Raw genomic sequence first — 43,850 nt, 5'->3', positions numbered from 1 at the left:
TTACACCCGGGCGTGTTGCCACAATATCAAGGTGGCACACAATATCAGCCCTTTTAAAACAACAATTACCCAGCTCATCACGCTCTTCACAACCAGGTATCTTATAGGTAAAGCCAACTAACTGTTTTTTTCTGTCAAAATATATTTGCTTTTTAGGGAGGTAACTCTCTGTTAGTGGTAATAAGTTAAGAAAAAACAGGTTCCAAGAAAAAGTAAGTGCGGGCACCCACCAATGATAAGGTTCATCCGAATATGTCATCACAATACAAGATAGTAATAGTAACAAACTTAAAACAAAGCCGATTATGATTGGGCCAAACAATATAACTCTAATTGGGCTATTTCCGCACATTTCTACTTTATATCGTTCAGGATGTTTTTGTATTTCTTTTTGCTTTCTTGCAGGTAAATTATATAAATAGCATAAGCCTTTGAATTTATCCTTGAGGCTATTTAATCTCTCAGGGTAAAAAAAGCGATTAAATCGCGTTTTTTTACTCATGATATCAACGGCTAGGTAGTCATTATTTTGCATTTAATATCCTTATTGTTTAATCAACCTTGGCACTTTAAAGTGCCTCAGTTTGAATTCCTTTTCTGATTGTTAACGTATCATGGACTCTGAAACTTAAGCCGTTTCACGGAAAGCCGATAAAAAGCTGAAGCGCAAGGTGCTTAGCTTTATATTTCCACGTTAATTGTTCTATGCGCTCAGGCTCTGCTTTCCAATGCTGCCAAGGTTTGATTATTTCTTCCTGCTCTCTACCTTTAAGCCAATCGAAAGGAAATGCTTCACTCAGAATTTCCTCTTCAATTTCTAATTGCTGCGAAAACGAAAATGAGGACCAAAACTCATCAGGCCGATTATTCCTCTTATCAAATTCAGCTGTAATGGGGTCTAAATGGCGGTGTCGTTCATATACCGGCACATCGGGCAATGGCTGACTTAAATCCATAAAGCGCACATAACACTCCCATAATAAATAACAATGGACAGGGTTAGCTGAAAGCTCTACAACTGAACCAGTTACTATTGTTTTAGGGTACTTCTCTTGGTCTATGTGGCTAATTTCTGGAAAGTAATTCATTACACCCGGCGCGCCCATTTTCGAGGTTAACCTGCAAACAATCTCTTCCCATTTAAAGCAACAGTTACCTAAGTCATCTCGTTGTTCACAACCTGGTATATCAAAAGTAAACCCGACCGTTTGGTTTTGCCTGTCAAGGTACATCATCTTATCAGGTATATACCTAGCCGTTATTGGTAGTAAATTTAAGAAGAATAAGTTCCAGCAAAAGGTAAGGACTACCAGCCACCAAGGAAATGGCTCTTCAGAATACGTTGCGACAACACAGGCAATTAGTAATAGTAAACTCAATACAGCACCAATGGCCATTGGACCAAATAATATGGCTTTTATAGGGTTATTGCCACAAGGCGCTATTTTATATTGCTCTTTTTTATTCGCGTAAATGCGCCTATCTTGATTTAGCCAACGTCGGAAAAAACATAATCCTCTAAATTCGCTTCCTTCATTTATTATTCGGTGCGCTTCAAAAAAACGATTAAACTTCGTTTTCTTTTGCATGATTCCAACACCAAAGTAATTATTCTTTTGCATCAGGTTCCTTTGCTTTAATAAACCTAGGCAGCATATACCACCTAGGTTTGAATTCCTTTTCTGATTGTTAAAGAGCGTTTGGCCTGTAAATCTATTTTTAAATAACTTTAATCACAAAAGTAAAATATTGAGCTCGTACGCACGTTTTATGTTTTTCTCTAACAATACTGGGTCATCACTAAAGGGGGCAATAACATAATTAACTTCATCCCTCGGGTATTCTTCTGTTGCATCACGATTTTCGTGATAAACATACTTATAGTTATTTTTTATGACAGGATCGAGCGGATACTTATCCATATAGGGACCAATTTTATCACCTCTCCATGTAACACTATTTCCCTTATTTAAATGGTGTTGAACAGACTGTAACAACCCAAAAGGGATTGGTTTATTTTTATCCATAAATTCTGTTAATAATGTCCACGATTGACAAGCCCCATCGTAACTATCAGCAAACGCGACTATGTATTGGCAATCCCTTTTACCATGCTTAGGGTATTTTTTTGGGATTAAACTTGTAACAGGCATGCCTCTTCCCAAGCTAAAGCCTAACGAGCCTCGATACATCTCAACTTCTTCAAATGGGATCACAAGTTCTGGGTTGCCACCAAACGCAGGGAAATTTACATTGCCGGTTTTTCGGTCAAACACGACTAATTTACCTCGCGGTACTCTCGCTTTACGGTGGTAAATAAAAGCAATGATTAATAATAAAACTTGCCCCAGGATAAACAAAGGGTCAAAAAGCAATGAGTCTAATAGGTGTTGTAAACTTTTCGCTTTAAATAACCCAAGTACTTGCATTATTGTCAAGATTCCAAAAAATGTTAACATCAATGCTACAGTCGCTTTTTGGAAGATACCCCTCATGCTTGATATTAATAATATGCCGTAATAACGACCATCAGTTGAATATATATCGTTTACTCCTAGCAAGTTGTCATAATCGACTTCCACTTTTCGGTAATACTTCCCCATGTCAGTTGGTTTTTTAGGAGGGCGTAATGCTGATACTTGTTCGGTGTTTATCATAATGTTACTCAAATCCTAATTCCTTTTTTAGCGCATAATTCCATAGTGATAAATTCACTTCAGTTGTGAGCCATTTATTTGGTTTTTCAAGTTCGCCACGAGAAATTTAAGATGACACCGATCTTAATTATTCAGGCTGAATGTTGGTTTATTTTTCAATTTGCGCGGCGTAAAGCCGCGCCTACGCAAATTTAAATGGCTGTTTTCTTCACCGTTTATTATGTCGCCATGTTAGCCAGCAACGTGCCAATAAACCTAGGCAGCACTTACACCGCCTAGGTTTGAATTCCTTTTCTGATTGTTAAAGAGCGTTTGGCCTGTAAATCTATTTTTAAATAACTTTAATCACAAAAGTAAAATATTGAGCTCGTACGCACGCTTTATGTTTTCCTCTAGCAATACGGGGTCATCACTAAAGGGAGCAATAACATAATTAACCTCATCCCTCGGGTATTCTTTTTCGCCATCAATATCAGTATGAAAAACATATTTATAGTTATTTTTTATGTCGGGATCGAGGGGGTAATTTTCCATATAGGGGCCAATTTTATCGCCCTTCCAAACTGTGCTATATCCTTTGTCGAGGTAATCCTGAACAGACTGCAGTAGCCCAAAAGGGATTGGTTTATTTTTATCCATAAACTCCGTTAATAATGTCCACGATTGACAAGCCCCATCGTAGCTATCAGCAAACGCGACTATGTATTGGCAATCCCTTTTACCATGCTTAGGGTATTTTTTAGGGATTAAACTTGTAACAGGCATGCCTCTTCCCAAACTAAAGCCTAACGAGCCTCGATACATCTCAACTTCTTCAAATGGTATAACTAGTTCTGGGTTGCCACCAAACGCAGGGAAATTTACATTGCCGGTTTTTCGATCAAACACGACTAATTTACCTCGAGGGATCCTCGCTTTACGGTGATAAATAAAAGCAATAATTAATAACAAGACTTGCCCTAGGATAAACAAAGGGTGTAAAAAATGTGCACCTAAAAACTGCTCCATACTGGCAGCTTTAAATAAAGTCGTAATTTGCATAAAAATTGAAACACCAAAAAAAACTAATGCCGTAAAAACGGTAGCAGTTTGGAAGATATCCCTCATACTTGATATTAATAATACGCCGTAATAACGACCATCAGTTGAATATATATCGTTTACTCCTAACAAGTTGTCATAATTGACTTCCACTTTTCGGTAGTGCTTTCCCATGTCAGTTGGTTTTTTAGGGGGGCGTAATTCAGATACTTGCTCGGTGTTTATCATATTGTTACTCAAGTCCTAATTCTTCTTTTAGCGCATAATTCCATAGTGATAAATTCACTTCGGTTGTGAGCCATTTATTTGGTATTTCAAGCTCGCCGTACTCATCGCGTTTTGATACTGGTAATATAAACTTATTATCTTCAAAGGCTGTGCTCACTGACGCACCTTTACCTTTCGGATACGTTTTAACACGTAGTCTAAACGTGATTCTGGTTGTGTTGAGCGCTTTAAATATGGCGGCGCAGTTATACTGATTTACATCGAGCCGTACACCTTGCCCACTTGATAAATCAGTCACTAAAAAATTAAGATGGGTGTCATTGTTATTCCTTAACGTATCATGGACTCTGAAACTTAAGCCGTTTCACGGAAAGCCGATAAAAAGTTGAACTAGTAAACGCTTTACTTTATATTTCCACGTTAATTGCTCTATGCGCTCAGGCTCTGCTTTCCAATGCTGCCAAGGTTTCGTTATTTCGTCATTGGCTTTACCTTTTAGCCAATCAAATGGAAAAGCATCTTCTAAAATTTCGTCCCTAATTTCAATTTGCTGTTCAATTGAGAAGTCTACCCAAAAGTCTGAAGGACGATTATTATTTTTATCAAACTCTGCTGTAATTGGATCTAAATGTCGGTGTTGTTCATATACCGGCACATCGGGCAATGGCTTACTTAAATCCATAAAGCGCACATAACACTCCCATAATAAATAACAATGGACAGGGTTAGCTGAAAGCTCTACAACTGAACCGGTTACTATTGTTTTAGGGTACTTTTCTTGGTCTATATGACTAATTTCTGGAAAGTAATTCATTACACCCGGCGCGCCCATTTTCGAGGTTAGCCTGCAAACAATCTCTTCCCATTTAAAGCAACAGTTACCTAAGTCATCTCGTTGTTCACAACCTGGTATATCAAAAGTAAACCCGACCGTTTGGTTTTGCCTGTCAAGATACATCATCTTATCAGGTATATACCTAGCAGTTATTGGTAGTAAATTTAAGAAGAATAAGTTCCAGCAAAAGGTAAGGACTACCAGCCACCAAGGAAATGGCTCTTCAGAATACGTTGCGACAACACAGGCTATTAGTAACAATAAGCTTAATACAGCCCCGATAGCCATTGGTCCAAATAATATGGCTTTTATAGGATTATTGCCACAAGGGACAAGTTTGTATTTTTCGCGCTGATTTTCATATAACTTGTTCGTATCAAGCCAATCATATAAAAAGCACAGGCCTTTAAATTCGTGATATATATTTTTTATACTACGATATTCAAAAAAACGATTAAACTTCGTTTTCTTTGGCATTATTCCAACACCAAAGTAATTATTGTTTTGCATCAGGTTCCTTATGCAATTGCTAAATCAGGTGAGGCATTTTCAATTGGCTTTTCAAACGCATCAAAATCGGAAGTTTAAGATGACACCTATCTTAATTATTCAGAGTGAGTGTCGTTTTTATTGTTCAATTTGCGCGGCGTAAAGCCGCGCCTACGCAAATTTAAATGACTGTTTATTATGTCGTCATGTAACAGAGTCACCTAGGCGGCACTTGTGCCACCTAGGTTTGAATTCCTTTTCTGATTGTTAAAGAGCATTTGGCCTGTGGCCTGTAAATCTATTTTTAAATAACTTTAATCACAAAAGTAAAATATTGAGCTCGTACGCGCGTTTTATGTTTTTCTCTAGCAATACTGGGTCATCACTAAAGGGGGCAATAACATAATTAACTTCATCCCTCGGGTATTCTTTTTCGTCATCAATATCCGTATGAAATACATATTTATAGTTATTTTTTATCTCGGGATCGAGGGGGTAATTATCCATATAGGGGCCAATTTTATCGCCCTTCCAAACTGTGCTGCACCCTTTATCTAAATAATATTGAACTGAAGGTAACATTGCGTAAGGGATAGGTTTATTTTTATCCATATATTCATTTAATAACGTCCATAAATTACAGGCTTGATCGTAACTATCAGCAAACGCGACTATGTATTGGCAATCCCTTTTACCATGTTTAGGGTATTTTTTAGGGATTAAACTTGTAACAGGCATGCCTCTTCCCAAACTAAAGCCTAACGAGCCTCGATACATCTCAACTTCTTCAAATGGGATCACAAGTTCTGGGTTGCCACCAAACGCAGGGAAATTTACATTGCCGGTTTTTCGGTCAAAAACAACGGAGGTGGCTCTGGGGATTTTTGCTTTACGGTGGTAAATAAAAGCAATTATTAATAATAAAACTTGCCCCAGGATAAACAAAGGGTCAAAAAGAAATGAGTCTAATAGGTGTTGTAAACTTTTAGCTTTAAATAACCCAAGTACTTGCATTATAGCTCCAATCGCAAAGAAGGTTAATGCTTGCCAAGAATAAGAACTATCATCCGTATCCGTCATACTTCCCATTAATAATAACCCGTAATAACGGCCATCAGCGCCAACCTCATCTTTTTCTCCTAACAGGTTGTCATAATTGATTTCCACTTTTCGGTAGTATTTTCCCATGTCAGTTGGTTTTTTCGGAGCGCGTAATTCTGATATTTGTTCGGTGTTTATCATAATGTTACTCAAATCCTAATTCTTTTTTTAGCGCATAATTCCATAGTGATAAATTCACTTCGGTTGTAAGCCATTTATTTGGTTTTTCAAGCTCGCCGTACTCATCGCGTTTTGATACTGGTAATATAAATTTATTATCCTCAAAGGCAGTGCTCACTGACGCCCCTTTGCCCTTAGGATACGTTTTCACTCGCAGTCTAAATGTAACTCTGGTTGTGTTGAGCGCTTTAAATATGGCGGCGCAGTTATACTGATTTAAATCAAGTCGTACACCTTGCCCACTTGATAAATCAGTCACTAAAAAATTAAGATGGTGTCATTGTTATTCCATTTCTAAAGTACGCGTATTTTAAGGTGGCTGTCTTCTTAATTTTCCATCAGGAAAAATAACAACGCCACTACTAACAGAAGCTGCAAACTAAACCTAAAGCAATTAAATGCATCACTTTAGGTTCAATTTTTTAAATTTTTAAAGAGCGATTTAGCTTTTAATTACCACACTTCCTGACGGTTAACTTGGCAATCTGCTGGGTCTAAATAGGGTTTTAACTCCTCAGGAAATCCGTGTTTTTCTGTTATATCTTTATCTATTTTGAAGTAGTGCTCTATTGATTGATATAAGTGTGTACCAAGCGGGATTGATGTATCCATAAAGGTCATGGCTGTTGCATATTGCAGCGAATCCCACTGACGATTAAAACCACCTACGTAAAATGTCGGTTTAGTGAGTCTATAATGCTTAGGGTACTTTAATGGCACCATGAGAGACACAAACACGCGTGAACCACCACGGGCTGAGCCTACATTGCGCTCATTTGCACCAAAACAAACAATGTCTTCGTAAGGTAAATAAAACGGTTTTCTAAACAAAGTATGAGGGGTTTTTACAAGCCCTGTATGGCGATTAAAATAAAAATTATCTCGGTGCGATAATATGGCGCGGTGTTTTAAAGTGAAAAAACCCAAACCAAAGAGCGTCACATAGATTGAAGCCATCACCCAGAAATATTCAAACCCGTTCATAAAAATCGCAAAAATATGAAATAAGAAAGTCAATAAAGCCAGGCTCGTACAACCAAAGCCAAGAATAGTAAATAAGTTTGACCATCCTCCAAACCATGAAATAGCAAGTTGTTGCCCATCTCCGCGAACCCAGTGCCCCTCAAGCGTTGAGCCACTATCTGGGGATGAAAGCTTTGCTGTATATTCATCAGTGAAACGCTTACTTTTAAATGTGCGGGTTTTAAACCCGCAGCCATTGAGTGCTTCGGCTTTTCTTAGTCGCGTCTCATAACTGTCTTTATGCAAATAATCTCTAGACAGTTGCTCTCTGTAGGTTTGTCTATCATCAAAGTATTTGCTTCTGTTTTCGGCTCTCCTTTTATTTTCTGCAGCTTTTTCGGGGTTATTTTTTCTAAACTCTTCTAATCGCACCACTGCTTCTTCATCTAACGCCAGTTGTTTGATGGTTTTGTCTTTTGATCTGGTAGGGTCTCGATTTGGGTTTTCAGCGCACCACTGGTTAATCGCGTTAACACGGTTTTCTCTTTTTATTTTTTCTCGTTCTTCGTGAGTTAAACCGTCTTTTTGTTCAGCAAAATAGCGCTCAAGATCCTCATCACTAATAAGGTTATCAAGTAAGTCATCAAGTTCGCTTGATTTCTCTGAGCTTTTATCATCACTACTCATTGTTACTCCTTTATTTGCTGTACTTCTTGTAAATTTTTTATAACTTAGCTTTTTATAACTTAACAATGGCTTGGCTGATTACTTGGCCAACGAAATTAAGATGACACCCATCTTAACTATTCAGAGTGAATATCGTTTTTATTCTTCAATTTGCGCGGCGTAAAGCCCCGCCTACGCAAATTTAAACAGCTATATTACATCGCCTGTAGGCGGCAGTTTACCTCGTGCATGGTTTGATTTTTTTCTACCTTATGACTAAGATGCGCGTATTTAAAGTGGCTCTCTTCTTAATTTCCTTTTTACTTCCTTAGTCGTCAGTGTGCCAATAAACCTAGATGGGTGCATAACCCCTAGGCTTGAATTCCATTTTTAATTTTTATCAGAATCCTAGTTGCATGCTATACATAAAATCATCTTTTAAGGTATTCCCATAAACAACTGCAGTGCTAAGCGCTTTGCTTTGTATTTCCATGTTAGTTTTTCGATACGCTCAGGCTCACCTTTAAAATGCAGCCAAGGTTTGGTTATTTCTTCGTTCGGTGTCGCTCTGAGCCAATTAAAATGCGCAGCCTCTTTATTAAATTTCTGCCAAATTTCGACTTGTTGAGCAAGCGAAAAATCGCTCCAAAAATTATTGGGTCTGTCATTTTGCTTATCAAATTCAGCGGTGAGTTCATCAAGGTGGCGGCAGTTTTCATACTCAGGCACATCAGGCAGTGGTTGGTTGTTATCCATAAACCGCACTACTCGTTCCCAATATAAATAGCAGTTCATCGGGTTATTTGAGTTATCAGGCACTTGAACAGCTATTTTAGTCTCAGGGTATTTATCCTCATCAATATGACTAATAAAAGGCACAAACCCCATTACACCCGGGCGTGTTGCCACTATATCAAGGTGGCATACAATATCAGCCCATTTAAAACAACAATTACCCAGCTCATCACGCTCTTCACAACCAGGTATCTTATAGGTAAAGCCGACTAACTGTTTTTTTCTGTCAAAATATATTTGCTTTTTAGGGAGGTAACTCTCTGTTATTGGTAATAAATTAAGAAAAAACAGGTTCCAAGAAAAAGTAAGTGCGGGCACCCACCAATGGTAAGGTTCATCCGAATATGTCATCACAATACAAGATAAAAAGAATATAAAGCTCAGAACACCACCAATAGCCATAGGACCAAAAAGCAAAGCTCTAGCAGCACTATTCCCGCACATTTCTATTTTATATCGCTCTGGGTGTTTTTGAATTGCTTTTTGCTTTCTTGCAGGTAAACCATATAAATAGCATAAACCTTTGAATTTACTCTTAAGGCTATTTAATCTCTCAGGGTAAAAAAAACAATTAAATCGCGTTTTTTTAGGCATGATATCAACGGCTAGGTAGTCATTATTTTGCATTACTTTCCTTATGCAATTGCTAATTCAAGTGAGGCATTTTCAATTGGCTTTTCAAACGCATCAAAATCTATCGGTAAAGTTAGACTTTCGTTGTAAATAAGTGTTGATGTTATTTCAACATCAAACACACTAATGTTCGGTGATTCAATTTCAAACTCATAGGTGGCTGCATTTAAGCTAAGGCTATTTTCATCAAATTCAGATAAATACTCTTTAGTGCCTTCAACCCAGCTTGAATTTCTATAAACATTTAACGTTGTTGGATGCCGCCATGAGTATTTTACATCTAAAAGCAACTCGGATTTCCCGACTATGAACATTGGTAATTCAACTTTTACTGTATGGTAATTGCGACTATCAAAAAAAGTAGGAGTATTAACAGTCACCTTAGGCGAGAATAATACGCTTTGGATATATTTAAAATATTGGTTTGGATCTGAGAAAGTATTGTAAATGGCTTCGTCTTCTCCAGCAAATACGCCTCGCTTATTTTTGGCAAACGGGCCAAACTTTGCCCATATTTCTAGCTTGCTATCGGTTAACCACACAGCAAGTAAACCAAATACGATAGAGCCTAATAATAATGCCCACCCCCATGGTCCAAGACTTGCGAATAGTATAGAGCAAATTAAGATGACACCCATCTTAACTATTCAAACTGAATGTCGTTTTTATTGTTCAATTTGCGCGGCGTAAAGCCGCGCCTACGCAAATTTAAATGGCTGTTTTCTTCACCGTTTATTATGTCGCCATGTTAGCCAGCAACGTGCCAATAAACCTAGACAGCATTTATGCTGCCTAGGTTTGAATTCCTTTTCTGATTGTTAAAGAGCAATAACTTTTAAACACCCGCAATAATTTGCATTGCAAGGGTTTTCATCAGGCGTTTCCAGTATGGGGTGTTGTCTGGTTGGTTTAGGCTTTCATCTATTGGCCACTTTTCCCATGGTTTGGTGATTTCTTTATTTGCCCAGCGTTTAGGATTGGTGATGGCGCCGTCAAAATTAAAGCGGTAAATATCATCATCAAGTTCTTCTTCTATTTGCTTCATCTGCTTGTAGCTCATTAAACGCCAGTACTTTTCAGGGCGGTTATTTTGCTTATCAAAGTCGTGTGTTATCGGGTCAAGGTGACGAAATGGCTCTATTTCGGGTGAATCAACGAGCGGTTTGGTTAAATCCATAAAGCGCACAACGCGCTCCCATGTGTATTTGCAGTAGTTTGGGTTTTGTGGGTTGTCTTTTACGCGTATTTCACTAAATGCACCATGGTGGTTTTCGTAATCTTTATGGGCAATATACATTGCATGGGTTACACCATGGCCCTGTGAGTGGTTGGCTTTAGAATAAAACGCTTCTATATCCTCAAACGGAAATGTCGAATGGCCGTGCTCATTTTTTTCGGCATTATCAACCGACCACGTAAAGTTCACTGTTTGGTTTTGACGGTCAAAATATACTTCACGTTTAGGTAGAATATAACGCGCTAATATAGGGCTGAAGTTTAAGAAAAAAAGATTAAAACCGATTGCAGGTAATACAAACCAAAATGGAAAGTCTTCTGGTGTTGATGTAAATTGTGAATAAAACCATACCCCAAAAAATATAACTGAGACAATTGAACCTGTTACTCCCAAAAGAATAGGTCCCAATACTAACCCTAACGTCCAATCTGCTGCATTATGAAAACCCAAGTAGCGGCCTTCATTATCCAAGCTTTGAGGCTGTACTTTTTTATTATCCTCTTTTTCTAATAAAAATCGGACAATCATTAACCCTTTAGGTGAACTATATTCATACTTTTTTGAGGAAATATAGTGTTTAAAGTTCTGAGAGTTCTCTATTGCTCTTGCATTTAGTTTTGCAAATTTATATGAAATTGACATGAATATCCTTTTGCCCACTCAAGCAGCTATTTACTGCTTGAGCTAAATCCTATTTATTTCTTTGTTTAACTACAAATCAATCATTAAAAATGAAGTGAATTTTTGCCACAACGTTTTGCCAAATTTAATCTCGCTTTCAGCTTTTATATTATCCGCATATTTCCATGGGAACTTAAATATATCCGGCGGTGTTAGCTTTCTGATAGGTTTACCCGTCAATAAGTTATTGAGCTGTTCTTCATCATTAAATCCTTTTAAAAGCTCATCATCGGCTTTAGACATTTCTTTTAAAAATGATTTGTCAACGCGATACCAAAAATACTTAGGGCGGCCATTGGCTCTATCAAATTCAGCGGTGGTTTTATCAAACTCACGGTAATATTCAAATTGCGGAATATCGGCTAATGGTTGAGTAACATCCATAAAGTTTTGTAGTAATTCCCAATGGATTAATGAAGGAGCAACCTGATTAGCATACGTTTTTTCATATCTCATACTTTTTTTAAAATGTAAAAGCGTAAAACCTCTATTTGGGAAGCCACTATTAGGATTATGGGCCACTTTGTAATGCGCATTGAATTCTTCAAATGGTAATTCGTCTAAGCTCTTTGCGTCACTTGTAGGAATTGCCATTTTTCCTGTTACCCGATTAAATATAACAGCCAGATTGTACTTTTTTCTTATAAATGGCCAAATAATGAAATTTAATGATTTTGAAACTACTAAATAACAAAATAACATAGTAACAATATCTCCAGCCAAACTAACCGAACCTAGTAACAATGCAAATAGAGGAATAAGAAAAGCTGATAACAAGGCTATAAAATGTAATAAGACCCATGAAAATATTATCAAGTCAATTATATTGGATGGATTCGTTGATAGAGCTAATGTTAAGTTACTTGTCTTTGCACAAAAAATAGAACGATACTTTTCATACCTACCATTTAGGTTGTTTTTATAAAAGTTTTTTTGACTACTGTCATAACAATGCCCATACACTTTCCCTCTTGGGTATATTGCTTGCTTACTCTGATAACGGCAATACATAGAGTCACGTTCATCTTTAGCTATTTCATTTCTAAACCTTTCATTTTGCGTACCTTTATAAGCTGCTAAATCATACTGCTCAAGCATATTCTATTTCCTTTATTATCCATGCCTTATCGGGCACTTCGCCGTCGTCCCATTCATTTCGCTCATCAATGTCCACATAAGGCAGGGTCACATGTTTATCTAAGCGATATTGTACTTTTACTTGCCAATCGACTTCAAAGTGTTTTGGCCACATTGATAATATCGGTATGGTATATTTGAACCCAGTGATGGCACCGGATTCAGTATTCTCTTTTTGGATTATTTGCCAATTTTTATGATCGTGACGGAATTCCTGCTCAAAGTGTAAAACTCCCTCATCTTCTATCTGGTAAACTTGAACGAAAACCTCTGATTGCCCTAAAGCAAAATTTGGTGTGTCTATATCAATAGTTAATTGGCAATGGGTACCGGTGAGTTTTTTTAGACCTAATGTGACACTTGGGTTCATCAGTGTACCTACTAATGCGGCGTAACACTCTTTTGGTTGATCAAGCCATTTTTTATAACTACCGCTACAACGGTCATCTGCGTCTTTTGCAAATGGGCCATTTTTAGTCCAAGTTTCTAATTCATTATCGGTGACTAATATAGCAATAATTGCAATGATCAAACCGACTGCGATTATTGCCCACCCTAAAGGTGTAGTAAATAAAGCAGCACCAAGATATATAAAACCAGCTACAGCGACAGCTCCACTTAATGCATGAAAAAATGCTGCATCCATATCATTTTTCTGCGAAGATTTGTATACATCCAAAACCGTAATAGCCAATGTTAAGATTAGACCAACAGAGCCTATTATTTTTGTAACTTGTACTGATTTAATAATTAGATCGATTTCTGTCTTTAAGAAACTAGACAATCTTGGAATCTTAAATGAAGCAGCTTCAACTGAAAGAGTAGCTAGACTGAAAATAACATTCAATGAATCGGCTAGAAACTTAGCATCTACCTTGTCTCCTGCCTTAAATTTTTTAATCATTTCATTAGCATTAAACATTTCAAATGCTAACATCACCATTGGTAAGTTGTGCTCTAAAATTTTCGTGCCTTTGAGCTTAACAGTATCCACAGCTCCTAGTTTAAAGTCTGGGTTATCATAATAGAGCGCATACCTGTTGGCTTTAGGTACTACTACTAACTCACCCTCGATCGAATCATACCTACCGATTAAGTCATTATAGTCAGTCCAGTTTTTAGGGTTAAAATAACCTTTGTTGCTGCCAAATGCTTTAGGGTCTTCAGCTGCGATTACATTTTCTTTACTATCGTAAATAGTTACTGCATTTGGTGGCGGATTTTTCACGCTTTCACGTAGCATTGCACGCCTTTGCTGCCTGTTTTTTTGCGTACGCTTATAGTTCGTAATGCCAATTACTGATGGGTTATCACCTAATACAGCACCAGCTTGTTTAACATGTATATCTGCAAAGTCACTAATTCCAAGCGCTTTATTATAAGAGACCATCAAGTTTCTAATTTTTACAGTGTGCGGTTTTAAAACGCCGTTTTGATATTGACTCGCAACTCGCCCCCATGCGGCAGTTAAATAGCCCACCGCATCTTTAGCTTTACCAAAAAACTCTTTTAAACCTTTATTAGCTAATAAGCTGTCTTGCTCTTGTTTTTCTTCTATCAACTTTTTATGAATGCGCTTAAACTCTTCAAATCTAAATTTAGCTTCGCCGTTATTTTTTTCTTCCGGCAAGGTGTTTAATACAACACTCCCCGGCTGATTTATATCGAAGTGACCTTCTGGGATCATAAAGCAGTCAGATAACCAATTGCCTTGCTCAAACGTTGCTTTTAAAAAGCTTTCTATTGCACTTGTGGCTTTATTTATATTCTTTTTACGCTCGTTTTCAGCAGGTAACTTTTCTTTCCAAGGCCTGAATACACCAGTTGAAACATCGTCGATACTCAGTATATTTAATACATTAGTAATAAAATTAAAGCCAAATAAATAATCTACATTTTCAAGGGCTACCCAATCATTCATTACTGGAGCTAAACCAATATAATCACTTTGCTTAGACGTTAAAGGTGAGTCGTTATTTAAGTCTTGTAAAAAATCAACAAACTCTTTTTGTGCTATTGGTAACTCCTTTAAATATTTCTCTAATTTGTCATTTGACAAGTATTGCTCTAGATATTCTTTGTCTAGATGCTTTGCTCCACTACGTAAAAACTTTGCACCAGAACTTAAGTCTGCATATCCCTCTTTTTTGGTTTTTATAGGAGTCATCGAAGTTCGATGTGGGAATATATAATGATCGCGCATCACTTTTTCATGCAAATCATCATTTAGCATCGCTTGATAAGCCAACACACCTGAATCATAATGTTTCTTATCTGTTAGCTTTTTATTCTCAAGCTGTAGCTGTAAAAAAATCACTTGGCACTTATTTAACAGAGAAAGCGCTATGCCACCTGGGTCATGTATTGTAATTTGCCCTTCACGCTCTGCTACTGCTAAATCAATTTGTTGACAGCGAGCGTTTCGTAATGAATCAGCTAATCCCTGGTCTTCAACATGTGTAGGTGAAGTGGCGTTAGCACTTTTTTGTCTTGGATCATCTTTGTACAGTCCGCCGAGGCTCACAATATACTGCCATGACCATTGGGCGATGGAAAAAGCAACTTGTACCGTGGGGTCACTAAGTGAACCTGGCTCACAGTTTAAACCATTTGTTTTCTTAGGCAGCAAGATTGTTTGGGTAACTAAACCCGAATATGAACGCTCGTTTTTGCCAAATTCAGTTGCCAAATCAACTTCAGATAAACAACCATTGTCAACAGCTGCAATTTCACGCCATAAATAACCATTAACGAATATATAGTAAAAGCCGTTTAAGTTACTAACAGGTCGTTCGTCTTCTCCTAACACTTGAAATTGCGCAGGTTTAGCTTTGTTTTTATCAAGGGACGCCTCGGTAAAAACGGTTGGTTTTACCGAAATAAATTGCGCTTTATTGTCATCACTTGGCGGATTATCTAAAGTATAAGGTTGTGTATAGCCGAAAGGTATATATGAACTCCCACATTCACCCTTTATCTCCGAATCTAATTTAATTAATCCCATATTAAGCACCTGCTGTAAAATTAATTGACGCGTTTTTGCCACTGATATTTTGCTTATCTGCGATTGGCACTTTTTGCTCACTTGCACCTTGAGTCGCTTTTATTGCACCAAGCGATGCATCGTTACTATCAACACCTTTGACTAAAATACTCGCTCCATGTGTTGTTTCTGCATCACTCAAACTATCCCTCACTTGCACACTCAATCCCCTTGGTGCGGGGCCGCCGGATTGCATAAGTGGCGCAGGTGGGGTGTTTTTAGAATTAGAGATCATCGGGTCACCTTGGCGTACAGCGGGTTTACCTTCAATTAATACATTAAACGAGCCCATGATAAATTCAGCTTCACCGTCGTTTTTCTTACTCGCGACGCCTTTTTTATCACCAGGGGAGTCACCTGAGCTTTGTGAAAAAGTGCTATTTATATTAGCGGCGCCATTGCCATTGACTTTTACTGAGCTGGCAACATCTGTAACGTCACTTGATTGCGCTTTATTTGCGTATGGAATTGGTACAACGCTAGTCCCAATTGTGGTTAAGCAGACATCCACCGTCATAAGTTTACCGCCACTATCTTGATGTACAGCGGTGCGACCATTTATCAGCACATTTTGCCCCGATACAGCTTGTACTTGTGGTGCTTGTGAAGCTGTATCTTTAATAAGCTGCTCTTGGTTACCGGCTTGCCAACCTAAATGCGTTGATACTAAATCTAAGAATGCTTGCGCGTTACTAACGGGTTTATTTACATCCATATTAGTTTGCGGTTCATTCCATGGCAGCCTTGGTTCGTTTTTTTGGCTATCCCATTGTGGCGGTGGAATAATATAATCAGGTATAAAAATATTTACCATTTCACCGAGGGTTTTCTCGCGGTATTTTGGCCTGGCAATCTCAGCTAAAAAGGCGGCGTCACCACTGGCTTTATCTTCAAAAATAGCGATACCGTTAGCTTTACCTAGCGCACCATTACTGCGGGCGCTATTGTTAAGCCCTAGCAATGTTGAGTTGTTATGTCGCCATGTTACTGAGCCACCGGTGCGCACATCAGCGCTTAGCGCATCAATATCATATTGTACGCTGCCTGTTTGTTTGCCTGCTGCGGCGTTAATATAAGGCATTATTTTTCACTCCTTGAAATTTTGACTAGCTGCTCATTAGGTGCATTAAAAATAGCAAATACTTGCTCAAGTGAGCGCGTAAGCGGGTTGCATAAATAGCTTTGTGCTAGTGTAAGTGCCGCTAATGAGTTTGCATTACCTTGATGGCCTATCGTCGTTGCTAACTCTGCACACTCAATGAGCGGCTGGCTTTTTTTGTACAATTTTTGTGTGTAAGCAAACCATTTTTTTTGCCAAGTCAGTGATTGTTCGCCCGCAAATAAATAACGGTCTTGGCTGGTGCAATTGGCCTGCGCTAATTGAGCCGTCATTTGGCCGTCATATAATTGCGCGGTAAGCTTGCCTTGCGGGTGTATTAACAGTGCATATCCACCTTCGCCATATATAACGCCCGGTGGGCCGTTTAATACTTGCACGGTGCAGCGTTTAGCTTTTTCACTCACATATTGATAGCTATTACATGAATCCACAGCGATTACTAAGGTGTCGTTGTTTATGGTGGTTAAGTCACATGTTGGCATCTGTGAATAGGCGGGTATTTGTTCTGCAATACACTCTTGGAGTAGCTCAGCGAGTGTTTCATCGCTTATCAGTGGCTGTTTAATTTCATCAACGGGCAGTAAAAATACAATTTGGCTAATGCGGTTTGTTTGCCTTAACGTAGCTATATCAACTTGCTCAAGTAGGTGCGAGAGCATTAATAAACAGCGCGTGACTCTATCGAGTTGCGCAAGTTCGTCTATTTCAACAAAAATATACGGCGCATCTAAACTAATATCACATCGAATTAATGCTTTACTTGGTTTAGAAAAAAGCATTTTATTAGCCACTGCAGTATACAAGCTGCTTGATGTACAGCCGGCAGCATTAATATGATAAAGACTGTCAAAAGTAAGTTGTTTCATATTAATTTTCTTTACCGCTATTTTGTTCTGAGGCAACGAGTATTTGACTATTTTCGCCTACTTTTTCAAGACTAATATGACCGCGCCAAAGCAGAGAAAAGCACTGGGCGTCGGAATCAATTACTAAGGTGTCGCAGCGCATGGTTAGCCGCTCGCGGGCTAGTGTATTTACCACTTCCACAATAGGTTTTTGGTACGGCAGTTCTATACGTTGTTGTTGTCCGTATTGTTGTAATGGATAAAGCCCTGTTAACTGACACGCCCAGCCTTTGCCAAACTCGGCTGCAACTTGCTGATCAATGGGCGCTGTGTTGTATAAATCTTTTGGCTGTGTTGTTTTAAACGGGTAGTCTCCCGCCATAAGTGCTGTTTCGTCTATTTCTGGTAAGCGTTCAACTCGTGGCGACCAATGGCTTGGTATGGCCGAAAAGCTTGCGACCGGTGTGCTGTGGCTAGGTTTTCTAAGTAATGAGTTAGCGTATTCAACACTGGGTAACTGCTGGCCAACCGCGTGCTTATTTTTAAGTTTAAAACCACGGCCGATTGGGTTTTCTAAGAACGTGTTGCTCTCGTTATTTAGCTCTTTGCCACCAAAAGCCTGCATATAATTGAGTGCCACTGGGGTAATAATATCTGGATCTGTAGCGACTGGTCCAAGCAACGAGCGTCGCCAATAACGCGCTCCGGTTACACGTAAACGCTTTTTAAACAAAGGTTGCGAAGGCGAATCAAGGCCCAGCTCAACCTCAATAACGCGCGCGTCTTTTCCTTTTGGCGGATAAGCAGTGCAATTACCATATACTTCAAAGCCATACTTAAAAGCCACCTGCTCGTTTACTTCACAAATCGGTGAGCTATTAGGATCGCCTTGGTAATCATCAGCAATAACAATCTCAGGGCCTGGTTCAATCGCGGTCACGTTGCCTTGTTCATCAAACTCAAAGCTTTGTTTAACCACCACTACTTGACCTTCAGTACTGTCTTCTAACCAGCCGCTAAACGTGCTGGCTTGCCAAGGAGAAAGATTATGAAGCATGAACGTTCTCCACTTTTTCACTTAACAGTAATTGCCACTGCGATGCACTTTGCTGGACATGAAATAAACCACATGCACTTGTTAAATCAAAATGTGGGGCAATAACACGTTGTACTAAAGAGCCTGCTAATTTAGCGAGTTTTTGTGCGCTATTGGCTTTGGTAAAACTAATGCCCATTAAAAGTTGCTCACCTGCTTGCATTGCAAACGCTTGCCTTACGTGCTCGGCATCATCAAGGTTAATGCCGCTTTGCGGTTTTACTGCATTGTTATCACTGACGACTGACATTTTTTCAGCTTTGGCAAGCGGCCTATCTGTTAATGTGAGCCACGCTGCATAAGCACTTGGTTGTGTTACTGCGATGGTCATTAAATCCATCACTAATGGCAGCGCTTGTTTATAAACAAAATGACTTAATACAAACGAGCAGTGCTCTGGATTTGCTTTGCAAAATAATGCACAGGGTTCGTACCAACGCGTGTCATTAAGTAAACCCGCTAAAGCGAGTAATTGTGCTTTTTGCTGTTCATCTGCGGTTTTTGCAAACACTTTAAATAGCTTATCGCTTACATCGTCATGCCCTGCACAATAACTATTTACTAACGCAGCAAAGGCAATCTCAAAATCTTTGTGTAATACCGCTGCGAGTAATTCACTGGTTGTAAGAGGTTGTGAAAATAATAAGGTTTTAACCACGTTTTGGGGTTTTTCTTTACCTTCAAGTACACTGGTGCGTAGCGCTTTTAAATCGTTAAGCTGCCAATGCTTTAAATTATGTTGAAGTAATTCACACTGCGCTAATTGCTCACTGCCTCTTAAGCTATGAAAGTAGGCAGTAAAGTCATCAATAGCAGTAATGAATAAATCAGCCGCTATTAAACGATATACTTCACTATGTTCGCTATTTTGCTGTGCAAGTTCACACAAAGCCTGCCATGTTAACTCGCTTACTTGGGTTAAGTTTTGCGCTGAAAAATAATCTGTTGGCGCTTCGCCTGCCAACTCACTTAAGGTATATAAATGATTGAGCATTTGCGTGTCGATCACGCTAAAACGTGCCAGCGAAAACGCCCCTTGCTGCAACAGCTTTTGCCGGTGCTTTAACAAGGTGGTGAGGCGCTGATTATGAAGTTTTACTTTATATACAGGTGCGAACATAGTGCTAATTAAGCCTAATTGGCCAGCCAGCCAAGGTAAGGTCTTGCTCGCTGTTTGCTGTAATATCTTGCCCTTCAAGCACGATAGTGCCGTCTGCATATACCTCAACACTACCCTTGGCCGTTTGTAGGCTTACACTTTGCTGGGCTTCAATAACGATATGCCCTTGCGAATTATTAATTTGCGCGGCAGGTGCTTGATCCGCTTGCGCTAAGAGCGCCGTTACAATAAAGCCTTGTGCGCTATGTACAAGTAATACATTAGCCCCTACTTCTGCGATGCTGACATGTGCGCCTTGCGCAATAACTTGATGTTCAACATTATTAATTAATACCGCTTTTACACGGCCAAAACTGTCGACACGACTCACACACGCTAAATGTTGATCGTGATTGAATATACTTTGGATCTGAGCGCTCATAATAAACTCCTTTTCAACTAGTTATTACTAATTGCACTGCCTTTCACGGCGATATTACTGGCCGATAAAGTAATACTTGTCGCATCAATGGTTAAGTTACCACCGGCATCAATTTCAATACTCGCACCGCCTTGACTCAATTGCAGTGATCCTTGACCATCCGCTTTAATGGTAATATTTGCGCCACTACTAATTTCTATATCGCCATTGGGGGCTTGCAGTTCTAAATTGCCGTCAACCGAATATGCACTAACATCTTGTTCACCTTGTAATTTAAGCTCTTGATCCGCTTTAAGCTCTAAGCTGCCATCGGTTGCTTCAATACGTGTGTTTGAGGTGGCTTTGAGGGTTAAATCTGCCGCCGATGTTACTGTGATATCCCCTTCGCGGGTTTGCATTTGCAAGTTATTCTCTACCCGCGTAGTAAAGTCATTGGCAACCGTAAAGGTGGCGTCGTTTTCAGCAACAAATTGCAGATTTTCTTTCGCTGATATTTTTACATCGCCATCTACAGACTTAAGCGTTGCTTGATGTGCGCCATTAGTGGCATCGAGTAATAGTTGGTTTTTATTATTTTTATTAGCAAGGCTAATTTTTTCTTCGCCTTTTTTATCATCCATTATTAAACTGTGGCCAGCTTTAGTAACGAGCTTATTCTCGGTCGGATTTTGGCTGGTAACTGGGTTAGGTGCATTTTGGTTGTATAACGCACCTAAAATAATGGGTCTGTCTAAATCGCCATTTTCGCCACAAACTAATACCTCAGTACCTTGTGTAAGCGGAAAGTGCATGCCATGACCACTGCCACCATAAGGTTGCATTAAGCGTGTTGGGCGGCTTTGTTGGCCTTCACCATCTTGATTAAATGGCAGTTTTACTACGTAATTACCATCATCATCAATTTCTTGCTCTACTAGTGCGTTAAAAGTTGCAAATACACGTCTTTCTGGAAGTAACTGTGCTTTGAACTGTTGGTCCGATGGGACCAAGTACGCCTGATTTTTATAAGTTAAGCCTTTTACGTTAGCGCCATATTCCACACCCGCTTGCTGGCTACCTTTATGATCAACACGCACAACCAAATATTGGCCATTATGATCTGGATGATCATAAATAGTTAAAATCATTCCTGGTCTAAGCGCCCTGCAATCACTGTCGATAATCAATTGCTCTCGTTGACAATCAAACGCTTGCTGACGCGTTTTAGCAAGCGTATTGCCCTCGCCAGAAGTTGCATAGTTATTACCATAATGACTGTCTTCACCAAATCCTGGTTGCGAAGCGCTATTTTGCGCCGATACCTGTAAATTACCTGGTGCGCGGTAGTTATAATCGTTTAACGCAATACTTTGCGGCTGAAGTTGGCCTTGGCGACTAATTGCGAAGATTGTTTCGCTAGTACGTACTTGCCCAGATGGTGGTACATAACTTAAGTTTACTTCATCAAACAGAGCCGCAATATCTTTGCTGCTATTGCATACTTTAAAAGTGCAATCCGCGTCAGTTTGCTCAACAAAACTATAAACAAAGCCATGTTTACGCATTAAACGCGTAACAAATTCATAATCAGTTTCGTTATATTGCACTGTCATATCGAGGCTAGGGCCGCTGGCTTGCATGCTAAATTTTTGCATTGGGAAGCCCGCTTTATTAAACACACTTTTAATAATGGCAGCGGGATCCATCGCTGTAAAAACACGATTGGAATGTTGATGCTTAAGTAAAGTTAAATAAGAACTCAACACTAACGTGTAATGATAACCTTGGTGACTTTTACCATGGGCTACAAAACGACTTAGTAAACCTGAGATAGTCCGATCTGTCATAGACCACACCAAACTCAAACTGGCATCTTTACCTAGCAACGTTTGCGCAGTTAAATGTTCCTGACTCAATACTTGAATATTAAATTCATAGTCTTCACATAAGCTATCATTAATTGATGTGAAGTCAGTTACCTGCACCATGCCATCAGGTAAGCCTTGTATACTTACGCTAAAATGACTGGTATTCGCTTTATGTTCACTAAAGATGTCCATGAGTCCCATTTTCAATCCTTTTTTATCTATTAAATTAGGCGTTATCGGCAAATATTGCGGTGATTTCGTCTTGCTCATCAACCGTTAACGTTAAAATATCTGGCATATCTTCTTGCGCCATATATTCCAAAATAGATTTAGCAATTCCCGGTAAAATTTGTCGTTCAATGACTGCATTTACCATCCGAGCACCGCTGTCTGAAAGCTGGCATTGCTGAGTTAACTTACTCAATACACTTGCATCAACACGCAGTTGCATTTTATGATTTGTAGCAAGACGCTTAGCAATCGCTTCTAGTTTTAAACTAACAATTGCTTGCAGTGCATCTTGATCAAGCGCTAAATAAGGCACTACTTGCATGCGTGCAAGTAAAGCTGGTGCGAAGAATTGTAGTAACTGTGGCTTAATTAATTCACTTAACGCACCAATTGACGGCACTTGCCATGGGCTACCATCTTCATTAATCGGTGCATCCGTTGGATTGAGTGCGTCATTAATGGCTTGCTGCTGCTCAGTCGGTTGTTCTACATCATCGTCTTGCTCTGGACTCAAATCGATCACTGTTGGTGGTGTGCATGCATCAATTAGCTCTGCTGAACCTAAGTTAGACGTCATGATGATCACGGTGTTTTTGAAGTCAATTTCACGGCCTTCACCATCACGCATATTGCCGCGTTCAAATACTTGATAAAACATGTTAAGCACATCTTTATGCGCTTTTTCTACTTCATCAAGCAAAATTACTGAGTATGGGCGCTGTCTTACCGCTTCAGTTAATACACCGCCTTCACCGTAACCTACATAACCAGGAGGTGAACCTTTGAGCTGCGATACTGTATGCGACTCTTGATATTCACTCATATTGATAGTGGTTAAGAACTTCTCGCCACCAAACAATTGCTTAGCTAAACAGCGGGCTGTTTCAGTTTTACCAACACCGGAGGGTCCGGCAAGTAAAAAGACCCCTAACGGTCCTTGTTCATTACTGATCCCCGCTTTGCTGACACGTAATGCTTGCGCAATTTTTGTCATACCCGCTTGCTGCCCGATCACTTCTTGACCAATTGCCGTTTCTAAATTAATGAGGTTACTGATCTGATCTTTAACCATGGCACCAACAGGTACACCGGTCCACTGAGAAATTATTTGTGCCACTGCATCAGCGTCTACTTCGCTAAATAAGCCATTATCTTGACTGTTTTGCTCTTTTAAAGTTTGGCGCAAGCTAAGTAGTGCAGCACTGTCTTGTTCGCTTGCATTGGTTGCTTGTTTAAACTCGTTGATCTGGCTTAAAGTGGCAATTTGTGACTCACGAGCACTGGTTAATGCAGCAAGTTTATCTTGTGCAGTATTTAACTCTTGCTGTAAGTACAATAACTTATCCATATCGACAGCTAAACCTTGCTCGCTTTCACTGGCAATACTGGCAATCCGAGTTTGTAAATAATTTATATGCTCTCGCTCAGATTCAATTGCAGCTGGATCAGTTGCAAACGACATTCTGACGCGAGCTGCTGCTGTATCAAGTACGTCAATTGCTTTATCTGGTAACTGACGACCTGTGATATAACGAGCTGACAATACAACAGCCGCTTCAATGGCATCATCGGTAATTTGGATATTATGATGTTGCTGATATTTATCTTTTAAACCCGCTAGCATAAGTTGCGCAGCTTGCTCCGTTGGCTCATCGACTTTGATCAGTTGAAAACGACGCTCTAATGCGGCATCACGCTCAAAGTACTTTTTATACTCACTCCAGGTGGTTGCTGCCACTGTGCGTAATTCACCTCTGGCAAGAGCGGGTTTTAATAAATTAGCCGCATCGCTCATACCGGCATCGCCACCCGCACCAATTAAGGTGTGTGCTTCATCAATAAACATAATGATCGGCGTGGTTGAGTTTTTAACTTCGTCAATTACTGTTTTTAAACGGCGCTCAAACTCGCCTTTAACACCTGCGCCAGCTTGTAATAAGCCCATGTCTAAGACTAATAAACGCACACCTTTTAATTCATCAGGTACTTGACCATCAATAATACGCTGTGCAAAACCTTCTACTACGGCGGTTTTACCGACCCCCGGATCACCCACTAAAATCGGGTTGTTTTTACGACGACGACATAACACATCCACCATCATGCGTATCTCGTCGTTTCGCCCGAGTACAGGATCAATTTTTCCTTGCTTAGCTTTTTCGGTTAAATCTTCACAATATTCATCAAGCGCGCCGCCACCTTCACTTTGGCCATTATTTTGCGTTTGCTGAGCTGTTTTTGCCTGTGGGTTTAAACGCTCGCTTGAGTTTTGACAAATTTTATCGAGGTTTTCGGCTAAAAAGCGTGAGTCAATTTTATCTAGCAACGCTGGTAATTGAAGCACAGGGCTATAAGGTAATAGCTCCGTGAGTGCATCAAGCAATGCAGCACCGTTGATCCAATCACTTTTATGCTGCACATTAGCGCTCAACCATGCGCGTTCTAACCATTCATATAAACGACGAGAAAACACCGGCTTACTTTGGTTACCCGCAGGTTGGCGATTTAAAAAGTCAAGCAACTCATGCCATACCGCATCTTGATTAATATTAAAAAAGTGAAATATTTGTTCTAAATCGCCACTACTGCCCTCTTCCATCAACTTAATTAGTAAGTGTTCAGGCAGCACTTCAAAATGACTACGACTGCTAGCAAACCCTGCAGCAGACTCAAGCGCGGTCGCGGTATGGCCATTTAGCTTGTCGATAAGTTGTTTAATGCCTTTTGCATCCATTGTTTTGTCCTTAAATCTGGTTTCTTACTAATGTTGATATTGAAGATGGGTATAGCTGTGTACGGTTGTGTTTGCCGCAGCACTACCTAAATAACTGTTGTGTCCAAGTATTAACGGTGACACACCGATTGCCTGTTGCTCTACAGCTTCGTTAGCCACTTTGATTTGGCATAACCACTGCACATTATTTGGTAAGTGAGTGCTTAATAACGCCGCCATTTTTTTACCTTGCTCATGCAAAGGGTTCAAACTAATGGCAGTTTCACTGTCTACAGGGCCGATGGCAATTGTTAAAATACTGCCACTTACTAATACTTTGCTACCTAATACCGCAGAACCACCAAGTACCATTTGGGCATCATCACCAAATGTACTTGGGGCATCAATTGTTTGCCAATTAGCGCGGGTATCGTCAACGTGCAGCTCTTTCACTGCAAGTGTATGTTTAAGTAGTTGAGTTAAGCCTGCTGCACTGGTTTGTTTTAAGCTAGCAATGCCGCATTGTACTTTTTGATCTGTTTTTGTAGATAAAATGGCTTCTATTAAATGATCAAATTGATCTGCACCACGTCCTGCAACATTGATTTGTGACTTTTTCCACGCCTGAAAAAGTTGGCAATATAAAATATGATTAAACATATCTAAAAATTGCCGAACCCTGTCACCACTTTCGTCATCACTTGCTGCTTGCTCTAACAGGTAATGTGGCATCGGCGCATCAACACCATACAAACCCAAGAATGACGTTGATAAACTGAGTCGCCCGCGTCCTTGGTTATCTAAGCTACACGCACGTACATCGGTTGCTGGAAAGCCAAGCTCTTTATAGGGCTTAAACATCACCCGCTCACTAATGCCTTTGTCAAGTTCGTGAGGCGTTGCCCAATGCTTTTCAATTAAGCTCATCGCTTTAAATAAATTAAACTGCCAAGGCTTAGCAATTAATTGCTCAATCGGTTTGGGCAATTTAGCCCAAACGGGATGCTTTATGGCTGGTTCATGCACACTCATAATTGATAACTCTTGCCCGGCTCAATATCCCAACACCAGGTTTTATAGCTAGGAATAGCATTAACGCGAGTCTGCACACTTTCATTAATTGGTGCGTACATTAAAAAGAATTGGTGCAACATATTACAAAAATGATAAAGATCGGCATCGCACACAAACTTACTCTCATCGATATCAATTAATACATCTACGCCTTTAATAAAAATTCCACGCTTTATTTGGCTGATCGGAGTAGCCGTTATTTTTTGAATGCTCTCAATACGCAAGCGATTCTCAGCTTTTTGCGACCAATCAAATAGCACTAATAAACGTTTAAGCTCGGTTACTTGAGTTATTTGGGAAAACTTAACATTAAGTAAGCTGATCAGCTGCCAATGTTTTGGTTGATCTGGGCACGGTAAATAATTAGTAGGCCTAATAACATTCTCAACCTCGGCAATACTTGGCATATCGCGCCCGCCAATATTTAAATCACCTTCTTGCAGTAGTTGCCGAGGCCAACCTGCATTAAAAGCAGTTAAATCAACAGATAGTGTTTCTTTTTCATCATTTAGATTGAAAGGCAACTGTAAGTAATGAGTTGGCGCAGCTGCACCCACATCTTTAGTTAATACGGTAAATAGCTTTTTCTCATCTTCAAATACACTTTGATAACGAGGTGTATAATCATAGGTTTTACCACTGAGCGAGTTGCGCCCCATTACCGAATCGACGGTGCAACTGAAAATATGATCGGTACGATTTTGATCTGCGGTGATCATATAGTCGGTACGATTGGGTTCGATTCTGATTGGCTCTGCCGCTTGGGAAAATAAATTAATTGCAGGCACGCAGTTTATAAGTAGGTTTTCACGGGATAATTGGTGTCCGGGTGGTAATTTACTTGAGCCACGAAAAACTATTTCAAAGCGGTCTATATGATCTGCAAACTCAACGTCTTGCAAACCTGTAAAAGTTAAAAAGTAAAAACGATCTTTGGCATTAAAGTAATCTAGTAATAATGCATAGCCTGGATGGCTTTGCTCAGCACTCGGTAAAAGAGCCCCATCAATATTTAAATAACTGGCACTGCAACCTTTTACTTTAAGCTTTTTATTATGCTCAAAATGCGCAGGGCCAAAATCAAGTTCAGCATGTTTCTCTGCCGTTTGCAGCAGCTTAAATAAAGAGCTACATAACGGGGTATCGCCGCGTAAATAAAACTGCAAGTTTGATAAGTCATAATTTTTACGCTCACCTTGGCATACAAAACGTAAACCAATGCGCAGCTCTGCACCTAAATGTGATTCTTGGTAGCGCACATGCTCAACATCGAATGGTGCTACTGTTAGATTATGCGTGGTGGTAAAAGTAATATTTTTATGATCAACAACAGCGGTATCTGCTTTTAATGTGAGACCCTTTTCAATCATATGGGTCTTCTGCATTGCCAGCTTAGGGCTAAATTTAACTACCGTACTTGAAGGGTAATAACTAAGCAGAATAGGACATAATTGACGCAGCACTTGCTCTGACACTTCTGGTACTGATTCATCCAAGCGTTTTTGTGTGTGCGCAGTTAAATACGCCATACCTTCGAGTAAACGCTCGATATGCGGGTCGCGATCTTTTAAGGCATCAATATTTAACATGCCCGCATGCTCAGGATAATGTTGTGCAAACTGTTTACCGGCCTGCGTTAATAAACGCATTTGAGCATCAAAATATTGCTGCATTAAAATATCCTTTTCATTGAAATATTAATCACCATTTTTAGCGTGCTGCATTACATCAGCCTTACCGCCTGATTCAAACCGCGTGTTTAACTTAATACATTGGCCACTGGTTAGAAATGCTTGAATATCCAGTCGGATCACGCAATTTTCTTCACGTATTTCCATTGGAATAACATTGGCATAACGCACTCTTGGCTCATATTTCTCAATCAATTTTTTAACCTCAAACGCCAAAGTATGTTGCGAATAAGGCAAACCTTCGTAAATATCTTCAACATCGGGCAAACCATAATCAGCCAAATGCTTTAACACCCCACGGCGAGCATTAAGCAGCTCATTAAGATGGTTACAGACACTATTTTGCTCATCAGTCTGAAAACCTTGATGTCCATTACGAATGACAGGTTGAGTTAAAAAATCGAATAACGCCATGAACTTACCTCTGATAAAAGGATATGCTTGCGCATATCCTTTAAAAATTCCGACTTATCGACCTTCAGTCCAAGAGTCAGAGAACTCGATGTTGCCATCAAGGTATGTCCAAGTAATGCGCTTATAACGTAAACATACTGTTTCAAGGTGCGGATAACGCTCCTTGTCTAAGTCTTTTACGTTGTGCATTGTTGGTGAGATTGACGTAATTTTTACATCTTCCAACTTGTGGCAGAAATACTCACGCTCAGTCCCTGTGTCATCGATACGGTACCATTTAAGCTCAAGTTGCTTAAGTGTTTGACCGTTCGAGCACGCTTTATACAGATACGGTGTAGCTGCATCTACCGCTTTAGTAATTACAAACGGTTCATGCTTACGTGTACCTGTAAGTTCACCCGTGTCGTTATCTGTAGGAATGCGAAGTTCATGATCAAAGTGTAGGATCTCAATTGAACCTTCACGCTCTGCAACAGTTACAGAACCTTTGATGTCATTACCTTGGTCATCCTTTAACCACATATACGCTGGAATTGCCATTTCATTATTCTCCTTTTAGAATGAAGTGTTTCCTGTTAGTTGGCATTGGCATAAACAACCATGTTTATGCCCCCCAAAAAGCCCTCTGCTTCATGCCACTGGGGAACATGTCCCAAGTTGGATGCAACCAACTTGGGGCAATTTTTTACAAAGACGGATTATCTAACTCTAGTATTAGCGACATCGCGTCAAATGGAGTTTGCAAAACAGCTAACTTTTCGAAATGTTGCTGTACACTTTTAGGTAATTGCTTAAACTTATACTCTGCGTCTAATTCAGATACCCAAGTACTTGAAACAAAACTATCAATATCGTTCTTCACCTTGCTCGGCGTAACTGCTTTGTAAAAATAAGCTGCTTTTAAATAGCTTTCGTACTGAATTTTCATACAAGCACTCAGCGCAGAATAATGCATATAATCAATAGCAGTCTTTGTCATTTCTAAGCTAATACCATCGATTTGTAATTCAGTGCTGCTTATTTTCTTCGCATTTGAAAAACATTTATCCATCTGCTTTTCAAATGCGATTGTTGCTACCTGTAGCTTTTGCTTTGCAAAAAACACTTTATTATCACTGGCTATTGCGTTGGCTATACAAGCCAAAAGCAAACTGAGTAAACAGACCATTTTAATCATTTTTACAACCATTTATCATCGCCTTCCAAAATTATCGCTCTTTATATGAACTACTATTTCTATACGCACTATATGAAATTTTTTGTAATTCATATCTTTTAATTTTTGACACCGAGGATAACGATTCAGCCATCAGGGCAAAATCTGTATTAGATATATTAAATTGTGCAACCAAGGCCCCATTACCTACAAAAATTGCAGCTAGACTACCGAAGCTCAGCGCTTTTGTAAGTTGATCAGTATGTTTAGTGAGCTCTCTAGCTTTATCTAAATACTCTAGATTTTTTTTAGAAAACTCCAATCCACTAATATTTGGACACTTCATTTGTAAACTCCTTTTAATGCCCCAAGTTGGATGCAACCAACTTGGGGCAATTTTTTCCATCTACATTTTTACACCAACCAGCTACTCACCAAATTGACGTATTTACACTTTAAAAGCCTGCGTTAAATGCGTTTCATCGGCGGCTTGGCAGTTCATTTTTCGCCAGGCATCTGCCCTACTAATGCCAAACGCACATCAATACCTTCCACTTGGAAATGCGGCACTATGTAAGTACTAACGCGGTAATAACCAGGGTTACCCGGAATTTCAGCAACAGTCACTTTGGCATCTTTTAATGGGTGCGTTGCAATTAACGACTCATCTGGGTTGTTCATTTTCGTAACTAACGCACCTAACCAATCATTAAGCTGCTGCTCTAATTCGTGGCGTGGTTTGCTAGAACCTATGTTTTCACGTTGTAACACTTTTAAGTAATGCGCAATGCGCGATACTAAGAAGATATACGGTAAACGCGAGTTAATACGTGCGTTTGAGGTTGCTTCTGGCGTTTCAAGCACTTGTGGCTTTTGCGCACTATTAGCTGAGAAGAAACACGCAAAGTCTGAATTTTTATAATAACTAAGTGGAATAAACCCTTGGTTAGCAAATTCAAGCTCTTTAGTCTCTGAGATCAATACTTCTGTTGGGATCTTAGTTTCTGAGCCTTTACCTGCTTCGAATGAATGAAGTGGTAAATTCTCAACTTTACCGCCCGACTGTGGGCCACGAATGTTAACTGCCCAACCATTATCATGGAAACTGCGAATAATATTGGCGGCAAAAGCAAACGTTGCGTTACCCCATAAATAGCGCTCATGGTGTTCACTGTTTACATCTTCTTGGTAGTTAAAGTTACGCAGTGGATTAGTTTCACCATACGGTAAGCGCAATAAGAAACGTGGGAACGCTAGGCCGATATAGCGTGAATCTTCTGATTCACGGAAGTTTTTCCAACGTAAAAATTCAGCACGCTCCATGTACGAACCAATATCTTGAATTTTAGATACTTCATCAAGTGAGTCTTTCAAGAAAAACTTAGGTCCTACGCTGCCCATAAATGGGCAGTGCGCCGCAGCTGATACGCGTGAAATTTCTTGTAGTAATGAAACATCTGGCGCTGAACAATCAAACTCAAAGTTCGATACCATAGTCGATACCGGTTCGCCACCTGGGGTGTCGTAATCTGAGGTATAAACATGCTTGTACAATGCTGATTGCGTGGTATCAGGCGCTTCTTCAAAGTCATCACGCAGGGTTTCTTTATCAACGTCGAGCATTTCGATTTTGATGTTGGCATTGTTTGGCGTGCGATTAATTAAATAACGTAATGAACGCCAAGCTGATTCCATTTTTTGGAAGTTTGGATTATGTAAAATCTGGTCTAACTGCTGTGAGATAATCGTATCAACTTTCGCAATATAGTCATCTAACAACAACTTATCGATACGCGTAACTTCTTGGCCGCTGCTGCCAGCCATATCTAAAAATACATTGATTGCCGCTGTTAAACGCTCATTCGCACGGGTTTCAGCAAGGTTGCTGGCATCACGAAAAGTGTCTAATTTGATCTCATCTGCAACTGGGGCAATATCGACCAAGTTACAAAGGCTTTCGTAGGTTGATACCGGAGCTTGCTCAATTGAATGAGCTGCAACGTTTAATTGTTCTTGCATTGACATGGTAACGTCCTTATTCAGTAACTGGGTGTTTTTCGTCTTCAGAAGCAAGCGGGGCAATTTCATCCAGCTTAGCTTTTAACTCATCAAGTTCTGGCTGGTTTTGTAATACCCGCTCTAGTTCTTTACGTAATGATGAGTTATCCAAAAGATTCGATTTCAAGTCACGCAGTAAGTTACGCATTGCCATCATTTTATTTAACTCAGGTACCTGTGAAGCAACTGATTCTGGATCAAACGATTTAAACGAATCAAACTGTAAATTCACGTTGATCTCGCCATCGCCTTTGATCTTATTAGCAACTTGAAAGTTTGCCTTTGGTGCCATATCTTTTAACACTTGCTCAATATTATTTTTATTGATTGTTACGCGTTCACGCTCAGCAAGGTCTTGGGTATTTAAACCATTAGAGTAATCACCAATTACCAGCATTTTTAGTGGCAATTCGCTTTTTTGCGATGCGCCATCCGTATCAAGCTCTAAAGAGATATTGATCCGAGCTCTTGGGATCTCTTTTTGAAATGTATCTGTCATGTTTCTTCCTTTGCAGTTTGTATCAATTCCAATTAACCTCGACCCATTAGTCAGGCTCTTGTAACTAAATCCAAGCTATTGCTTGAGCCGGATTGGTTACCATCATTCGCTGACTAATTTGCTTAGCAGCTAAACTCATTTCATCACTTTCTGCCAACGACAGATTGGCGTAACATTGTTTGGCAAAACGCCATACTTCCATGCAAAAATGTTGTTGCCACTTCGCTAATTGAAAAGTTTCAATTTGCTCAAGTAATTCGGTTAAAATTGCCAAAGCGTGTTCATAATGCTCCGCTTTAAGTAACAACTTGGCTTTTAATAATTGGCTTTGTGATTGGTCAAACCCGGTAGGGGTACTTAATTGCTCAACCTTGCTAAGCGCAGCACTGAGTTGTCCTTGCACTACTTCATCAGCCAATAAGCTATAATGTTCATCAAAAATATTGCCTTGCGAATTATTGCTTGCTGGTGTTTGTGCATTGCTAATTTCAAGTAACGTTTCTTTATTGGCTGGGCTGCATAACCCTGTGCCATCGTCGTACTGTAAATGAGTTAAAAGCGGAAACTGACTAGTTAAATTAATCAATTGCTGCTCAAGCCAGTAACTTAGCTTGCCTTTATTTAATTGTTTTAACGCACTTAATACCAACATTTGTAAGTTGAGATTAAATTGCATCGCACCTTCCATAAATAAGCCTTCAGCAAGCATGAGTGCCTGCTCTGGTTGTTCACTGGCAAGTGCATTTTCAATCGGTGCAAAAGCCGCAGCTCTTGGTGCTGGTAAGCGTGTTTTACCATTTTCATTAGCCGGTATTTTCAGCCCAGACCAACGTGCAGCACGTGATAATTTAATCACCCGCTCGATGTTATTTTGTTCTTTATCAAAATTCAGTAATTCACGAATAGCTGATAAATAAGCCGTGTCACTGCTGAGATCACCAACCGTAATACTTGCAACTTGACTTACAGAGCTGTGCACTGATGATGTTGAATTTGTTGCCGGTGTACCGTCGCTTGGTGCTTGTTCAGTATCGTCTTTACTAACAACTGACGGCTCGACTGCCTTTGCAACTGGGTTGCGTTTCATTTGCTCGTCAGTCCACTCGTTTAAAGTAGATAAAGGACCTGATTCACTATCTAATAATGGTACTGAGTGTTGGTTGTAATCGGTTAATACCGCATCTAGTTCGGCCCATTGTTCTGCGGTTGCCGAATGACTTTGCGAAATCCCTTTTAGACGTTCTTGTTGCTGTAAAAACCAGGTATTTACAGCACTGCGCATGCGCTCTTTAAGTGGGTGTACGTCGTTGCTAAAATCAGCCAATATCTTATTAAACAATTTGATTGAACTAATTAACCCCTGCACCCCAAATTCACTGGTTGCAGCTAAGCATAAGTAACTAACAATACGTAAATCTTTACTCTTATTCTGTAATAAGTCAGTTGCTTGAATAAACATCACTTTAAAATCAACCTCACCAACACCCGATGAAGATGCTTTGAGACTTTTAAATGTTTCTTCGTATTTTAAATCTTCGCCACACGGCAAACCTTGCAATGGTGCAGCAAGTTCATCCAGCCATAGTTGCCAGCTATTGTGAGTATGTGGTTGCTTTAAACTCATGCTTTACACCATCGTCTTAGTGCATCGTATACACTTACGTTATCCATATCGGCAAAATTAATACTGTAGTCACTTGGCACTTTGCTCAATGGTAAATTCGTCAAATCAATAATTTGTGTTGATTTGTCTTCATTTAACCAAATCGAGCTAAAATAGGATGCCGATACAGGACGACAAAACACCGTTAAACTAGGCGCATGATCTTCACATCCTAGTTGATAAAAGAACCACGGTTGCCAGTTGTGATCAGCAACCACAGATGCTATTAAATGCAGCCAAAACCCAGCGACCAAGGCGCTCTCATGACTAAACTGTGGCATTGGTAAACGAATACCAAATTGACTGCGTAGACAGCCTCTATTTGCAATCGACTTCAAAACTGCAGATAGTTCTTCAATTAATACAGCACGCTTATGCACATCATTCATCTGGAGATGCTGCCACAGCACACTCATCGGTATCATGCGCAGTTTATCTAGCTCTTGATTTAAATTTGGTTGTTGCTTCAACGCATCAGCAACCTTGTTATAAGCATGAGCTTGTTCCGCCATCGCATCAATTGATGGCGCTTCTTTAATGCGATCATTCACACCAATTAAGTGCTCAATCACATGACTAGCATATAAAAACAAAAATGCTGGATGGCGTTTATAAGTTTCTAATCCGCTATGTATAAAAGAGCTAAAAGGGTAAAAACGGCCACTACTATCTTTACTTGGTTGTAAAATACCAAGCAAACTACTGTCTTCACTGTTCCCAGATACAAAAAACAACGATTTAACACCATTAAGTACAGCAACATTATTCGCCTTTCGACCACGATTAAGGTGAGCAAATCCTTCTTGTAACCAATGATCAAATGCCACTGATTCACGCGATGAAATATTTAACTTCACAAAATCAGGTCGTACTGGTGTTTTCCCCATATAACCGTAAGAAAACTGTTTTACTAGTAACGGCGATTTCTTTTTAGAAAATAAATTAAACATATCCGCCCCTACTGTACCGAATTATTATTCGACTGCGCATATTGCGGCGATTTCGAAAACAACGAGTTCGGTAAAGCAAACGAAGTCAGCATATATTTTGAGAAAATACCGCTATTACGCCCTGATTTTAAGGAAAACTGTACTGTTAATTGCTGTTCTGACTTATCGGTTAGTTCCCATGTAGCTAAGAACTCAGTGCCTTTTATCCATTTTACATTAGCATTATTAAGCACTTTAAGTAGCGCCCACGGACCATCTTGCTCAATCGAAATTCGATTGCCTTTATTATCTAAACCATAAAGAATCGCTTTTTCTGCAGCACCACGACCAGGCCAAGAAAAGTTACGCCACTCCTCCGGCTCATTACGATAGCGATAACCTTGCTCTGAAAAGCCTAAATAAGTTTCACGAATGCCTCTTTGTGGTACTGGCATCATCTGAAAATTAAAGCCCGCAGAATCTGCGCCACTAGTAAATAGTGAACGTGTTACTTTATTTGCTTTTGTTAAACCATCGAGTAATTCTTTACTAAAGCCAATACCAACACCATTCCACTGTTTTTCTTCCCATACGCCACGACGTACTTTCATAAAAGGTTTCAGTTGAGTGTTAGTAAAGTTCCATAATATGCCCGACTCAGTGTTTAAAAACTCCGACACATCAGCAATCGCGGCATCAGGTCCATTTAGGTTAAATGGGTACTTTCCTGCGATGCTGTTGCTGTACATTGTATAAACTTGGTTTTCCCACTCTTCATTTAACTGGCTTCGTGCTTTGGCCATAATTGTGGCTATACCCGCTTGTAAAGGCGCTTTGAAAAGAGTATCCAACGTTTCTTTTGTTTGTGGGTCTAAAGCACGTGTTTGGCTTTCAATGATGATCCATGAAGACTGCAAAGCATTGGTTTGATTATTACCTGAGAGTAAATCTTGGACAAAAATCATAGCTTGGCCATCATCTTCATTACTCGCCGCCATCGCTTTTATGTCTGAGTGGATGCTGCTTAATGAACTAATGTACTGGCCCATGTAATCAGAACTGCGCTTATTATCATCGTTTTGTGTAAAACGGCGTAAATCAGCAAAGCGAGATTCCAGCTCTGGCGCTCTAACCGTACTCATTTGTGAAAAATCAGGGCTGTTAATAGCTTGTTTAGCTAGCTTTCCTTTTGCTGCTTTTTTCTGCGCAACGTCGGCAGCACCGGCAACTAAGGTCGCAATTTTGTCATTATTCGCGGTAACGGCTGAAGGTTCGTCAGCAACCATTATGTTATTGTTCACCAGCATCATTAAATCTATCAATGGGCCATCGTTTGATGAAAGGCGAGCAAAATCAATACTTGCATCGTTTAAGTCTCTAAACGCTGGAACTTGAATACTATTTAAGAATTCGAACCAAGTATTACCGTAATCCTTAAAGTAATAAGCACGCATTGCTTTGGCTAAGGACTCAGCTTGTGCTTCATCTACAGCATTTTTCCCTTCGTCATTACTGGTGCCCATAACCCAATCGCCTGAGAACACTAACCGTGAAATACGTTTAATTTCAGGATATACATATTCTTGCCAACCAGCATTGGTATATACATAAGGAATTGCATAGCTACTTTTTAATACATCACGGTTATTAGCCGACATAAACTGATTAAGCTGTAATGCTTTTTTGCGCTCAGCAAAGCTTGTTATCACTTGCTTATACAGAGGCTCAGCTTCAGGTTGAGTATTTAAACTTTCGCGCGCAGTATAAATTGCGGTTTCATTTGCTTGCCAAAAATTAATCTTCCCAGGATGCTCTAGATCAGTACCTAAATTAGCTAAGTACACATCTAACAACGCAGTTAATTGACTATAAATGGGTGTATCTTGTTGCGCTGTTAAATCAATATTAAAGTGATTACTAATAAAACTAAGTAGCTGCTGTTTAGCAAATTCATCATTTTTATGTTCGGGGTGTGTGCTTAGCATTAAATGTAATTTAAGTGCTTCGTAATAAGGTTGTCGAATACCTACGCGTGACTCCGGCTCATCAGAGTTCCAACGACTTTCATACTGTTTTAATTGTGCTAACACCTGTTTTTCAGCAGGAAGTGTGATCAATTGGTTTAACTGGTTAAATAATACATTCGCGACACTTTGAGTTGTTTCGTCACCTTCGTAAATACCAAAAATAAAATACCAAGGTAAGCTTTTTTCATAACTTACAAGCTCCTGATAATGCTCAAATAATGCAAGTGTTGCAGCTAGCTTTTGATCCGCCTTCGCCTTATTTACATTAACTTCAACCACCGCTTTCACGCGTGCTTCGCCTTGGTTAAGCAATAACTGATTACTGGTGTATGAGGTAATCAATAACGCTGTAATCGCCGCTATTGAGGCAAGCCCCGTGGTTACAGTTAAACCTTTTAACCAACGCCCAACTAGGCGCTTTTTACGATTACCCCGAGTTAAATCTTGTAGTTTAAAAACAACATCATTAAAAACGCGATTAATAAAATAGCTTTGGGTGATTGTTTCTTGTTTTTGTTCAACCACAACCGCGCCAAATTGATCGCGTACACCGTTGGTGATTCGCTCAATTGGTGTGCCCTCTTGTGTACCTGAGGTAAAATACACGCCTGCAAACCAAGGAACTTCTTGGTACGGATTAGCTTTAAATAGCAAGTTTACAAATTCGGTTAGTTTTGTTGAGGCCGATTTAAACTGATTAGGAAAATCAAGGATCAACTGTTTACGATGCTCATTTCGTTCACGGGCCACTTTACTTAAACGTTGCTGGCACAAACGTTCGTATAATTCATCCATTCTGAGCTCGAACATTTCAGCCGGATCGGTTTTTTGGTCTTCACTAATATCAAGTAAATATGCGCCCCACACTTGCTCGCGCTCTTTTTCAGATAAGTCATTAAAAAAAGGTTCAAAGCCACTAATTAAATCGGTTTTTGTGAAAGTGATATAAACAGGGAAAATAACACCTAGTTGCGTGATCAACTCTTCAATACGTTCACGGACTAACTTTACATGCTGGCGAATTTCTTCACTGTCAGAGGTTAAAACATCAGCCACACTAATTGCGACCATTACGCCATTGATAGGTAATTTTGGGCGGTACTTTTTCAGTAAATTTAAAAATGATAACCACTCTTTGTTTTCTGATTGCTCAGTTGTGTAACGTCCTGCGGTGTCAATTAAGATCGCTTGATCTGAAAACCACCAATCACAGTTACGTGTGCCACCAAAACCTTGAATATGCAGTTCGCTAGAGTTTGAATACGGAAAATGTAATCCAGAGTTAGCAAATAAAGTACTTTTACCGGTCGCTGATGGACCAATGATCATATACCAAGGTAGTGCATAAAGAGCCGTATTACCACGATAGCCAGCGCCTAAGTGCGATGCTTTTAATGAGCCTAACGCTTCTTGCATTTTTTCTTTTATTTCATCAAGCTCAGCACTTGAGCCCGCATTGTGATTTGCAAGTTCAGAAGCTAACTTATCGCCAGAACGCTTAGTCCATAACCAACGAGTAAAAATAAATAAAATGAATACCGCCGTAACTGCTCCCATAGCAATCAGCTTTTTATCAGTCGTGTCTAAGCCCACCATGCGCCCAGCAAACCAAACAATGCTCAGCACTGCAATTAGACCGATCAACTGTCCTGTGGCGCGAGATGACACTAAGCCCAGTAAAAAATGCACTAGGCCACTTTTATTTACTCTTCCTTGCATGGTATTGCCTTATCGTGTCTCGTTGGTTTTATTCAATTGAGTGAGTACTTCCACCTGATTACTTATGGTTTGCGTACTCTGTGTAGCCTGCTTGTTGATCACAAAATGAAAGCCTGCAAATAGGGAAGCGATTGAGCCTAAACAAATCGACAGAATAACCCAATAAGGGACATTACGACCGACTTTCATAGCAAACCCTTCAGCAGGTACGCCATTATCAGAAAGCAGTGCATTAGGCGTGCCTTTGACATCTTCAATTTGTGCACGAATGTCAACTATCAAAGCTTTAAGCTGTTCTATTCCTTTAACTTTATAGATACCTTCAAAACCCAATTGCAAACAAATATAGTACACTTCTAACGCCGCAAATTTATTTTCACCGCCAGTACGCAAAGTCGCTAAACGCTCAAAAAACTCTTCACCTGCACGGTTATTGCCAAAAAACTCTAACTGCAGCGGTCGTGACATCCAGTCCATACGAAAATGCGCTCCGGAGCTCATTACAAACTCATCACACATTGCAGTAAGAGCAAATTTTACTTCTTGCATCACACTAGTCGTCACTTGTTGGGCATAACAATTACGCTCAAACTCATCAAAACTATTTAATAACTGATCACGAAAATCGTTCAGCTCAAGATCGGTTGATTGCTTGAGCTTTAATGGCGATAACGCATTTATAACCGGTGATATACAGGCGATTAAATCTTGTTGTTGTGATTGTTGTTGCATCATTTCACCTAACTTAATTGCGTGCGACAGTAACTATTTCGATTTGCGCAGCTTGCAAACCAAATGGAATAAATAAACTTAACGACTGCTCTTCGATTATTTGCTGCCAAATGTAACCATGTGATTCAAGACGGAAATATTCATATCCACTCTTTATTGCTAATTTATTTGGCGGCCGTTGGCAGTGAGTTAGCTGAACACCTGCAAGGGCTGATGAAATCATAATATCGAGTTTTTCAGTTGCGCCAACTTTAACTTGGTCGCTAAATGTTTCAATCCACTTGGTATCCTCAGCTTCAAAATAAACCGCTAGATAAAAGTCGTTATGCTCAAAAATTGCTGAGTCAATAGTCGCAACCTGATGAATAGCATTGGAAACTTTTTCAAGTTTAAGGCCAGCCATTTTCTTAGGCACAACACCTTCAAGTAGCTTAGTTAGCAACTCATCTAACTTACCAAATACATGGCTGAGTTGTTTATGCTGATAAGGAGGGACTTGGTTTACTAAATCACTGTGTTCAAACATCGATACAGAGCTGATCAAATCAACCAATTCACAGTACAAACGCTCTGGATGAACTAATGACAAACTTTTTAAATGATCCAACCGCTTTGCTGAAGGTGCCATCGCATTAAGTAATAAAAAGCTATTCATCTCGTTTGGACCAAAGTCAGTCACTGAACCAAAGTTTTTCCTGCGACTAAGCAACACATTGACTTTCGCATTCACTAAATTTGCGGTGCGATTTAATAGCTCAGTTAAATATACCGAAGCACTGATATTTAACAGTGGTGGTACAAAGTGTTTATTAACAACAAAAGAGCCGTCTTCTGCGCGGACTATTTTCAAACACGCTAAAGTATCAAAATAAGTTTTTACATCACTATCTGTTAATAATATAAATTTAGGGTGCGCTATCAGCACTTCACGATTACGTGCAGCATCATGATCATCATTTAATTCAATATAGTCTGCATGATAGGCACTGAGCTGACCGGTTGTTGCATAACCCTCAATATTACTAACGATTTTATTGGCAGCAATCGCGATGTAAATAATCACTTCATCTAGGTTAGGATCTAATTCCAGCTTTAATTCGTCATGTTGTTGGCGATCAAAATCAAGTAATCGACCATTTTCAAGTAACAATTTGAAGCTAGTAATTTTTAATAGCCCACGCGATAACGCTGACTCATCAATTGCAAGATGCTGGATACCAAACACCAATGGAGAAATAAGTCGCTGTCTTACAATTTGATTTTGCTCATGATACTCATCAAATAACTGAAAATGGTGTTGTGCTAATAATACACCTTCAGCCCAGACGGGTTTTACGGGGGCTTTAGTACTCATTACTGTGCCTCATCCACGTCAGGCAACTGCACTTCATTATTTGTGATCAGCACATCTAATGCAGTCGATAATTTAACCGGACCATCACCTAGTTGATAATACGTTTTCCATTTATCTCCTTGGCGATCTCTAAATAACGCAACAATTGCCACAAAACGAGCATTTTCAGCTTGTTCAAAAGCGATCGTTGTTTTTTCAGCAGGATTAATAGTGCGTTCTTCTAACGTGATCAATGAATTTGCTAATACTGATTTATCTGACTTCCAAAGTTCTTCAAACGTTGCTGTTTTAAAGCTCTGAATATCAGACAATTGATACACTCTGAGAACCACTGGAAGTGCTTCATCAAACTGATTTAAATTTAAATTATCTGTTGCTGTAATGTCTAACTCTACATTAGTGCTCATGCACGCAGTGAGTGACATTAACAGCACAGCTAAGATTACTTTATTTATTGCAAAACGCATTTAATACCTCATTAGATATTTTAAAATTGATTATTCAGTTTTTACAAAGGATCTCTTCATAAACAGGGCAAATAACCCTATTAAAACGCACTGACGCACAATCGGACCAGCGATTGCCATTTAAAATTCTAGAAAAAAAGCCTGAACTTTTATTTTCTTGATTTTCAACAGCTAGAGACTTGATGACAACATGATCGATTGAAGATATTAATTTAGAATTTAAAACTATTAACTCTTGAATATAACTAGATATATTTTCATTAATTAAAATAATGTTTCCATCGTTCTTTGGAGGATTATTCAAAAAGAAGAAAAACTGATCTATAACGGATTCAGAAAAAACACGATGCGCAGGAATACCTGTTTGATCTAGTAAAGAGGAGATGTTGCAGGTTAGAGACCAAGCCAAGGAGTAAAGGCTATCAACCTGATTTATAAAATCTTTTTTTCTCATTTCATCATCCTTGATTTAACTTAGTCAGCTTAAAGGTGCACTAACGCGGTAATTCTTCAGTCCTTAGAATTAGCGCATGATACAAACATAGTTGTTAAAATGTCAACTGAATCCAGTGCAAAAACACAACTATTTATCAAATAAAGTTGTTCCAAACAAAAACAACAACACCATATAATTTTAAAAATGAACATATTATGAACCTATTTACATATACTCTAAATATCGTTAATTACAAATATTTTATTGATTATCGTTAGAGTAATGTGTATTTTTACACGCATTATCGACCAAGGTAGCCAAAGGACAAGGAAATGTCTCAATCACGATTATTGTTAGATATTAATGACAAAACAATGAACGTAACTCAGGTAAAAGGGATTGAACGCTTAAATAAAAGCTTTGAGTTTGACCTGATTTTCGACACCCTCACTGATGAGCCTTTAAACGATTTACTATTACAGTCGGCCTTAATTACATTTGTAAATAAAGACAATTACTATCGCCACCAAGCTGGCCTCATAACACAAAGCACCGATCTTGGGTTATTCAACAACAAGCGTCGCTATCATATCGTCATAAAAGATCGATTGAGTACGCTAAAAAACACCTCAGATAGCAAAGTATTTATCGGCGTTAATTTAAAAGATGTTTTACACTACCTAGCATCACAAGCCGGATACTCTCAAGGTCAAGTAGATTTCAGAGTTACCCAACCGTTTGCTGATATGTCTCAGTGTGTACAAGCAATGGAAAGTAATTGGCAGTTTTTTCATCGTTTACTGGCTTCCTATGGTTTATTTTATTGGTTTGAAAGCAAGGACTCGGCTGAAATACTGGTGATAAGCGACAGTAATTTAAATAGTCCCTACCTTGAGCGCGGCGTTTTAGAAGTTACCAGTAGCGCTGGAATGAATAACCAACACAGAGAGCAATTTGTTGGCTTTATGCATGCTCAACTTACTGAGTCTATTTATAACAATACTGCAAACAGTGCAGCCTATGGGCAATTTAATACCGTTGCCAGCAATAGCCAATCATTCTTTGAACCCTGCGCGTTATCGCAATCCGCCGCAACTAATCAAGCACAAAATTTTAGTAATGCACTAGCAAGTTTAAATAAAGTTATTAGCTTAACCGGTAACGTATGTGATTTATTTGCGGGATGTTCGATTTCATTAAGTGATAACACCGGCATTGGTAGCAGTGGTGACTTGCTCTGTATCTCAGTCGAGCACGACAGCGAACAACCAAGTGATGAAAGTAGTCATCAAGGGCTCTCAAAATACAGCTGTAAAGCGCAATTTATTGAGCGAGGAACCCCTTTTAAGCCACTCCCTATTCCTCATCAAGCAAAACCAATGGTCTTTCCTGCCAAAGTAGAATCACTGACCGGCAATGCATTTATTGATGACAACGGGCAATATCGAGCCCGCGTTGATTTTGACAAAAATGCCAGACCACTAACGCAGTCAAGCCCTGCCTTGCAAAAGTTAGCGCTGTATGCATGCCAAAACCAACCTCAGGCCACTGGATGGCACTTTCCACTCGTCGGTGGTTCAGAGGTACTAATAGGCTGTATTAACAACGACCCTAATCACGCCTACATTATGGGCTTTGCACTAAATAGCGATCAACCAAGCGTAGTAACCGCCGCCAATCCAACGCATAACCGATTATTAACCGCAGCCCACAACGAACTACTATTTGATGATGACGACAATGAGCCAAAAGTCATTTTACAAACTCTCGCCAGTGAACATTACTTTGAGTTAAATGCTAAACAATCAGGCCGCCAATTTATCGAATGGATCAGCCAACTTGGGACGATAAACTTACACGCCGGGCGCGATTTATGCCTAGAAACCGAGCAAAACAATGTACAGTTTGTGATAAAGAACAATCAATTTATTGATGTTAAAAATGAACTCAAACAACAAACTAACAACGGCAATATCAATTACCAAAGTGCCGGCAACAACGCGTTCACAGGTAAAAAAATCGATGTAAAAGCTGACCAAGAGCTGTCATTAATTTCGGGGCGTGCGGTTAAAATAAACGCGCAAAGTGATATTTTACTAAAGACTAATAACAGTGATTTAAAGCTCAACGTACCAAATGGTTCAACGTTTTTACAAACCAGTAAGTCAATTAACATCACAGGCTCTGGGCAAGGCGATTTAATCATTCATAACGCCGGCGGCGAAATTAAACTCGATAGCCAAGGCAACGCCACCATCATCGCTACCAATATACTCACCCTCGACAGCAACATTGTCACCTTTGATGGGCCAGTTGATTACGATATAGAAAGCCCGCAAACAGCCAGTAGCCCAAGTGCCTCAAGTCCTGCGAGTATTAGTCGCATTAACGATGTAACCATCAATGATGCAGGTGTTGCAGCAACGACCGCCAGTGTGGTCGATTTAGAATATGTTTACCAAGACGGGAGTCCTGTTAAAAACGCCCCCTACACCATAGAGTTTGATGATGGAACGCAAGCGACCGGGCAACTAGATGACAGTGGACAAGCA

At 39.5% G+C, this 43,850-nt stretch carries 36 protein-coding genes and 1 pseudogene; 1 reads left to right on the top strand and 36 read right to left on the bottom strand.

The genetic code is table 11. From position 1 onward, the window contains the following. From FW757_RS20800 to FW757_RS20625, 36 genes and pseudogenes are all read right to left on the bottom strand, one after another. Positions 1-535 (bottom strand): annotated as a pseudogene (locus FW757_RS20800) (hypothetical protein); the annotation flags it as partial. A gap of 103 nt (positions 536-638) precedes the next feature. Next, positions 639-1,622: a hypothetical protein gene (locus FW757_RS20795; RefSeq protein WP_182785434.1), complete on the bottom strand. Its 984-nt coding sequence runs from the start codon at positions 1,620-1,622 to the stop codon at positions 639-641. A gap of 111 nt (positions 1,623-1,733) precedes the next feature. Next, the gene (locus FW757_RS20790) at positions 1,734-2,669 is read right to left on the bottom strand and encodes a hypothetical protein (RefSeq protein WP_446441651.1); all 936 of its coding nucleotides are present in this window, start codon (positions 2,667-2,669) and stop codon (positions 1,734-1,736) included. A 333-nt stretch (positions 2,670-3,002) separates the two neighbouring features. Beyond that, positions 3,003-3,926, bottom strand: coding sequence for a hypothetical protein (locus FW757_RS20785; RefSeq protein WP_446441650.1), 924 nt, complete (start codon positions 3,924-3,926; stop codon positions 3,003-3,005). A 4-nt stretch (positions 3,927-3,930) separates the two neighbouring features. After that, positions 3,931-4,083, bottom strand: a complete 153-nt coding sequence (locus FW757_RS20780; protein WP_182740950.1) for a hypothetical protein — start codon at positions 4,081-4,083, stop codon at positions 3,931-3,933. Between the two features lie 207 nt (positions 4,084-4,290). Continuing rightward, a complete protein-coding gene (locus tag FW757_RS20775) occupies positions 4,291-5,271 on the bottom strand; it encodes a hypothetical protein (protein WP_446441649.1) in 981 nt (326 codons plus the stop codon). Positions 5,272-5,568: 297 nt separating this feature from the next. Next, the gene (locus tag FW757_RS20770; RefSeq protein ID WP_446441648.1) at positions 5,569-6,492 is read right to left on the bottom strand and encodes a hypothetical protein; all 924 of its coding nucleotides are present in this window, start codon (positions 6,490-6,492) and stop codon (positions 5,569-5,571) included. 4 nt (positions 6,493-6,496) lie between these two features. Further along, a complete protein-coding gene (locus FW757_RS20765; protein ID WP_182719760.1) occupies positions 6,497-6,649 on the bottom strand; it encodes a hypothetical protein in 153 nt (50 codons plus the stop codon). Between the two features lie 335 nt (positions 6,650-6,984). Next, positions 6,985-8,181, bottom strand: a complete 1,197-nt coding sequence (locus FW757_RS20760; protein ID WP_446441647.1) for a hypothetical protein — start codon at positions 8,179-8,181, stop codon at positions 6,985-6,987. Positions 8,182-8,598: 417 nt separating this feature from the next. Beyond that, on the bottom strand, positions 8,599-9,582 hold the full coding sequence (locus FW757_RS20755) for a hypothetical protein (protein WP_446441646.1): 984 nt from the start codon (positions 9,580-9,582) through the stop codon (positions 8,599-8,601). Between the two features lie 8 nt (positions 9,583-9,590). Continuing rightward, a complete protein-coding gene (locus FW757_RS20750; protein ID WP_259399479.1) occupies positions 9,591-10,226 on the bottom strand; it encodes a hypothetical protein in 636 nt (211 codons plus the stop codon). 197 nt (positions 10,227-10,423) lie between these two features. Then, positions 10,424-11,467 (bottom strand): hypothetical protein, encoded by a 1,044-nt coding sequence (locus FW757_RS20745; RefSeq protein WP_446441645.1) that lies wholly within the window; start codon positions 11,465-11,467, stop codon positions 10,424-10,426. Positions 11,468-11,536: 69 nt separating this feature from the next. Then, entirely contained in the window at positions 11,537-12,604 is a 1,068-nt protein-coding gene (locus tag FW757_RS20740; RefSeq protein WP_446441644.1) for a hypothetical protein, read from the bottom strand. Beyond that, positions 12,597-15,647, bottom strand: a complete 3,051-nt coding sequence (locus FW757_RS20735; RefSeq protein ID WP_182795001.1) for a hypothetical protein — start codon at positions 15,645-15,647, stop codon at positions 12,597-12,599. Before FW757_RS20735 ends, FW757_RS20740 begins: the two co-directional genes overlap by 8 nt. A 1-nt stretch (position 15,648) precedes the next feature. Next, positions 15,649-16,767 (bottom strand): DUF4150 domain-containing protein, encoded by a 1,119-nt coding sequence (locus FW757_RS20730; RefSeq protein WP_182759388.1) that lies wholly within the window; start codon positions 16,765-16,767, stop codon positions 15,649-15,651. Further along, on the bottom strand, positions 16,767-17,672 hold the full coding sequence (locus tag FW757_RS20725; RefSeq protein ID WP_446441643.1) for a hypothetical protein: 906 nt from the start codon (positions 17,670-17,672) through the stop codon (positions 16,767-16,769). Before FW757_RS20725 ends, FW757_RS20730 begins: the two co-directional genes overlap by 1 nt. Position 17,673: 1 nt before the next feature. Next, positions 17,674-18,708: a DUF2169 family type VI secretion system accessory protein gene (locus FW757_RS20720; RefSeq protein ID WP_446441642.1), complete on the bottom strand. Its 1,035-nt coding sequence runs from the start codon at positions 18,706-18,708 to the stop codon at positions 17,674-17,676. Beyond that, on the bottom strand, positions 18,698-19,867 hold the full coding sequence (locus FW757_RS20715) for a hypothetical protein (RefSeq protein ID WP_145242475.1): 1,170 nt from the start codon (positions 19,865-19,867) through the stop codon (positions 18,698-18,700). The genes FW757_RS20720 and FW757_RS20715 overlap by 11 nt, the downstream gene beginning before the upstream one ends. Before the next feature lie 4 nt (positions 19,868-19,871). Continuing rightward, the gene (locus FW757_RS20710; protein ID WP_182719402.1) at positions 19,872-20,288 is read right to left on the bottom strand and encodes a hypothetical protein; all 417 of its coding nucleotides are present in this window, start codon (positions 20,286-20,288) and stop codon (positions 19,872-19,874) included. Positions 20,289-20,305: 17 nt separating this feature from the next. Beyond that, on the bottom strand, positions 20,306-22,327 hold the full coding sequence (locus FW757_RS20705) for a type VI secretion system Vgr family protein (RefSeq protein ID WP_446441652.1): 2,022 nt from the start codon (positions 22,325-22,327) through the stop codon (positions 20,306-20,308). Between the two features lie 34 nt (positions 22,328-22,361). After that, complete coding sequence (gene tssH / locus FW757_RS20700; RefSeq protein ID WP_446441641.1) at positions 22,362-25,100, bottom strand: type VI secretion system ATPase TssH; 2,739 nt, start codon at positions 25,098-25,100, stop codon at positions 22,362-22,364. 27 nt (positions 25,101-25,127) lie between these two features. Beyond that, complete coding sequence (gene tssG, locus FW757_RS20695) at positions 25,128-26,111, bottom strand: type VI secretion system baseplate subunit TssG (protein WP_220491355.1); 984 nt, start codon at positions 26,109-26,111, stop codon at positions 25,128-25,130. Then, entirely contained in the window at positions 26,108-27,826 is a 1,719-nt protein-coding gene (gene tssF, locus FW757_RS20690; RefSeq protein WP_446441640.1) for a type VI secretion system baseplate subunit TssF, read from the bottom strand. Before tssF ends, tssG begins: the two co-directional genes overlap by 4 nt. Positions 27,827-27,850: 24 nt before the next feature. Beyond that, positions 27,851-28,258, bottom strand: a complete 408-nt coding sequence (gene tssE, locus FW757_RS20685) for a type VI secretion system baseplate subunit TssE (protein WP_145242485.1) — start codon at positions 28,256-28,258, stop codon at positions 27,851-27,853. 54 nt (positions 28,259-28,312) lie between these two features. Next, positions 28,313-28,798, bottom strand: a complete 486-nt coding sequence (locus FW757_RS20680; RefSeq protein WP_007584479.1) for an Hcp family type VI secretion system effector — start codon at positions 28,796-28,798, stop codon at positions 28,313-28,315. Between the two features lie 145 nt (positions 28,799-28,943). After that, positions 28,944-29,447, bottom strand: a complete 504-nt coding sequence (locus tag FW757_RS20675) for a hypothetical protein (protein WP_182719400.1) — start codon at positions 29,445-29,447, stop codon at positions 28,944-28,946. Between the two features lie 19 nt (positions 29,448-29,466). Further along, a complete protein-coding gene (locus tag FW757_RS20670; RefSeq protein WP_182762099.1) occupies positions 29,467-29,820 on the bottom strand; it encodes a hypothetical protein in 354 nt (117 codons plus the stop codon). Between the two features lie 92 nt (positions 29,821-29,912). Then, positions 29,913-31,439, bottom strand: a complete 1,527-nt coding sequence (gene tssC, locus FW757_RS20665; RefSeq protein WP_145242487.1) for a type VI secretion system contractile sheath large subunit — start codon at positions 31,437-31,439, stop codon at positions 29,913-29,915. 10 nt (positions 31,440-31,449) lie between these two features. Further along, positions 31,450-31,971, bottom strand: coding sequence for a type VI secretion system contractile sheath small subunit (gene tssB, locus FW757_RS20660; RefSeq protein WP_145242489.1), 522 nt, complete (start codon positions 31,969-31,971; stop codon positions 31,450-31,452). 64 nt (positions 31,972-32,035) lie between these two features. Next, positions 32,036-33,595: a TssA family type VI secretion system protein gene (locus tag FW757_RS20655; protein WP_145242491.1), complete on the bottom strand. Its 1,560-nt coding sequence runs from the start codon at positions 33,593-33,595 to the stop codon at positions 32,036-32,038. Then, entirely contained in the window at positions 33,592-34,584 is a 993-nt protein-coding gene (gene tagF, locus FW757_RS20650; RefSeq protein WP_145242493.1) for a type VI secretion system-associated protein TagF, read from the bottom strand. Before tagF ends, FW757_RS20655 begins: the two co-directional genes overlap by 4 nt. Before the next feature lie 8 nt (positions 34,585-34,592). After that, on the bottom strand, positions 34,593-38,309 hold the full coding sequence (gene tssM / locus FW757_RS20645; protein WP_446441639.1) for a type VI secretion system membrane subunit TssM: 3,717 nt from the start codon (positions 38,307-38,309) through the stop codon (positions 34,593-34,595). 9 nt (positions 38,310-38,318) lie between these two features. Then, on the bottom strand, positions 38,319-39,044 hold the full coding sequence (gene icmH / locus FW757_RS20640) for a type IVB secretion system protein IcmH/DotU (protein WP_257326852.1): 726 nt from the start codon (positions 39,042-39,044) through the stop codon (positions 38,319-38,321). A 10-nt stretch (positions 39,045-39,054) separates the two neighbouring features. Then, on the bottom strand, positions 39,055-40,395 hold the full coding sequence (gene tssK / locus FW757_RS20635) for a type VI secretion system baseplate subunit TssK (protein ID WP_182740570.1): 1,341 nt from the start codon (positions 40,393-40,395) through the stop codon (positions 39,055-39,057). Then, on the bottom strand, positions 40,395-40,862 hold the full coding sequence (gene tssJ, locus FW757_RS20630; protein WP_145242499.1) for a type VI secretion system lipoprotein TssJ: 468 nt from the start codon (positions 40,860-40,862) through the stop codon (positions 40,395-40,397). Before tssJ ends, tssK begins: the two co-directional genes overlap by 1 nt. Before the next feature lie 34 nt (positions 40,863-40,896). Then, positions 40,897-41,316, bottom strand: a complete 420-nt coding sequence (locus FW757_RS20625) for a hypothetical protein (protein ID WP_182730837.1) — start codon at positions 41,314-41,316, stop codon at positions 40,897-40,899. A gap of 314 nt (positions 41,317-41,630) precedes the next feature. Here FW757_RS20625 and FW757_RS20620 point away from each other — a divergent pair. Further along, on the top strand, positions 41,631-43,850 hold a 2,220-nt coding region (locus tag FW757_RS20620), incomplete at its 3' end, for a type VI secretion system Vgr family protein (RefSeq protein WP_446441638.1).

The sequence above is a fragment of the Pseudoalteromonas sp. 1181_04 genome, assembly GCF_052850545.1.
The sequence above is the reverse complement of the archived record's forward strand: the minus strand, read 5'-3'. Positions and strand labels throughout refer to the sequence as shown.

Excerpts from the sequence above, each read along its gene's own strand:
- FW757_RS20795 (WP_182785434.1), bottom strand. The coding sequence starts at position 1,622 with ATGCAAAAGAATAATTACTTTGGTGTTGGAATCATGCAAAAGAAAACG.
- FW757_RS20785 (WP_446441650.1), bottom strand. The coding sequence starts at position 3,926 with ATGATAAACACCGAGCAAGTATCTGAATTACGCCCCCCTAAAAAACCA.
- FW757_RS20775 (WP_446441649.1), bottom strand. The coding sequence starts at position 5,271 with ATGCAAAACAATAATTACTTTGGTGTTGGAATAATGCCAAAGAAAACG.
- FW757_RS20770 (WP_446441648.1), bottom strand. The coding sequence starts at position 6,492 with ATGATAAACACCGAACAAATATCAGAATTACGCGCTCCGAAAAAACCA.
- FW757_RS20760 (WP_446441647.1), bottom strand. The coding sequence starts at position 8,181 with ATGAGTAGTGATGATAAAAGCTCAGAGAAATCAAGCGAACTTGATGAC.
- FW757_RS20755 (WP_446441646.1), bottom strand. The coding sequence starts at position 9,582 with ATGCAAAATAATGACTACCTAGCCGTTGATATCATGCCTAAAAAAACG.
- FW757_RS20750 (WP_259399479.1), bottom strand. The coding sequence starts at position 10,226 with ATGGGTGTCATCTTAATTTGCTCTATACTATTCGCAAGTCTTGGACCA.
- FW757_RS20745 (WP_446441645.1), bottom strand. The coding sequence starts at position 11,467 with ATGTCAATTTCATATAAATTTGCAAAACTAAATGCAAGAGCAATAGAG.
- FW757_RS20740 (WP_446441644.1), bottom strand. The coding sequence starts at position 12,604 with ATGCTTGAGCAGTATGATTTAGCAGCTTATAAAGGTACGCAAAATGAA.
- FW757_RS20735 (WP_182795001.1), bottom strand. The coding sequence starts at position 15,647 with ATGGGATTAATTAAATTAGATTCGGAGATAAAGGGTGAATGTGGGAGT.
- FW757_RS20730 (WP_182759388.1), bottom strand. The coding sequence starts at position 16,767 with ATGCCTTATATTAACGCCGCAGCAGGCAAACAAACAGGCAGCGTACAA.
- FW757_RS20725 (WP_446441643.1), bottom strand. The coding sequence starts at position 17,672 with ATGAAACAACTTACTTTTGACAGTCTTTATCATATTAATGCTGCCGGC.
- FW757_RS20720 (WP_446441642.1), bottom strand. The coding sequence starts at position 18,708 with ATGCTTCATAATCTTTCTCCTTGGCAAGCCAGCACGTTTAGCGGCTGG.
- FW757_RS20715 (WP_145242475.1), bottom strand. The coding sequence starts at position 19,867 with ATGTTCGCACCTGTATATAAAGTAAAACTTCATAATCAGCGCCTCACC.
- FW757_RS20710 (WP_182719402.1), bottom strand. The coding sequence starts at position 20,288 with ATGAGCGCTCAGATCCAAAGTATATTCAATCACGATCAACATTTAGCG.
- FW757_RS20705 (WP_446441652.1), bottom strand. The coding sequence starts at position 22,327 with ATGGACATCTTTAGTGAACATAAAGCGAATACCAGTCATTTTAGCGTA.
- tssH (WP_446441641.1), bottom strand. The coding sequence starts at position 25,100 with ATGGATGCAAAAGGCATTAAACAACTTATCGACAAGCTAAATGGCCAT.
- tssG (WP_220491355.1), bottom strand. The coding sequence starts at position 26,111 with ATGAGTGTGCATGAACCAGCCATAAAGCATCCCGTTTGGGCTAAATTG.
- tssF (WP_446441640.1), bottom strand. The coding sequence starts at position 27,826 with ATGCAGCAATATTTTGATGCTCAAATGCGTTTATTAACGCAGGCCGGT.
- tssE (WP_145242485.1), bottom strand. The coding sequence starts at position 28,258 with ATGGCGTTATTCGATTTTTTAACTCAACCTGTCATTCGTAATGGACAT.
- FW757_RS20680 (WP_007584479.1), bottom strand. The coding sequence starts at position 28,798 with ATGGCAATTCCAGCGTATATGTGGTTAAAGGATGACCAAGGTAATGAC.
- FW757_RS20675 (WP_182719400.1), bottom strand. The coding sequence starts at position 29,447 with ATGGTTGTAAAAATGATTAAAATGGTCTGTTTACTCAGTTTGCTTTTG.
- FW757_RS20670 (WP_182762099.1), bottom strand. The coding sequence starts at position 29,820 with ATGGAAAAAATTGCCCCAAGTTGGTTGCATCCAACTTGGGGCATTAAA.
- tssC (WP_145242487.1), bottom strand. The coding sequence starts at position 31,439 with ATGTCAATGCAAGAACAATTAAACGTTGCAGCTCATTCAATTGAGCAA.
- tssB (WP_145242489.1), bottom strand. The coding sequence starts at position 31,971 with ATGACAGATACATTTCAAAAAGAGATCCCAAGAGCTCGGATCAATATC.
- FW757_RS20655 (WP_145242491.1), bottom strand. The coding sequence starts at position 33,595 with ATGAGTTTAAAGCAACCACATACTCACAATAGCTGGCAACTATGGCTG.
- tagF (WP_145242493.1), bottom strand. The coding sequence starts at position 34,584 with ATGTTTAATTTATTTTCTAAAAAGAAATCGCCGTTACTAGTAAAACAG.
- tssM (WP_446441639.1), bottom strand. The coding sequence starts at position 38,309 with ATGCAAGGAAGAGTAAATAAAAGTGGCCTAGTGCATTTTTTACTGGGC.
- icmH (WP_257326852.1), bottom strand. The coding sequence starts at position 39,044 with ATGATGCAACAACAATCACAACAACAAGATTTAATCGCCTGTATATCA.
- tssK (WP_182740570.1), bottom strand. The coding sequence starts at position 40,395 with ATGAGTACTAAAGCCCCCGTAAAACCCGTCTGGGCTGAAGGTGTATTA.
- tssJ (WP_145242499.1), bottom strand. The coding sequence starts at position 40,862 with ATGCGTTTTGCAATAAATAAAGTAATCTTAGCTGTGCTGTTAATGTCA.
- FW757_RS20625 (WP_182730837.1), bottom strand. The coding sequence starts at position 41,316 with ATGAGAAAAAAAGATTTTATAAATCAGGTTGATAGCCTTTACTCCTTG.